Here is a 55861-nt window from a genome sequence, read left to right on the forward strand (position 1 = left end):
CCCGCAGCTCGTGACCGCGGGGGTCGGTCCGCAGGACGTCGACACGTACTTCGTGGACGGCAACACCGCGGACTACTCCGAGGACCTGGATCCCGGCATCCTGGAGGGAACCAAGGGCACCATCCCCGGTGCCGACTCCGCCGGTGAGTTCCAGGACCGCCTGCTCGAGATCGACCCCGACCTCGACAGCTTCGCCTACGGTCCGGAGTCCTACGACTCGGTGATCGTCTCGGCACTCGCGGCCATCGCGGCCGAGAGTGATGCCGGTGACGCGATCGCGGAGAACATGGTCGACGTCACGCGCGAGGGCACCAAGTGCACCACCTTCCAGGAGTGCGCCGACCTGCTCGCCGAGGGTGAGGACATCGACTACGACGGCGTCTCCGGACCCATCGAGTTCGGCGAGACCGGCAGTCCGACGGCCGCGTCGATCGGCGTTTATGAGTTCGATGAGAACAACCAGAACAGCCCCATCGAGTTCATCGACGGAACGATCTGAGGATCGGCTGACGCAGCAACACCCAGCACGATGCCCCCGGAGCCTGGCTCCGGGGGCATCGTCGTGTCCGCGGCTCTAGCACCGGGGCAGCCCGTGCAGGTGGTCTCCAGGACGGGGAGCGCGACGGCCGTCCCCGGCCCGGCGCAGGATCGGAACGAGAACGACGACGCCGCCCGTCCCCGTGCGGGACGAGCGGCGCCGTGGGGGAGCCGGTGGGCGGCTCAGCCGGCCTTCTGGCCCAGCGTGCCCAGGTAGAGCTGGATGACCTTGGGGTCGTCGGCGAGGGAGCGGCCCGTGCCGGAGTAGGCGTTGCGGCCGTGGTCCAGCACGTACCCGCGGTCGCAGATCTGCAAGCAGCGCTTGGCGTTCTGCTCCACCATGACGACGGAGACGCCGGCCTTGTTGATGTTGCGCGTCTGCACGAACACCTCGTCCTGCAGCACGGGGGAGAGGCCGGCCGACGGCTCGTCGAGCAGCAGCACCTGGGGGTCCATCATGAGTGCCCGGCCCATCGCCACCATCTGGCGCTCGCCACCGGACAGGGACCCGGCGCGCTGCTTTCGACGCTCACCGAGCCTGGGGAAGATGTTGGTGACGAAGTCGAACCGCTCGGAGTACTTCTTGGGCTCCTGGTAGCAGCCCATCTCCAGGTTCTCCTCGATCGTCAGGCTCGGGAAGACGTTGTTGCTCTGCGGCACGAAGCCGATCCCGGCCGTCACGAGGGTGTCGGCCCGCTGGTTGGTGATCTTCTCGCCCTTGAGCTCCACCGTCCCGCTGTGGATGGTCACCAGGCCGAACAGTGCCTTGAGCAGCGTCGACTTCCCGGCGCCGTTGGGCCCGATGATGCCGACGAGCTCGCCCGGCTGGCAGTAGAGGTCGGTCCCGTTGAGGATGTTGACCCCCGGCAGGTAGCCGGCTGTGAGGTCGTCGGCTCGCAGCACGGCGCCGTCGGCCCCGGCCAGGTGCTTGTCGCGCTCGGCCTGCAGCTCCGGTGTCATGTCGTCAGTCATGCTCGGCCTCTCCCTTGAGCTCTTGCTCGGCTTCTCGATCGATCTCGCCCTCGTCCAGCTCGGTGATGTCGGTCTCGTGGTGTGCCCCGAGGTACGCATCGATGACGGCCTGGTCGGCCATCACCTGTGCGGGTGTGCCCTCGGCGACGATCGTGCCCTGGGCCATGACGATGACCCAGTCGGAGATGTCACGGACCATGTCCATGTCGTGCTCGACGAACAGCACGGTGCGGCCCTCGTCGCGCAGTGACTTCACGTGTCCCAGCAGGGACTGCTTCAGAGCCGGGTTCACACCGGCCATCGGCTCGTCGAGCATGATCAGCTCGGGGTCGACCATCAGGGAGCGTGCCATCTCCAGCAGCTTGCGCTGTCCGCCGGAGAGGGACCCCGCGAAGTCCTCGCGCTTGGCGTCGAGCTTGAACCGCGCCAGGATCGCGTCCGCACGCTGGGTGACCTCGTCCTCCTGCGCCTTCCACAGCGCCCGGAACGGGGCGGACCAGAACTTCTCGCCCCGCTGGCCCGTGGCGCCGAGTCGCATGTTCTCGATGACCGTGAGCTTGGAGAGCACCTTGGTGAGCTGGAACGTCCGGACCATGCCGCGGCGCGCCACCTTGTAGGCGGGGACTCGGGCGAGCGAGTGACCGTTGAAGGACCAGTCGCCGGAGTCGGGGACGTCGAACCCGGTGAGCAGGTTGAACAGCGTCGTCTTGCCGGCGCCGTTCGGTCCGATCAGGGCGGTGATGACGCCACGCTGGATCTCGACGTGATCGACGTCGACGGCCTTCAGGCCGCCGAACGTGCGCGTGATGTTCGATCCCTCGACGATCGGGTCGGGCTTGGGGACGCCGGGGCGGTTCTCGACCCCGGCGAGGGGGGTGGAGGTGGTCTCAGCGGGCATCGATCGCCAGCTCCTTCCGGTCTCCGAAGATTCCTTGGGGTCGATAGATCATCAGCAGCATCAGTCCCAGGCCGACGAGGATGAGCCGCACCAGGCTGGCCTGGATGTCGGTCATGATGAACGTCGGGATCAGCGGGTCGGCCCCGGACACGGCCTGGCTGAAGAACGAGCCGATGCCGGACATCAGGAACCAGAAGATGATGGCGCCGATGACGGGGCCGAGCACGCGCGCCGCACCGCCGATGAGCAGCGCGGTGTAGGCGAAGAACGTGAACTGCGTGGAGTAGTCGGTCGGGACCACCGACGCCTGCTTGAGGGCGTAGAAGATGCCGGCGATGCCACCGAACAGGCCACCGAGGATGAGTGCCTGCATCTTGTAGAAGTAGACGTTCTTGCCCAGCGAGCGGACGGCCTCCTCGTCCTCACGGATCGAGCGCAGCACGCGGCCCCAGGGGCTGCGCATGAGCAGCCACACCAGCAGGCAGGCCAGCGCGACGAGCACCCAGCCGACGGTGAGCGACCACAGGTCGCCGCGCCGGAAGGACACGATGCCCAGGTCGATGCCGCGGGCGTAGGGGTTCATGTCCTGGAAGGTGCCGGCGAAGCCGGTGAGTCCGTTGGAGCCGCCGAAGACGTCCTTGGTCTCCACGGCGCCGAAGACCAGGCGCAGGATCTCCGCCGTCGCGATCGTGGCGATGGCGAGGTAGTCCGCGCGCAGCCGCAGCGTGGGGACGCCGAGGATGATGGCCAGCACGACGGGGGCGATCAAACCCATGACGATGCCCAGCCAGAACGGCAGGTCCATGGTCACGACGGTCACGGAGAGCCCGTAGGCGCCGACGGCCATGAAGCCGGCTTGGCCGAAGTTCAGCAGGCCGGTGTAGCCGAAGTGGATGTTCAGGCCGATGGCGGCGAGGGCGAAGACGACCGCCTGCGGGCCCAGGGCCGAGGAGAGCGCTGCGTTGAGAATCTGTACGAAGTCCATGTCCGCCCCCTCAGCCGATCCGCTCACGTCGACCGAGGATCCCCTGCGGTCTGATCAACAGGATGAGGATGAGCACGATCAGCGCTCCTACTTCCTTGATGGAGGATGGCACCCCGAAGAGGGGCCCGACTTCGTACAGGATGCCGATGATCATCGAGCCCAGGAGCGCACCCCAGATGGTCCCGAGGCCGCCGAGGGTGACCGCGGCGAAGACCAGCAGCAGCAGCTTGAACCCCATCAGGAAGTTCACCTGGCTGTTGATGGCGAGCAGGCCGCCGGACAGTGCCGTCAGAGCGGTGCCGAGCACCCACACCCAGCGGATGACCCCGTCGACGTTGAGCCCGGAGGAGGCGGACAGGGCCGGGTTGTCGGCGACTGCGCGCATCGCCTTGCCGATGCGGGTCTTCATCAGGACGACGCACGTCACCGTCAGCACGACGAAGGCGACGACGATGATGCCGATCTCCTTCGGGGCCAGGGAGAAGATCCCGTAGTCCACCCGGGCCTGGGTGCCGTACTCCGAGAGCGAGCGGCGTGACCCGCCGAAGGTGTACTGGAAGATGTTGCGCAGGAACAGCCCGAAGCCGATCGAGACGATCATCATCGCGATGATCCCCACGCCCTTGCTGCGCAGGGGTTTCCACAGGATCTTGTCCTGCAGCCAGCCGAACACCGCTCCGGCGAGCACCGCCGCGACGACGGCGTAGATGACCGGAAGGCCGAGACCGCGGTTCGCGACGTACGTGGCGATGGCGCCGAAGGTGATCAGCTCACCGTGCGAGAAGTTCGTGAGCTTCGTGGTGCCGAAGATCAGGTTGAGCCCGAGCGCGGCGAGGCCGACGATCATGCCGAACTTGATGCCGCCGAGCAGCGCGGTCGTGAACCTCTCGCCGAACGGCGTCTCGACCCGCTCGGCCGCGCCGATCTGGAACTGGGCCGAGTTGGCGCCGTCGAGCACGGCGTTGACCTCTCGCTCGGTGCTGCCGTCGAACTCGACGCCGGCCGGCAGGGTGTCCGGGTCGAGCTCCACCGTGTACCCACCGGGCCCGGGGATCCCGACGAAGACGCGGCCCTCGTCGTTCGTGACGCTCTCGCCGACGGCCTCGCCCTCGGCGGTGGAGACGCTCAGCGTGACGCCGGGGATCGGCTCGCCGTCCTCGGCGCTGTTCAGCAGCACGACACTGATGAAGGCGCCCTCGGGCGGACCGCTGTCCTGCTCGGCCGGGTCGTCGCCGGGCTCCTGTGGAGCGTCGTTGGCTGGGGCGCTCGGGCTGGGCGATGGCGCTGCGGTCGCTGCGACACTCAGTGGTGCCAGCAGGACCATCAGCGCCAGGAACGCCGAGACGAGGACCTTGGGTGTCAGTCGCACGCAGGACTCCTGGTGAGGATGGGCAGCGCTCGTGGCGCAGTCGTCCGGGGGAGCATAACTCCACAAGGGAGTCACATGTCCGGAGTCGAGCCCTTGGCGGGTAACGGTTCTGTGAAGTTGCCTCAGGCCAGCACGACGGCGAGCTGCGTCAGCAGGGGTGCCACGAGCAGTGCGGGCAGCAGATCGGCCACCGGGATCCGCTTGATCTCGAGCAGCCGCAGGGCGACTCCGATGAGGATGAGGCCTCCCGTGGCGGTGACGGCGAGCAGGTGCGGCTCGGGCAGCAGGGTGCCGACGAGGACGCCGACAAGGGTGAGGCTGCCCTGGATGAGACCGACCGACAGCGCGGAGACCATCACGCCGATGCCGAAGGACGCGGCGAAGGCCAGCGACGCGAAGCCGTCGAGCACGGACTTGAGCAGCAGCTGCTCGGCGCCGTTGCCCAGGCCCTCGTTGAGGGAGCCGATGATGGTCAGCGGACCGACGCAGAACACGAGCGAGCTGACGACGAAGCCCTCCACGAAGCGGTCGCGATCGCCCTCACCGCCACGCGTGAGGCGCCGCTGGAGCCATCCGCCGAGGTCGTCGAGCCGTTGCTCGAGCCGGGCCCAGGCGCCGATGATCGCGCCGACGGCGAGCGAGCCGAGGACGACCAGGGTGGGTGCGCCGCGGCCCGTGGAGTCCACGAGCGCGGGTGCGGCCACGTCCATCGCGGCGTCGGCGGCGATGAGCAGCGTGACCAGTCCCAGGGCCGTCGTCACCGCGGTGCGGACACGCTCCGGCAGGCGGTGGCCGATGAGCAGCCCGAGGCCCGAGCCGACGAGCACCGTCACGACGTTGGTCAGCGTCCCGACGCCGGTCACCATGCTCCGGGCCTCACCGGTCGTCCACCCTGTACGCTCCCCTACCTGTTGACCCACTCTTCCCCGTGGTCCTCGGACAGCGAACAGTGTGACACTTGCGTCACGGCGTGTCCGCGCCACCGACAGCTGGAGGCTCGATGTCCCATCGTTCGCCGGTCGTGCTGCGTGACGCGGCGCGCGAGGACGCCGCGGCCCTCGCCGCCCTGTGGTCGGAGTGCGCGGCCGCCACCGATGACGAGGACGAGGCCTTCGCGCAGCAGAGCCAGTGGCGTGAGCCGTCCGTCCCGGAGGCCATGGAGGCACTGGAGATCCACCTCGGGCACCCGGGCAAGCGCATCATCGTCGCGCTCGTGGACGACGAGCTGGTGGGTGCCACGGTGTGCGACCTGAGCACGATGACGCCGGTGACCATGACGCGGATCCTGCGGGTCACCGACATCCAGGTGTCGCCGCGGTTCCGGCGCCGTTCGATCGCCCTGACGCTGCTGTCGGCGGCGGCCTCCTACGGCGAGGAGCACGACTGCGAGGTGGTGGTGGCCGCCATCCCGACCCGGGCCCGGGAGCCGCACCGCTACTTCACGAAGATCGGCTTCGGCCAGGTCGCCGTCGTCCGGGCGATCCAGGCCAGCAAGCTGCGCTCGCACGTCTCCGGCAAGGTGACGCACTCCCGCGACACCGGTCGCCTCATCGCGATGCGACGCACGCTGCGCCGCCGCGCGGGCGAGCGGCTCGAGGGCTGACCGCCGCACGGACCGACGTCGGAGGCACCCTCTAGAGTCGGCCGGGTGGACCGACTCCTGCTGATCGACGGTCACTCCGTCGCCTACCGAGCCTTCTTCGCCCTGCCGGTCGAGAACTTCTCCACCACCACGGGGCAGCACACCAACGCCGTCTTCGGCTTCACGTCGATGCTGATCAACGTCCTGCGCGACGAGCAGCCCACGCACGTCGCCGTGGCCTTCGACGTCTCGCGCCAGACCTTCCGCGTCGCGGAGTACGCCGACTACAAGGGCAACCGCAGCGCGTCACCCACGGAGTTCAAGGGCCAGGTCGACCTCATCAAGGAGGTCGTCGGTGCCCTGGGCATCACCATGCTGGAGAAGGACGGCTTCGAGGCGGACGACGTCATCGGCACGCTCACCACCCAGGCCGAGGCGGCGGGCATGGAGGTGCTCATCTGCACCGGCGACCGCGACGCGCTGCAGCTGGTCACCGAGACCACGACCGTCCTGTACCCCCGCAAGGGCGTCTCGGACCTCGTGCGCATGACGCCCGCCGCGGTGCAGGACAAGTACGGCGTCGCGCCCGAGCACTACCCCGAGATCGCGGCCCTGGTGGGCGAGGCCAGCGACAACCTCCCGGGCGTGCCCGGTGTGGGGCCCAAGACCGCCGCCAAGTGGATCAACCAGCACGGCTCGCTGGAGGCGCTCGTCGCCGCCGTCGACCAGGTGCCGGGCAAGGCGGGGGAGTCGCTGCGCGAGCACCTCGACTCCGTCCTGCGCAACCGCCGCATCAACGCCCTCGTCCGCGACCTGGAGCTCACGGCCGCGCCGGCGGAGACCGCGTTCACGACGCAGTGGAACCGCGACGCCATCCACCAGGTCTTCGACGCGCTGGAGTTCGCGGCCCTGCGCACCCGCCTGTTCGAGTACCTCGGCGGGGGCGACGAGTCCTCCACCGAGGCGGCCTCGGTGGAGGTGGCGGTCGACGTCGTCCCCGCCAACGGCGTGGCCGGCTGGCTCACCGAGCACGTCGGCCCAAACTCCAGCGGCCCAGACTCCGTCGACCCGGCCCCCGTGGGCCTGGAGGTCACGGGGCAGGTGCGGCCCGTGGGGGCCCGTGCCGAGCACGTCACGATCGCCACGGAGGCCGGGCGGGCGGCATGGATCGACGTCGAGGGGCTCAGCCCGGACGACGACCGCGCCCTGGCCGCGTGGCTGGCCGACGCCTCCCGGCCCAAGGTCCTGCACGACGGCAAGGGGCAGCAGCACGCGCTGGCCGCCCAGGGCTGGACGCTCGCCGGCGTCGTCGCCGACACCGCGCTCGGTGCCTACCTCGTGCGCCCGGACCAGCGCTCCTACGACCTTGCCGACCTCTCCCTGCGTCACCTCAAGCGCGAGCTCACGGTGGGCGACGACTCCGGCCAGCTGGCCTTCGACGACGACTCCGCCGGGGCCGAGGGAGCCGCCCAGCGCGCCCGCGCCGCGCTCGACCTCTGGGCCGTGCTGCGCGAGGAGCTGGAGCAGCAGGACTCGCTCGACCTCCTGCAGGACCTCGAGCTGCCGCTCGTCGACGTCCTGCTCGCCATGGAGCAGGTCGGCATCGCCGTCGACACCGAGCACCTCGACACCCTGCACGCCGAGTTCACCGAGCGGATGCTGGCCGCGGCGCAGGAAGCCTACGACGTCCTCGAGAGTGAGCTCGGCGTCAGGGACGAGATCAACCTCGGCTCGCCCAAGCAGCTGCAGGTGGTGCTGTTCGAGAAGCTGGACATGCCCAAGACCAAGCGCACCAAGACCGGGTACACCACCGACGCGGAGGCGCTGCAGCAGCTGTACGTCAAGACCGAGCACCCGTTCCTGCAGCACCTGCTCGCCCACCGCGACGTCACCCGGCTGCGCCAGACGGTGGAGGGCCTGCAGAAGACCGTCCAGGCCGACGGTCGCATCCACACCACGTACTTCCAGACGATCGCCGCCACGGGGCGGCTCAGCTCGGCCGACCCGAACCTGCAGAACATCCCCATCCGCACGGAGTCCGGGCGCCGCATCCGGGAGGCGTTCTGCGTCGGCTCGGGCTTCGAGACCCTGCTCACCGCCGACTACAGCCAGATCGAGATGCGGATCATGGCGCACCTGTCCGAGGACGCTGACCTCATCGAGGCGTTCCGCTCCGGACACGACTTCCACACCGTCATGGCGGCCAAGGTCTTCGAGCGCGACCCCTCCGACATCGACGGCGGACTGCGCGCCCGCATCAAGGCGATGAACTACGGCCTCGCCTACGGACTGTCCGCCTACGGCCTGAGCCAGCAGCTGCAGATCACCACCGGCGAGGCCCAGGCCCTGATGGACGACTACTTCGAGACCTTCGGTGGCGTGCGCGACTACCTCAACGGCGTGGTCGACGAGGCACGGCAGACGGGCTTCACGGCCACCATCATGGGCCGCCGCCGCTACCTGCCGGACCTGCAGAGCGACAACCGCCAGCGCCGCGAGATGGCCGAGCGGATGGCGCTCAACGCGCCCATCCAGGGCTCCGCGGCCGACATCATCAAGGTCGCGATGCTCGGCGTGGACAAGGCTCTCACCGAGGCCGGACTCGCCTCACGCATGCTGCTGCAGGTGCACGACGAGCTGGTGCTCGACGTCGCCGCGGGGGAGCGCGACGAGGTCGAGGTGCTCGTGCGTCGAGAGATGGCCGGCGCCGCAGACCTCTCCGTCCCGCTCGACGTCTCCGTCGGCACCGGCTGCACGTGGCACGAGGCCGCGCACTGATTCAGGCGGGTGAGGAGCTCGCCGCGTCCGTGGACCGGCCGGGCACGAACCACACCACCACGGCCAGCACCGCGGCCACGGTGGCCATGATCGTCACCAGGCCGGTGACGTGCACGTCGATCGCGTAGGCCGCCACCAGGACGGCGGCCACGGCGGCCCACACCAGCACGACCACGCCGTGGGCGTGGCGGGCGAGCGCGTCGAAGACGAGCACGTGCACGACGGCCAGCAGCGAGCCGGCGAGGGCGAACAGCCAGAGGCGGTCCGCCACCTCCGTGTACTGGTCGCCGCCCACGAGGACCAGGGCCACCCGGGGAAGCAGGGCGGTGGCCAGCACGGCCACCGCACCGAGCCCGGCCACGACCGTGACGGCCAGGATGCGTGAGCGCGAGGTGTCGTCCCGCGCCAGCGCCGGGTACAGCACGACGCTCACGAACTGCGGCATGAAGAGCGCTGCCTTGGCGAGCACGAGACCCGATGCGTACAGGCCCGCGTCGTGCGCGTCGAGGATGTTGCGGGCCACGAGCGCGTCGATGTTGCTGAGCACGAAGTAGGCCAGCAGCGCGTGCGAGCCCAGGACGGCCTCGCGCAGGAAGGAGCGTCGGTGGCCCTTGGCGTGCAGGGGGTCGCTGCCACGCAGCAGCCGCACGCCGACGAGGACGGGCAGCCAGGCGCCGATGGCGACGCCGAGCATCGCGCTCGTGGCCGTGGGGGTGACGGCCAGGGCGGTGGCGCCGCCGAGCACCCGGCCGAGCCCGGCGACGGCGTAGACGCCGGACAGCAGTCGCCAGCGCTCCGACCCCTGCGCGATGCCGAACTGTGCGCCCACCACGGTCATCGGCACCAGGGCCAGGCCGCAGAGCGCCACAGGAAGGTAGGAGTCGAGCCGCAGCAGCGGCGTCAGCACGACCGTGGACGCGGCGACCCCGGCTCCCACGGCGAGGGCGACGGCGGCGGTCACGCTGATCGTCGTGGCGACGACGTCGCTGGCACGGTCGCGCAGCAGCGCGAGCCGTCGGGCCGTGGTGGCCTGCAGGCCCAGTGCGGCGACGTTCCCGACCAGGATGATGCCCAGCAGCGCGGTGACGGCGCCGAACTCCTGCGGGGCCAGGATGCGCGCCGCGGCCACCGTGAAGAGGTAGGCGGCCGCGTTCATCACGACCATGCCGAGGGCCACCAGCGAGCCCCCGCCCACTCGTTCCCTGACGTCGCTCACGTCGAAAGACTATCCGGGCGGGTGCTGCCGCGCGGGCCACCGGCGAGTCCCCTGGAACGGCAGGACCAAAGTCCCGTTACTCGTGCGTAACCGAATTGAAACCTGCATGTCGCGAACGATTCACGCGTTCACGTGGTCTGATGACCTCGGGAGGGAGTCCCACGCAACGTCGTCGTGCCATCGTGGCCTGCGGCGTGGGTCCACAATGCCATGAAGAATCAGTTCCTCACCGGACTGGGCCTGGCCGTCGCCGCAGCAGCATCCGTGCTGCTCGGAGACGCGCTCGGCCTGGATCTGGTCCACGTCACCATCCTCGGGGTCGCCATCGGCGCCGCCGTCGTCCTCGTCCCTGACAGCTCTCGCGTCGGCCGCATCGTCGGCCTGCTCATGGGTGTCGGGCTCACCTGGTTCGCCTATGCGCTGCGGGCCGGCTTCCTGCCGGACACCGACCTCGCTCGGGCGATCGCCTTCTTCGGCGTCTTCCTCGTGGCCGCCGGCATCGCCGCCGCGAGCGCCGGTCGGCTTCCCCTGTGGTCGATCCTCGCCGGGGTCGCCGCCCTCGCGGGCGCGTACGAGTTCACCTTCGACGCCAACCCGCCACTGTTCACGTCCGAGTCCGTCGTCGCGGTCACCTCGGTCCTGCTCACGGTGATGCTCGGCGCCCTCGTGGCCGCGCTCACCACCCCGGTCGCGACCCCGACCGACACGACGGCCGACGCACCAGCCCATCCAGCGGCCGACGAGCCCCAGCACCGAGAGACGGAGGACGTCCGATGAGGACCTCCAAGAAGACCACCACGCTCATCGCCTCCGGCGCGGCCCTCGCCGTGGCCGCCGCGGCCCTGGCAGCGCCCGGTGCTGCCGCTGCCGAGTCCGTGGACGGCGAGGTCAACATCTCCAACACCGAGACCGTCTCCGTGCTCATGGGTGCCGACGGTGAGGTCGACGCGCAGCGCGTCTACGACCAGCTCGTGCTCAGCGGCAAGGGCACGGTCGACGTCAGCAACCCCGTCTCCACCGACGGCCTGCGCAACCTGGACGGGTTCAGCGGCTGGGAGGTCACCGACGGCGCCCAGCGCATCAAGACCGACGTCGACGGCGAGCAGAAGTACCGCTCCGTCGCCAACTACGACAAGGACCTCCCGGTCTCCATCGACGTCCGCTACACGCTCGACGGCAAGAAGGTCGAGCCCGGCGACGTCGTCGGCGAGAGCGGTGAGCTCGAGGTCAGCTACACGGTGACCAACGAGACCGCCGAGCAGCAGGAGGTGGAGTACGCCGACGGCGAGGGCAACACCAAGACGTCGCTGCAGGCCGTCGTGATCCCGATGGTCGGCTCGATGACCACGGTGCTCCCGTCCACGTTCCGCAACGTCGAGACCGAGGGCGCCAACGCCGCCGGCGACGGCAAGGGCGGCACGCAGCTCTCCTTCACCATGACGCTCTTCCCGCCGATCGGCTCGGATCGCGCCACGTTCGGCTACAAGGCCACCATCGAGGACGGCGTCGTCCCCGAGGCCAGCCTGTCCCTGCTGCCGGTCAACCCGCTGGAGAACACCTCCTTCAAGGGCGGCGCGGCCAGCTACAAGGGCGGCGCCGACTCCGGCACCGACCTCACCGCCGGTGCGGTGACGATCGACGAGAACCTGCTCAAGATCCGCGACGGTGCCAACGACCTCGTCGACGGCCTCATCCAGCTGCGCGACGGCGCCAACGAGCTCAACACCGGCCTGGCCGGCAAGGCAGCACCCGGTGCGGCCGAGCTGGCGGCAGGTGCGGGGCAGCTCAGCTCGGGAGCCGGTGAGCTCGATGCCGGTGCCAAGAAGCTGGACGCCGGCGCCGGCGAGCTGCGTGCCGGTACGAGGGACCTCGACGCCGGAGCGAGCAAGCTCGCCAAGGGCGCGGGGGATCTCTCCAAGGGCCTCAATGACGCCAAGGCCGGTGCGCCGGCGCTCATCACGGGCGTGCAGGAGCTCAAGGCTGGTGCCGAGCGAGTGGATGCCGGTCTGCAGCAGCTCAACTCCGGTGTCTCTGCGGGGGGTCAGGAGTTCAAGGACACCTTCGCGGGCTCAGTCGACGGCGGTATGGCCCAAGTGATCACGGGTCTCACGCCCGCCATCAACGGCGCGCTCGACAACTTGAACGCCCTGGTGCAGGACTCAGAGACGGCGACTCCCTTGGAGAAGGGCACCTTCGACGCCAATGTTCAGGGCACCAAGTCCGCTCTGGTGGCTGGTCTCACCAACGCGCTGACCGGCGCGGAAGGCCTGGCCCCAGCGCTCAAGAGTGGCGTCAACGATGGCGTCGACGAGCTCACCGGTGGTGTCGCCGGTGGTGTGGGAACGCCGACCTCGACAGTCCCCCTCCCGGACGGTGGGACTGGGCCGAGTCTGCGCAATGGCGTCGGCCAGCTGATTGCCGGCCTCGGCGAGCTCGAGACCAAGGGTGGCGGTCTGGTCGACGGCATCAACCAGCTCGCCGCGGGCGGGAATCAGCTCAAGGCCGGCACGGGCGACCTCAAGGACGGCACGGGCAAGCTCCGGACCGGCGCGGGAACCCTGGCCGGTGGCACGGGCGACCTGTCGGACGGCACGGGTCCGCTCTCGGCCGGCTCGGGCGAGCTCGCCACGGGGGCCGGCACGCTGTCGGCGGGCCTGGGCGACGCGGCGAGCGGCTCCGGTCAGCTGGCCGAGGGCCTGCAGACTGCTGCGGAGAGCGCGCCCGACCTGCCCGAGGGCGCCCAGCAGCTGTCCGACGAGGGCACCTCGCAGCTGGTCAACGTCGGCAACGGCACGGCGATGGACTACGGCCTCAAGTACGCGCTGATCGAGGCCGGGTCCGCCCGTGCCGCGAGCACGCAGCCGTACGGCAGCCCGTCGGAGTCCAGCGAGCTCACGGCCTACAAGTACGAGCTGGCCGGTGAGACGGGGCAGACGTCGGGCAACGCCAAGCGCGGCATCGCGGTGGCGCTGCTGGCCGCCGGTGCGCTGGCCCTCATGGCGCTGCGGCGTCGGGGCAGCGTGGTCTGAGCTCGATCCATCCCGCCGACGGCGCGTCATCTCACCCGAGATGGCGCGCCGTCGGCGTTCCCAGGACCCGCTGCATCGGTGCCTGAGCAACCCAGTGGCGCGACATTCGGTTGCGGACGCACCCATCAACCCTGGACCCCGGGATCGGTGCCTCAGCAACCCAGAGATCGCTCATTGGGTTGCACACGCACCGATCCGACCTCCGCGGCTGCTCCGGGCCCTCTCCAACGGCCATCGCGTCGTTAGGGTGAGCACATGAGTGCCGCTGACGACCTGTGCCGCTTCATCGACGCCTCGCCGTCGTCCTTCCATGCCTGCCACACCGCAGCCGAGGCGCTGGAGGCAGAGGGGTGGGTCCGCCTCGAGGAGGCCGATCCCTGGCCCACGGAGACGGGGCGGCACTACGTCATCCGGGGCGGGTCGCTCGTGGCCTGGTCGACGTCGGGAGACGACGCCCCGCACACGCCCTTCCGGGTGGTCGGCGCGCACACCGACAGCCCGAACCTGCGCCTCAAGCAGCAGCACGACCTCCTGCACGACGGCATCAGCGGCGTGGCGCTCGAGCCGTACGGGGGAGTGCTGCTCACCACGTGGCTCGACCGCGATCTCGGCATCGCCGGCCGCATAGTTCTGCGCGACGGCACCGAGCACCTCGTGCACGTCGACGAGCCGGTGCTGCGCGTCCCCAACCTCGCCATCCACCTGGACCGTGACCAGGCTGCCGGGACGCCGGACAAGCAGCGGCACCTCAACGCGGTCTGGGGCCTGGGGGAGGGCCGCTTCCTGGACTGGGTCGGCAAGCGCAGCGGGTTCCGCGCCGACGACGTCCTGGGCCATGAGCTGATGGCCTGCCCGACGCAGCCGTGCGAGCGGGTCGGAGCCGACGGCGCCCTCGTCGCCGCACCGCGGCTGGACAACCAGGCCACGTGCTTCTCCGGCCTGCAGGCGTTGCTCGGTGCAGACGCCGTGCCCGGCGTCCGGCCGGTGTTGGTGATGTTCGACCACGAGGAGATCGGCAGCACCTCCGAGCGGGGTGCGCAGTCCGAGCTGCTCACCACGGTGCTGGAGCGCATCGTCCTCGCTGCCGGGGGTGGCCGCGACGACTACCACCGGGCGATCGCCTCCTCCGTGTGCGCCTCGGGCGACATGGCCCACGCCACCCACCCCAACCACGTGGACAAGCACGAGCCGCTGCACCGCATCACGATGGGCGGCGGACCGGTCCTGAAGGTGAACCAGAACCTGCGCTACGCCACCGAGCCCGTCGGTACGGCGGCCTTCGCGCTGGCCTGCGAGCAGGCCGGCGTCCCGCTGCAGCGCTACGTCCACCGGGCCGACCTGCCCTGCGGATCGACCATCGGGCCCCTCAGTGCGGCCCGTACGGGCATGACCACCGTCGACGTCGGAGCGCCCCAGCTGGCCATGCACTCCATCCGCGAGACGATGGCCGCAGCCGACGTCGACCTTTACACCCGGGCCCTCACCGCCTTCCTCGCACCCGAGGCCCGATCCGGTCCCGGGCCGGAGGGTCCCGGCTTCCACTTCCGGGGCCCGGTCGCGTAGTCTGGTCGATGCGCTGGCGGCCTGTGCGTTCCTCGGAAAGAGCAGGACCGTGCTCGTGCGCCGTCGGGATGCTCTCGACGCGCCGCGATCCAAGGGCGGCCGGTCGCGTCCCACAAATTTCCTATCCACCCAACGGAGCCCATCCTCTATGACATCTGGCCTCGCAACTCCCTCTGCGGCCCCGCAGGTTGCGGTCAACGACATCGGCAGCGAAGAGGACTTCCTCGCCGCCATCGACTCGACCATCAAGTACTTCAACGACGGCGACATCGTCGACGGCACCATCGTCAAGGTGGACCGTGACGAGGTCCTCCTCGACATCGGCTACAAGACCGAGGGCGTCATCCCCTCGCGCGAGCTGAGCATCAAGCACGACGTCGACCCCAGTGAGGTCGTCAGCGTCGGTGATCACGTCGAGGCCCTCGTCCTCCAGAAGGAGGACAAGGAAGGCCGTCTGATCCTGTCCAAGAAGCGCGCACAGTACGAGCGCGCCTGGGGCGACATCGAGAAGATCAAGGCCGAGGACGGCGTCGTCGAGGGCACGGTCATCGAGGTCGTCAAGGGCGGCCTGATCATGGACATCGGCCTGCGCGGCTTCCTGCCGGCGTCGCTGGTGGAGATGCGCCGCGTGCGCGACCTCGACCCGTACATCGGTCAGAAGATCGAGGCCAAGATCATCGAGCTCGACAAGAACCGCAACAACGTGGTCCTGTCGCGCCGCGCCTGGCTGGAGCAGACGCAGTCCGCCGTGCGCCAGAAGTTCCTCGACGAGCTCAAGAAGGGGCAGGTCCGCAAGGGCACCATCTCCTCGATCGTCAACTTCGGTGCGTTCGTGGACCTCGGTGGCGTCGACGGTCTCGTCCACGTCTCCGAGCTGTCCTGGAAGCACATCGATCACCCGAACGAGGTCGTTCAGGTGGGCGACGAGGTCACCGTCGAGGTGCTCGACGTCGACCTCGAGCGCGAGCGTGTCTCGCTGTCGCTCAAGGCGACGCAGGAGGATCCGTGGCAGCAGTTCGCCCGGACCCACCAGATCGGTCAGATCGTGCCCGGCAAGGTCACCAAGCTCGTCCCGTTCGGCGCGTTCGTTCGCGTCGAGGAGGGCATCGAGGGCCTCGTGCACATCTCCGAGCTGGCCGAGCGTCACGTCGAGATCCCTGAGCAGGTCGTCCAGATCGGCGACTCCGTCATGGTCAAGATCATCGACATCGACCTCGAGCGTCGCCGCATCTCGCTGTCGCTCAAGCAGGCCAACGAGACCGCTGTCGCCGAGGCCGACGACTTCGATCCGACGCTCTATGGCATGACGTCGTCCTACGACGACGCCGGCAACTACATCTACCCCGACGGTTTCGACCCCGAGACCGGCGAGTGGCAGGAGGGCTTCGACGAGGCCCGCGCCACGTGGGAGAAGCAGTACGCCGAGGCGCACGAGCGTTGGGAGGCTCACCGCAAGCAGATCGAGGCGGCCGAGAACGCCGACCTCGAGGCTCCGGACACCAGCAGCTACTCCTCCGGTGGGAGCGACGATGGCGACGACGCCACCGCAGCGCCCGAGGCCGAGCAGGGCGGTTCGCTGGCCTCCGACGAGGCTCTGCAGGCACTGCGCGAGAAGCTCACCGGCGGCGAGTGATCCACTCCCGCTGAGCCACTCTCCGGCACAGCCGAAGCCCCCGGTCCACCTGGACCGGGGGCTTCGTCGTTCCTGCGTTCAATCCAGGAGTCTCAGCGCAGGGATCGGTGCTGCTCGAAGGAGTAGAGGTCGGGGTTCTCGTGGCTGCGAGGACCGGGGCGGCTGCCGTAGCCGTCGTGCGAGACGGTCGCGGCGAGCGCGATGATCGTCACGGACAGGATCAGGAGAAGGATGAGCGTCAACATGGCAGTAATTCTTCGCTCATTCAGATCCCGCCACGAGTGGCAGCAATGCCATGGTTCATTGATATTCCGCCAACACTGTGGGACGGTGTGCCCATGAAGAACGTGGTGGTCATCGTCCAGGACGGCGTCGAGCCCTTCGGCCTCGGATCGATCTGCGAGGTGTGGGGCGAGGAGTACCACCCCGACGACGACAACCCGGTCTTCGACTTCACCGTCTGCACGGCGCGTCCCGGCAGGGTGCGGGGCGCGACGGGGTTCGACCTGTACGTCGAGCACGGTCTCGAGGTCGTCGAGACTGCCGACCTGGTGTGCATCGCGCCCAAGCGGGACCGCGCGCAGAACGACCCTGCCGTCGTCGCTGCCGTTCGCCGGGCAGCCGAGCGTGGGGCCTACGTCTCCGCACATTGCACCGGTGTGTGGCTGCTCGGGGAGGCCGGGCTCCTGGACGGGCGGGAGTGCACGACGCACTGGCGCTACGGCGCGGAGCTCCAAGCCGCGTTCCCGGAGGCCATCGTGCGGTCGGAGGTGCTGTACGTCTTGGACGACGCTGTCCTCACCGGAGCCGGGTCGGCCGCCGGCATCGACGCGTCGCTGCACCTGATGCGCTCGGTCTTCGGGGCCCGCACCGCGGCCACGGCCGCCCGACGGATCGTCATGCCGCCGCACCGGGCCGGGGGACAGGCGCAGTTCGTCCGGGCGCCCATCGGCCAGGTGGAGGCCGAGTCCCTCTCACCCCTGCTGGCGTGGGCGATGGAGCACCTGGAGGAGCCGCTCACGGTCGAGCGGCTGGCGCGCGAGGCTCACATGTCCTCGCGCACGTTCGCCCGGCGCTTCCGGGACGAGACCGGCACCACCCCGCTGCGATGGGTGACGATGCAGCGGGTCTCGCTGGCCTCGGAGCTTCTGGAGCACTCCCGGCTCTCGATCGAGCAGATCGCCAGCCGCGTGGGCTTCGGCAACGCCGCCACGCTGCGGCACCACTTCGGCGCCGTGCTGGAGACGACGCCGCAGGCCTACCGCCGCACCTTCTGCAGCCTGCAGCCCACCGCCTGAGTCACAGTTCGGAGCGTCGAACCTTGCCCGTGGCGGTGCGTGGCAGCGCATCGATGCGTTCGTAGGTCTTGGGGCGCTTGGGCGGGGCGAGCCTCTCCCGGGCGCGACGCTGGAGGTCGTCCTCGCTCACGTCGCCGACGAAGGCCGCGCAGACGCGTTGGCCCCAGTGCTCGTCCGGGCGCGAGAACACGGCGATCTCCTGCACCCCGGGCACGTCCTCCAGGGCAGCCTCGACCTCCGCGGGATAGACGTTGACCCCGCCGGTGATGATCAGGTCGCTGCGGCGGGAGTCCAGGTGCACCAGGCCGTCCTCGACCCTCCCCAGGTCGCCGACGGTGAACGCCGGCCCGTCAGGGGTCTCGCGCCACGCGGCGGCGGTCTTCTCCTCGTCGCGCCAGTAGGTGAAGCGACCCCACGAGGGCACGGCGCACCACAGCTGCCCGTCGGCGTCCACCGTGGCGACGCGTCCTGGGCGGGCGGGACCGACCGTCCCGGGGTGCCGCACCCATGTCGGGGCCGGGCAGGCGGTGATCTGCCCCTCGGTGGAGCCGTAGAACTCCCACACGGTGTCCAGCCCGAACAGGTCGTGGGCCCGACGACGCACCGGTTCCGGGCACGGCGCCCCCGCGTGCGCCACGAGCCGGAAGCTGGACGCGTCCAGCGTGGAGCCCGTCTCGTCCAGGTGGGCAAACAGGCGCTGGAGGTGGGCCGGGACGCAGAACATCGTCGAGGGGCGAAGGTGCTCGACCGCCTCGACGAGCGCTGCCGGGTCGAAGCGCTCCAGCACGGCGATCGCGCCACCGGCGAGCAGGGTGCCGGCGGCGAAACGCAGGGGAGCGGAGTGGTAGACGGGGGAGACCACGAGGTCGAGGTCCGCGGCGTCGAAGCCCCAGAGGTCGCGCTCCTCCAGCACGAGCGAGCGGGCGTCGGCGGCGTCCAGCAGGCCGGACCACACGCCCTTGGGCCGTCCGGTGGTGCCCGAGGTGAAGTGCATCGGCCGGCAGCGCGGCCACGGCGCGAGTGACGTGGAGATGCTCGGGCGGCCGGCAAGGAGCTCGGCCAGCTGCTCGGTCTCGCGCACCACGAGGCTCGGCTCGATGTCGGCCAGGATCGACCGGCGCTCGTGGTCGGTGAGCCGCGGGTCCAGTGGGACCGGGACGATGCCTGCCCGCGACGCTGCCAGCACGACGCTGACGTAGTCCGCGGACCCCGGGAGCGACAGCACGAGCCGGTCGCCGTCACCGAGTCCGTGGGCGTGCAGTGCGGCGGCCACGGCCTCCTGGTCGCTCTCGCTGCGCTCCGCGGTGAGGACGGTGGGATCGGTGGGGCTCATGGGAGTGGTGGGGCTCATGGGGCGCATCGTCCTGAGGCGTCCGTCACACGGCTTCCCGAGAATGGCCTGAGGATGATGTCGCGCGCGTGAACCATTGTCGAAAGTATGCTTGACTCGGTCGTTGGTACGTGTCCCCCGCCCCGTTCCGTCCGAAGGTGATCATCTGTGGCTTCTTCACGCCACAAGCACGCGGTGCCCAAGCGCGCCGGCCTGTCCCGTCCGTCCGGCTCCGCGACCCCCGGTGGTGCCCGCGCGGCTCGCCGCAAGGCACCCGCCACTGCGTCGCCGTGGCGCGGTCGCGCCGTCAAGGTCGCGCTGCCGGCGCTCGGCGTGCTGACGCTCGTCGGCACCTCGGCCGCGGTCATCAGCCAGGACGCCGAGATCGCGCCCGCCTCGGCCTCGATCGCGGAGGTCGCACCCTCGGACGACATCATCGCCCAGGCCCTCGAGGACCAGGACGCCACGATCGAGGTGAACCGCAGCGCCGAGCGTCCCGAGCTCCCGGCCGAGTCCGAGGAGTCCGTGGACGTCACCGGCACGCGGGTCGCGCTCAAGGACGGGGTGGCCGTCCGCGCCGATGCCAAGCGTGACGCGCCGGTGCTCGCGACCCTCGACAAGGGCGACAAGATCGACGTCACGGGCGAGACTGCCGAGGGCTGGACGGAGGTCGTGCACAAGGACCTCTCGCGCTGGGTCAAGTCGGCCTCCGTGGCCAAGAAGCTCCCGGAGCCCCCGGAACCGGCGCTGGGCACCGAGCCCTGCCCCACCGGCTCGGAGAGCGGGCTGCAGCCCAACACCGTCAAGGTGCTGCGTGCCGTGTGCGCGAAGTTCCCGGAGGTCTCGGAGTACGGCGGAGTCGCCGGTCGTGGCGAGCACGCCACCGGCCACGCCCTGGACATCATGGTGCGCGGCGCCGCGGGTGACAGCATCGCGGCCTTCCTGCAGGAGAACCAGGACGAGCTGGGCATCGAGTACCTCATCTGGGAGCAGCAGATCTGGCGTCCCGCGACGTCGGCCAGCTGGCGCCCCATGAGCAACCGCGGCGGCGACACCGCCAACCACATGGACCACGTCCACGTCACGACGGTCGGCTCCGGCGCCAGCGGCTACTGAGGTGCTGCGCGTCGGCCTCACCGGAGGCATCGGCTCGGGCAAGAGCACCGTGAGTGCACGCCTGGCCGAGCACGGCGCCGTCGTCATCGACTACGACCTGCTGGCCCGGGAGGCCGTCGAGCCCGGTACACCGGCGCTGGAGCAGATCGCCGAGCGCTTCGGTGCCGCCGTCATCGCCGCCGACGGCAGTCTGGACCGCCCCGCGCTCGGCTCCGTGGTCTTCACGGACGACACCGCCCGCCGCGACCTGGAGGCGATCACCCATCCCGCGATCCGTGAGCTGGGCCTGCGCCGTGAGGACGAGGCCTCGGACGCGGGCGTCGTGGTGCACGACCACCCCCTGCTGGCCGAGATGGGCATGGCTCGACAGTGCGACGTGGTCGTCGTCGTCGACGTCCCGCTCGAGGTCCAGGTGGAGCGACTGGTCGAGCAGCGCCGAATGAGCGCGTCCGACGCCCGGGCCCGCATCGCTGCACAGGCCTCACGTGAGGACCGCCTGGCCGTCGCCGACGTCGTGCTGGACAACGCCGGCTCCCCGGAGGCGCTCGAGATCGCCGTCGACGCGCTCTGGGACGATCTCGCCGCGCGCTGACCCACCGCCCCCGGACGCACGAGAGCCGCCCGGTCGGGGGTCCGGACGGCTCTCGCTCGTTGGCGACCCAGGCGTACTGGGCCGCAAGTCTCAGGCGGCCAGGTCCGGATCCGCGATGCGTCGCAGGGTCACGAGGGCCTGACGCTCCAGCTGGCGCACCCGCTCGGCGGAGATGCCGTGCCGCTTGCCGATGTCGGCGAGCTTCTGCTGGCGACCGTCGAGCAGGCCGTAGCGGGCACGGACGATGTCGGCCTCACGGGGCTCGAGGTGGTCGATCAGCGTGCCGATGAGCTCCTTGGTCTCGTCGTCGATGACGGCGAGGTCGGGGCCCGGCTGCGTCTCGCGGGCGATGAGGTCGCCCAGGGAGGTGTCGCCGTCGTCGTCCACCGGGGTGTCGAGGCTGACGTGGTCACGCCCCCAGGAGAGCAGGTCGATCACACGGTCGACGTCCATGCCGAGCTCGAGCGCGACCTCGGCGGGATCGGGGTCGTAGCCCAGCTGACGCTCCAGGTTCCGGCGCGCGGCCGTGACCTGGTTGAGCTCCTCCACGACGTGCACGGGGAGCCGGACGACGCGCGCCTGCTGCGCGATGCCTCGCGTGATGGCCTGGCGGACCCACCACGTGGCGTACGTGGAGAACTTGAAGCCCTTGACGTAGTCGAACTTCTCGACGGCGCGGATCAGGCCGGTGTTGCCCTCCTGCACCAGGTCGAGCATCGGCATCGCCGACCGGCCGTACTTGCGGGCGATCGAGACCACGAGGCGAAGGTTCGCCTGGATGAAGATCTGGATGGCCCGGTCGCCCTCGGTGGCGAGGAACTCCAGCTCCTCGCGCGTCGCACGCTTCGGTGCGCCACCCTTGGCGCGGCCCACGCGGCCGTCCTCCAGGAGGTGCCTGGCGTACAGGCCGGCCTCGATCGTCTTGCTGAGCTCCACCTCGCGCTCGGCGTCCAGCAACGGCGTCCTGGCGATCTCGGCCAGGTACATGCCAACGCTGTCCTTGCCTTCGGTCCTCTCGGTGACTGCAGTGCTCATCGGGCCCTCCCATCTCTCGTCCTGTACTGGTGCAACGCTGCGCGTGAGGGGGAGATTCCGCTCTCAGGGTTTTCTCGGGAAGCCCAGCGTGCTATAGGACACTGCGCGGGGGGCTCCGTGTCAGAACTCCTCGTGCTCCGCAGGGTCGCCGCCGAGCCGCTCGCCGGTCTCCAGCGCTGCGATGGCAGCCATGTCCTCCTCGTCCAACGTCACGTCGAAGATCCCCAGGTTGGCGCGGAAACGCTCCGGCGTGGCCGACTTGGGGATGGGTGCTGCGCCGATCTGCGTGTGCCAGCGCAGCACGACCGGTCCCGGCTCGAGCCCGTGCTTCTGCCCGATCCGCTGCAGCACGGGGTGGTCCAGCAGGTCGCTCTTGCGTCCCAGCGGGCTCCAGCTCTGCGTCACGGTGCCGTGCCGCGCGTCCGCCTCCCGCTGCACGGCCTGCGGAAGGTAGGGGTGCAGCTCCACCTGGTTGACCGCGGGCGCGACGCCCGTGGCGTCGACGATGGTCTCGAGGTGGTCCGGGAGGAAGTTGGAGACACCGATCGAACGGGTGAGCCCGGCCTCTCGGAGCTCGACGAGCGCCTCCCAGGTCGGCAGGAACTTCCCGACGCGGGGGAGTGGCCAGTGGATGAGGTAGAGGTCGACGTGGTCCAGCCCCAGCCGCTCCAAGGACGCCTCGAGGGCCGCTCGCGGCGTGTCCCGCCCGTGCTCGCTGCCCGGGAGCTTCGTGGTGATGAAGAGGTCCTCGCGGCTCACGCCGGCGTCGGCGACCGCGCGGCCCACCGCACGCTCGTTCTCGTAGCGGGTGGCGGTGTCGAGCAGCCGGTAGCCGGACTCGATGGCCTCGGTCATGACGCCGGGATCGTCGATGGAGTAGGTGCCGAAGCCGAGCACCGGCATCGTGCGGCCGTCGTTGAGGTCGATGAGGGGTGCGGAGGTCATGCCCTCCACGCTACGACCGACGCAGCGTCGCTGCGCGCCGTGTCGGGGACCACCAGCAGCTGCGTCAGCCGACCTGGCGCGCTGCGGCCCGGCCGGCAGCGCGGCCGGAGAAGATGCACCCACCGAGGAACGTGCCCTCCAGGGAGTTGTAGCCGTGCACCCCTCCGCCACCGAAGCCCGCGACCTCCCCGGCCGCGTACAGGCCCGGCAGCGGCTCGCCGTCGGTCTGCAGCACCTGCGCGTCGAGGTCCGTCTCGAGCCCGCCGAGCGACTTGCGGGTCAGGACGTGGAGCCGGACGGCGATCAACGGGCCCTTCCCGGGGTCGAGGATCTTGTGCGGGGTGGCGACGCGGATCAGCTTGTCCCCGCGGTAGGCGCGGGCCTGGCGCATCGCCGCGACCTGCAGGTCCTTGGTGAACGGGTTGTCCATCTCGCGGTCGCGGGCCAGCACCTGGCGGCGGATCTCCGCGACGTCCAGCGGTGCGTCGGGCGTCAGGGCGTTCATCCCGCGCACGAGCTCCTCGAGCGTGTCGGCGACGACGAAGTCCGACCCGTGCTCCTTGAACGCCTCCACCGGGCCCGTGGCGCCCTTGGCGAGGCGCTGGCGGAGCAGCTCGGGGACGCTGCGGTTGGTCAGGTCGGGATTCTGCTCCTGGCCCGACAGGGCGAACTCCTTCTCGATGATGGCCTGCGTCAGCACGAACCAGCTGTGGTCGTGCCCGCTCTCGCGCAGCAGCCGGAGGGTCCCGAGGGTGTCGAACCCCGGCAGGCCCGGCACAGGCAGGCGTCGGCCGGAGCCGTCGAACCACAGGGAGGACGGCCCGGGCAGGATGCGAATGCCGTGCATCGGCCAGATCGGGTCCCAGTTCTCGATGCCCTCCACGTAGTGCCACATGCGGTCGCGGTTGACGTGGCTGGCGCCCGCGGTCTCGGCGATGCCGAGCATGCGGCCGTCGACGTGGGCGGGCACGCCGGAGATCATGTGCGTCGGAGGGGTGCCGAGCCGGTCCGGCCACTGTGCGCGCACCAGGTCGTGGTTGCCCCCGATGCCTCCCGTCGTGACGACGACCGCCTGGGCCGTCGCCTCGAAGGAGCCCACCACGGTGCGCGACGTCTCGGCGGCCCGGGGAGCCTCGGTGGGCTCCAGGACGGACCCGCTGACGCCGGTGACCGTGCCGTCGGTGAGCACCAGCTCGTCGACCCGGTGCCGGAACGCGTACTGGACCAACCCGCGGGCGTGGGCCTCGCGCACCACCTTCTCGAAGGGTTCGACGATGCCGGGACCCGTTCCCCAGGTGATGTGGAAGCGGGGCACGGAGTTGCCGTGACCCGTGGCGAGACCACCGCCCCGCTCGGCCCAGCCCACCACCGGGAAGAACCGGTGGCCGCGGTCCGCCAGGTAGGCCTGCTTCTCCCCGGCGGCGAAGTGCACGTAGGCCTCGGCCCAGCGGCGCGGCCAGAGGTCCTCGTCGCGGTCGAACTGCGCACTGCCCTGCCAGTCCTGCAGGGCGAGGTCGACGGAGTCCTTGATGCCCATCCGGCGCTGTTGCGGGGAGTCGACGAGGAAGAGCCCGCCGAAGGACCAGTAGGCCTGCCCTCCCAGCCCCTGCTCACCCTCCTGGTCCAGGAGGAGGACGGAACGGCCGGCCTCCACGAGCTCGGTGGTGGCGACGAGGCCCGCAAGGCCCGCGCCGACGACGATGACGTCAGCCTTCATGCCCTGCATCCTGCCCCATGGCCGTCCCGGCTCTCCTCGCGTGGGGCCCGCCATCGGCGAGCCCCACGCGAGGGGGTGCTCAGGCGAGCGGCGCGACCGGCTGCCCCTGGAGGGTGCGGAAGGCGTAGGTGTACATCAGCAGCACCACCGGTGCGGCCACCAGGAGCCCGACGCCGCAGACCAGTGCGCCGGCGATGAGGATGGCGATCGACAGCAGGAACAGCAGGATCAGGTTGCCGAGGTTGTCGATCACGAACCGGACGCTCTGCTTGATCGCCTCGATCCCCTCCGAGCCACGATCCACGAAGAAGAACAACGAGAACGAGGCGAGGACACCGAAGATCAGGCCCGGCAGGTAGCACAGGAGCGAGCCGATGAAGACGCCCACGGTGAGCAGCACGGCCAGCACGAACAGCGGGCCGACGCGCTCGAAGGTGAAGACGTCACCGGTGGTGGGCTTGCGACCGTCGGCGATGCCGAGGGTGGCCCGGACCAGACCGGCCTGCAGGACGTAGACCACCAGGCTCGCGAGGGCCGAGGCCAGCAGCTGCAGGATCAACGTGGCGAAGAAGCCCCGTCCTCCGGAGATCTGGCCCGTGTCGCTCACCGCGAGCTCGCCCGAGCCGAAGATCGCGGCGATGACGAGGTTGGAGATGAGGGACAGCACGAGCGCGACGGCGGCGATCACGAGCACGCCGATCACCAGTGGCCCGGCGTTCTCCCTGAACTTGCCCCAGCCCCAGGTGAACGCGTCGCCCACGCTGAAGGCCGGTGCTGGGCCGCCGGGGCCGCCGGGACCGCCGGGACCGACCGGTCCGCCGGGACCGCCCGGCGGTGGTGGTGGCGGGGGGTCCTGTGGTCCACCGGGTCCACCCGGTGGTGGCGGCGGTGGGGGTGGGGTACCGGGATCGTTCGGGTTCCCGGGGGGCGGGTCCTGAGGGGTCATGGGTCTCCTCCGATGATGGGCTGCGCCCAACAACGTAGTGGTTGCACGACCCCCAGCGGGGGTTTTCGACCGACCGGCGAGATGCCGAGAGCGCTCAGGCCGTGAACGGCGGACGGTCGTCGAGACGCACCGAGGCCCGGCCGGCCCACCGCCACAGCCGCGCCGTCGCGTCCCGGTCCTCGTCGGTGACGAGGTTGCCCATGACGCGCAGCGCGATCGTCATGAGGGAGTGCGAGCGCATCCCCACCGGCCCGAGCCGGGGCAGCAGACCGGGGACGGTGATCAGGCCGGCCAGACGCCGTGCGATCGAGAACGCCTCGCCGTAGTGCGTCGTCAGCAGGCGCGGCCACGCCACGTCGAGCCGATCCTGGGTGTGCAGGAGCTCCGCGCCGACCCGGCCGGTCTCCAGGCCGTAGTCGATGCCCTCGCCGTTGAGCGGGTTGACGCACCCGGCGGCGTCGCCGACGAGGATCCAGTTCGGACCGGCGACGCCCGAGACGGCCCCGCCCATCGGCAGCAGGGCCGACGTCGGCAGCCGGAGCTCTGCGCCGAGGTCCCACTCGGCGCGCCGCAGCTCGGCGTAGTACTGCATGAGCGGGCGGATCTGCAGGTCGGCGGGTCGCTTGGAGGTGGCCAGGGCGCCGACGCCGAGATTCACCTCGCCATCGTTGAGCGGAAAGATCCAGCCGTAGCCGGGCAGCAGCTCGCCCCTGCCCTTTCCTGCCTGCCGCCCGGTGCCAGTGCCGGGCTCCCCGCGCAGCTCCAGGTGCGAGGAGATCCACGGGTCGTCGCTGCGACCGGACTTGACGTAGCTTCGACCGGCGACGCCGTACGCCGTCTCGCGGTGCCATTCCCGGCCCAGGATCCGGCCCAGCGGCGAGCGCACGCCGTCGGCCACGACGAGGCGGCGACAGGTCACGACGTGCTTGATCTTGCCGGGGGTCGCGCGGAACGTCACCGAGGTCACCCGGCCGTCGGACGACTGCTCGGCCGCGACGGCCTTGGCGCCCTCCAGCGGCACAGCTCCGGCGGCGAGGGCGACGTCACGGATGCGTGCGTCCAACACGGTGCGGGGGACGGCCGAGCCATGGTCCGGCAGGCTGCCGCCCGGCCAGGGGAGCAGGAGCTCCTGGCCGAAGCCGGCGGCCCGTAGACCGCGGTTCGTGCCGTGGCTGCGCACCCACTCGCCCAACCCCAGGAGATCCAGCTCGGCAATGGCGCGAGGCGTCAGGCCATCGCCGCAGGTCTTGTCGCGCGGGAACGTCGCGGCATCGGCCAGCACGACGTCCGAACCCATGCGGGCCGCCCACGCGGCGGCCGCCGCGCCCGCGGGACCGGCACCGACGACGAGGACGTCGGTGTCGGTCGGCAGGGTCACGCCGGCACCGCCGTCTGAAGGGCGCGAGGGTACGTCGGTGTCGGCGTGACATGCTGCTCGTTCGCGCCCCCGAGCACTTCGCTTCGCTTCGTGCAGGGTGGTACCCCCAGCTGGCGCTCGCTCATGTCTCGATTCTCCCACCGGCACCCTCGTGGGAGGATGGCGGTCATGAGTTCTCAGGCAACCTCACCAAAACCTGACGTCCGATTCGCCTCGACCGGGTCGTCGCCCTATGCCGTCCTCGTGGCGCTGTTCTGCGTGGTCGTGGTCGTCTCCAACGTCGTGGCGGCCAAGCCGATCGAGATCGGGTCGACCGCGCTGTCGATCGGGCCCATCCAGCTGTGGCCGCTCATCGTCGACGGTGGACTCGTCCTGTTCCCCCTGGCCTACGTCATCGGGGACGTCCTGTCAGAGGTCTACGGCTTCAAGGCCGCACGGCGAGCCGTGCTCACGGGGTTCGCCTGCGCCGTGCTGGCCGTGGCGACGTTCACCCTCGTCGGAGCCATCCCCGGGGCATCGTTCTACGAGAACCAGGCCGCCTACGACGCGGTGCTGGGCCCCGTGGCCCAGATCGTCGCGGCGAGCGTGGTCGGCTACGTCGCCGGTCAGCTCACCAACGCCTGGGTCCTGACGTGGATGAAGCGCCGCACCGCCGAGCGGGGGCTGGTGGGCCGTCTCCTCGCCTCCACCGGCGCCGGCGAGCTGGTCGACACCTTCCTGTTCTGCGCCATCGCCGCGACGGCCATCGGCATCACCACCGGCGGGCAGTTCCTCAACTACTTCGTCGTCGGGTTCGTCCTGAAGGTGGCCGTCGAGCTCGTCCTGCTCCCGGTGACGCTCACGGTCATCGCCCGTCTCAAGCACGCCGACCCGAGCTACTAGATCGCCAGCGTGAGTGGAGGGGCTCAGCCAGCTTGCAGCCTGCCCATGGTCTCGGTGCGCAGCTCGGCGAAGTTCCCGGCGTCGATGGCGTCGCGCATCGCGTCGACGAGACGGACGATGTAGCGCTCGTTGTGGATCGTGGTGAGCGTGGCCGCCAGGTACTCCTTGGTCTTGAACAGGTGGTGCAGGTACGCCCGCGTGTAGTGGCCGCAGGTGTAGCAGTCGCACCCGTCCTCGATCGGCTCGAACCGTCGCCGTGACGCCGCCACCAGCAGGTTCTCGCGGCCGTCGGCGGTGTAGACCCGCGAGGAACGCGCGACCCGGGACGGACCGACGCAGTCGAAGGTGTCGGCCCCGGCCTCGACCGCGGCGAACAGGTCGTCCGGCTCGCCGATGCCGAGCAGGTGACGTGGCTTGTCCTCGGGGAGCTCCTCGGTGACCCAGGCGACGATGGTGGCGAGGTTCTCCTTCTCGATCGCACCACCGATGCCGAACCCGTCGAAGGTGCGGCCCTCGACCTCCAGGTCGGCCAGGCCCCGGGCGGCTCGACGCCGCAGGTCCTCGTACTGCGCGCCCTGCACGACGCCGAACAGCGCCTGGTGCGGCATGCCAACCCGTTCATGCGACAACCGGTGGTGCTCGGCGAGGCACCGCACCGCCCACGCCTGCGTGCGCTCCACCGAGGCCTCCTGGTAGCCGCGGGTGTTCATGAGCGTCGTCAGCTCGTCGAAGGCGAAGATGATGTCCGCGCCGAGCCGGTGCTGGATGCCCATCGAGATCTCGGGGGTGAACCGGTGCGTCGACCCGTCGAGGTGACTCTTGAAGGTGACGCCGTCGTCGTCGACGTGCGCGAGGCGCTCCTTGCCCTCGGCGATGACGTCGTCGGACGTGACTCCCTTGGCGTCCATCGCGAGGGTCTTCTTGAACCCGGCCCCCAGGCTCATCACCTGAAAGCCCCCGGAGTCGGTGAAGGTCGGCCCGGGCCAGTTCATGAAGTGACCCAGGCCGCCGGCCTCCTCGATGATGTCCGAGCCGGGCTGCAGGTACAGGTGGTAGGCGTTGGCGAGCAGCGCCTGGGCGCCGAGCTCGGCCATCGTCTCGGGCAGGACCGCCTTGACGGTGGCCCGAGTGCCCACGGGCACGAACGCGGGGGTGCGGATCTCGCCGTGCGGGGTGGCGATCACGCCGGTACGACCCGCGCCGTCGGGGATCCGACTGCCGATGGTGAACCCTGGATTGTCGAGCACCGGCCTATCCAATCACCAGCGGCCGCACGGCCCACGCGAGCGGGGCGGCGCACGCCACGACGAACAGCAGGTTCCACAGCGGGGCCGGGAGATGGGTGAGCCTGGCGAGGACGTCGGCATCGCTGGTGCGCGTGCGGCTGCGGCGACGGTGCGACCAGAGGTCGAGCGTGGCGCGCACGGCGCCCACCAGCAACGTCCAGGCGAAACCCTCCGCCGCCAGCTCCTGGACCTCGGCCGGTGCCCGCCAGATGAGCGCGGCGGCGCCCGCCCCGGCGAGGAGCACCACGAGGACGCCGTACCAGTTGCGGATGAAGGCCAGCACGAATCCCACGACGACGAGCGCGAGCCACAGCGCCCAGGCGACGTGACCGGCACGGACCAGCAGCAGCACTCCCAGGCCCAGCACCGTCGGCGCGAGATAGCCGGCAGCGGCCGTCGCGATCATGCCCGGGCCCCGGGGGCGTCCGACCGACGTGGTGAGCCCGGAGGTGTCGCGGTGCAGCCGGATCCCGTTCAGACGTCGCCCGGTGCCCAGCGCCACGACGGCATGGCCGGCCTCGTGCACCAGGGTCACCAGGTGGCGCACCTGGCGCCAGGTGGTCGGGAGCAGCACGAGGCCGCTCCCGACCACGAGGGCCCAGACCTGGGTGCTCAGGGCTCGCTCAGTCCGTCGGGCCGTCGACGAGGTCGACGCGCGTGGAGTCGCGGCCCGAGGCGCCCATCGCGGCGGCCATGCGGTGCGCCACGGCCCCTTCGCGGTGCCGGCTCTGACGGTCCAACGTGAGGCCCAGGGCCGTGTGCGCCCAGCCGCTCGTGGGCTCGAGCTCGATGAGGCGCCGGAAGGCCTGCTCGGCGGGGGCGAGATGGGCCGCGGAGAAGTGCGAGCGTCCCAGCAGCTCCCAGGCGGAGGCGTTGTCCGGGTCGGCGTCGACCACCCGACGCGTCACGCGGGCCGCATCCCGGGGGAAACGGGACTCCAGCAGCTCCTCACCGAGCCGGAAGGCCTCGAAGGGCTCCATGGCGTGGATCTGGTCCTCGGTGTAGGTGGGGGTCATGTAGATCGTCATGGCGGGCCTCCTCCCGTGGATGTCCCGGTCCTTCCGGGTATCGGCTGCAACGCGGGGACGGGGGTGACCATTCCCTGCGTCAGCCGGGGGGTGTCGCGGTGGGGGCAGGGGTCCTGGTCGGTGCCGGGGTGGTGGGCTCGCTCGTCGGGCTCGGGGTCGCGGTGGGCTCGGGCTCCTCCTCCGGCTGCGTGGGGTCGGAGGGATCGGTGTCGGTGCCCTGGTCGTCCTGGCCGTCCGTGTCGGAGGACCCGCCCCCGTCGTCCTGCTGGTCCTGGTCCTGCGAGGACGAGCCGCCACCGGAGAACGGGCTGCTGATGCGGGGGGCGTCGGGGTCGGTGCCGAACGCGCGGCCGGAGACGGCCTCGTAGGCGCTCATCACGGCAAACGCGATCACGAGCGTCGCGAGGGTGGAGATGGCGATGCGCTTCCAGGGCAGCGTCTTCCAGCTGCGCTCGCCCTCCTCCTCGTCGTCGACCACCTCGGCGCCCGAGACGGGGGAGCCGGTGGCGTCCTCGACTGCCGCGAGCGCCTCCTGGGTCCCTCCGGGCTCGGCCTGGGTCTCGACCTTCGAGCCGTCGGAGGTCTGGACGATCAGGGTGCGCCCGCGGTCGAGCGTCCGGTTGAAGAACGCGGACGACGCGTTCAGCGCGAGGCTGCCGACCGCGGCCCCGATGATCGTGCCGGCCACACCCAGCGTCGACGCGATCCACGCCGAGGTCATGGCCGCGAGGGCACCAGCGGCAAGCTGGAACCCTGAGAGGTCTCCGAGGAATCGGCGGCGCGTGGACACGACGACCAGCCTAGATGCGCAGGCCAAGCCGACGAGGCGACCTCATCGCCGGGCTCTCGGCACGGCAGCACCGAAGTGTCCCCGGTCGTTGCCAGACTGATCGGCATGGATCTCGTCATCGTTCTGCTCGTCGGTCTGGTCGTCGGTCTCGCCCTCGGTGGGCTGGTCGGCTGGTCGACCGGTCGGGCGCGGGTCGCGCCGCCGGAGGTCGTGGGGGAGGACCCGGCCGTCGTCGAGGCTCGGCACGCCGCCGTCGTCGCGGAGCTCCGTCAGCAGGAGGCTGCCGCTCGCTCGGAGGTGGAGAACCGGCTCGCTGCCGCCCAGGCGTCGGTGGAGGGGCTGCGGCAGGCGCTGGAGGCGGCCCAGCAGCAGTACCGCGAGACGGTCCACTCCCACCAGCGCGAGGCCAAGGAGCGCGATGCCGCAGCCCAGGGCGAGAGCAAGGTGCTGCAACAGCTCGCTCCCGTCACCTCACAGCTGCGCACGATGCAGCAGAAGGTCGACGAGATCGAGAAGCAGCGCTCGCAGCAGCACGGGCACCTGACGGAGCAGATCAAGGCGTCGCAGGAGTCCGCCGAGAAGTCCCGCCTGGCCGCCGAGGCGCTGTCCTCCGCCCTGAAGAACAACGCCAAGCGCGGCGCCTACGGCGAGACCCAGCTGAAGTCGCTGGTGGAGTCGGCCGGCCTGCTCAACCGCATCGACTTCACGACGCAGGAGTCCATCACGGCGGACTCCGGTGCGCGCCGACCCGACATGGTCATCAAGCTCCCCGGCCGCAAGCAGATGGCGATCGACGCCAAGGTTCCCTACAGCGCGTTCATCGAGGCTCACGAGGCCGCCGCGGACGAGCACCGCAGCAAGCAGCTGCTCGTGCAGCACGCCAAGCAGGTCAAGAGCCACGTCGACGCACTGTCCGGCAAGGAGTACTGGACCGGCCTGGAGTCCAGCCCCGAGTTCACGATGGCCTTCATCCCCAGCGAGGCCATCCTCAGCGCGGCCCTTGACGCCGACCCCTCCCTGATGGAGTACGCCTTCGGCAAGGGCATCGTGCTGGCCACGCCGGTCAACCTGTGGGCCGTGCTCAAGACGGTGGCCTTCACCTGGAAGCAGGAGGACCTCGCCGAGAATGCGCAGGAGCTGGTCGACCTGGGCCGTGAGCTCTACAAGCGCCTCGGCACCCTGTCCGACCACGTCTCCAAGCTCGGCCGCTCGATCGAGGGCACCGTCCGCGACTACAACAAGTTCGTCGGCACGCTGGAGTCGCGGGTGCTGGTGACGGCCCGCAAGCTCGACGCCGTCGACGAGGCCAAGCTGCTGCAGCCGGTCGAGCCCGTCGAGGCCGACCCGCGCAGCCTGTCCAGCCTGGGTGTGGACCGACAGGTCGGCCCAGAGGTCGGCCCAGAGTTCGAGGTGTTCGAGGACCTCGAGCGTCCCGAGCTCGACCTCGCGGTCGAGGCCGAGATCGTCGACGACGAGCAGCGAGACGTCGGCTGAGCCGGTCCAGGACAGCACCCTAGGCAGGGCTCAGGACAACGCCCTTCGCTTCCCCACTCGCAGAGCTCGTGGGAAGTGCCCCGAGGCTCAGGACAACGCCTGCTCCAGGTCGGCCACCAGGTCGGCCGTGGTCTCGATGCCGACGCTGAGCCGGACGAGGTCCTCGGGCACCTCCAGCGCCGACCCGGCCGTCGACGCGTGGGTCATGGCGCCGGGATGCTCGATGAGGGACTCGATGCCCCCCAGGCTCTCGGCGAGGGTGAAGATCTCCGTGCGGTTGCACAGCTGCAGCGCCGCCTCACGCCCCCCGGCCAGCCGCACCGAGATCATCCCGCCGAAGCGCCTCATCTGGCCGGCTGCCACCTCGTGGCCGGGGTGCTCGGGAAGGCCCGGGTAGAGCACCGACGAGACGCCAGGGTGGCTGGTGAGCAGGTCCACCACCGCCTCGGCGTTCGTGCTGTGCTGCTCCATGCGGACCGCGAGCGTCTTGGCGCCCCGCAGCGTCAGGTAGGCGTCGAAGGGGCCGGGCACGGCGCCGGCACCGTTCTGCAGGAAGGCGAAGCCGGCGTCGAGCTCCTCGTCGTCGGTGACGAGTGCGCCGCCGACGACGTCGGAGTGCCCCCCGAGGTACTTGGTGGTGGAGTGCAGGACGACGTCAGCACCGAGCGCCAGGGGTTGCTGCAGGTAGGGCGAGGCGAACGTGTTGTCCACGACCAGGCGCGTGCCCGTCTCGCGCGTGATCTCGGCGAGCGCGGCGATGTCGCCGATGTTGAGCAGGGGATTGGTGGGAGTCTCGATCCAGACGACCTTGGTCTGCGGACCGATCGCGGCCCGGACCGCGTCGACGTCGTTGACGCTCACGGGCGTGTAGGTGACGCCCCACTGGGTGAACACCTTGTCGATCAGCCGGAACGTCCCGCCGTAGGCGTCGTCGGGGATGACGAGGTGGTCGCCGGGACGCAGCATCGAGCGCAGCGCGGCGTCGGTGGCGGCCATGCCGGAGGCGAAGGCCCGGCCGAACCGACCACCCTCGAGCGCGGCGAGGCACTCCTCGAGCGCGGTGCGCGTGGGGTTGCCGGTACGCGCGTACTCATAGCCCTCGCGCATGGCGCCGACGCCATCCTGCGCGAACGTCGAGGACGCGAAGATCGGCACGTTGACCGCGCCGGTGCGTGGGTCCGGCTCCTGCCCGGCGTGGATGGCTCGAGTGGCGAAGCCGTGTCCCGTGCCGTGGGCCCCCGTGGTGGGTTCGGTGCTCATGCGTGGACTCCCAAGAGATCGTGGCGGGTCAGGACGCCGAGGGGCTTGCCCTCGTCGATGACCATGATCGCGTCGGTGGAGGTGAGGGCCTCGAACGCCGTGGAGAGGTCCTCGTGCGACCCGACCAGCGGCAGGGCGGCCTCCATGTGCTCCGAGACCGGGTCGGTCAGCTGGGCCCGTCCCTCGAAGACGGAGCTGACCAGCATGCGCTCGGAGACGCTGCCGGCGACCTCCCCGATGACGACGGGCGGCTCGGGGCCGACCACGGGCATCTGGGAGACGTTGTACTCGCGCAGGATCTCGATGGCGTCGCGGACGGTCTCCGAGGGGTGGGTGTGCACCAGGGCCGGCAGGTTGCCGGCCTTGCGGCGCAGCAGCGTGCCGACGGTGGTCCGGTCGGTGCGCCCGTCCAGGGGTTCGCGCAGGAAGCCGTAGGAGGACAGCCAGTCGTCGTTGAAGATCTTGGTGAGGTAGCCGCGGCCGCCGTCGGGCAGCAGGACCACGACCACCGCGTCGGGGCCGGCCTTTTCCGCAACCCGGAGAGCGGCCACCACAGCCATGCCGCAGGAACCGCCGACCAGCAGGCCCTCCTCACGGGCGAGGCGCCGGGTCATCTCGAAGGAGTCGGCGTCGGAGACCGCGATGATCTCGTCGGGGACCTCCGGGTCGTAGGCGGAGGGCCAGAAGTCCTCGCCGACGCCCTCCACGAGGTAGGGGCGCCCGGTGCCGCCGGAGTACACCGATCCCTCGGGGTCGGCGCCGATGACCTGGACGCGTCCGTCGGACATCTCCTTGAGGTAGCGCCCCGCCCCGGTGATGGTGCCGCCCGTGCCGACGCCGGCCACGAAGTGGGTGATGCGTCCGTCGGTGTCGGCCCAGATCTCCGGACCGGTGGTCTCGTAGTGGCTCTGCGGTCCGGCGGGGTTGGAGTACTGGTCCGGCTTCCACGCGCCGTCGGTCTCGGCGACGAGCCGGTCCGAGACGCTGTAGTAGCTGTCGGGGTGCTCCGGCGGGACGGCGGTGGGGCACACGACGACCTCGGCACCGTAGGCCCGCAGGGTGTTCCGCTTGTCCTCACTGACCTTGTCCGGGCACACGAAGATGCACGAGTAACCGCGCTGCTGCGCCACGAGGGCGAGGCCGACACCGGTGTTGCCCGACGTCGGCTCGACGATGGTCCCGCCGGGGCGGATCGCTCCGGAGGCCTCGGCCGCGTCGACCATCCGCACGGCGATGCGGTCCTTGGCGCTCCCGCCCGGGTTGAGGTACTCCAGCTTGGCCGCCACCAGCGCGCCGGCCGGAACCACCTTGTTCAGTCGGACGAGCGGCGTACCACCCACGAGGTCGACCACGTGCTCAGCAATGCGCATGTCTGCATCCTCCCACTCGCGCGATGCACCGTGCCCGGCCCCCGCTCAGGGCCCGGTGAGGACCGGAGCTGCCTGGCGGACGCGCAGGCTGGTCGGGGTCCCGGTGGCGGTGAGGGTCTCGCCGAGGTCGGTCCATGTGCCGTCGCCGATGCGGTACCGGACGGTGTAGGTGGTGTCTACGCGCGGCCTGACCACGTCGGCGGCGCGCTGGTAGGTGTGGGTGACGTCCTTGGACGGGTAGGGGCGGCCCGGCCGGGACGTGGTCCTGCTGGTGCCGTCGCCGTGGTGCCAGGTGAAGCTGGTGGCGGTGGCCCGCACGTCGATGGTGTTGCCCAGGAGGTCCACGCTGCGGTCCACGGCGCCCGGCTGGGTGTGGAAGATGGTGGGGACGTTGACGAGCGTCTGCTCGCCGGGCTGGACCGTCAGGTCCAAGCTCGGCATCTCGATCTCCCGAATGGCGGTCAGGATCTCTCCCTCGGTCGGCGCTCGAGGTGCCCTGCCCTCGCCCTCCAGAACGTCAGGCACCTCAGGGCAGTCCACGCGACCGGTGGAGTAGATCGTGCATACCTCGATTATGTTCTTCGGACGTCCCTGGGCATCCCGAACGGTTGAGGACTCCGCGCCGGACTTCCCAGGAGGCGGCATCGTCGGTCGGGTGACTTTCAACCCTTCGAGCACCACTCGCTCACCGCGTGCTCCAACTTCCGTTTCGGTGTCGCCGTCGGTGGCGGGGGCGATATGGCCAAGCATGAACAAGAGGACTGCTGTTCCGAACATCAATCCTCCTCGATGAGTGCGATCTCGCCGAGAATCCATCCGCTCTCAGCTCTCTCGATCTCGAAGGTCAGGTCGACAGTGTTTGCGGGCGTCTCTTTGACCTCCGAGTCGTCGCGCTGCTGCTCTTGACCCTTGGCAGCATTCACATTCGCCTCAACGAAGGATTCGCCGGTGGCGGAGTAGTCCACGGTCGTTTCGGAGATGGTTCGTTCGCCCCCGCGCAAGGCCCCTCCCGCCTCGTAGATCTGCTCGTACAGATCTATGTATCTGCGACAGCCCTGGCATTCGTCCGCCGAGATGTTCTCTAGTAGATCCGTGTCACCTGTGAGAGCTGAGTGGTTCGAAGCCTTGAGCCAGAAGTCGACGAAAGCGGTGGCGCCCTCGGGCGAGTCTTCCGCCACTTGAGATGAAGGCATCGGCGGAGCTGACGTCGGCGAGGCACTCGCCGAGGGGGTGGGGTCCGGCTCGCGGACGTCGGGCTCGCCGGTGCAGGCGGCCAGCAGGAGCAGGCCGGCGATGAGAGCGGCGATGGTGCGCATCCAGATCCCCCGATCCAATGATGCGCACGAAGATAGCCCAGTCGCGTCGAGGGCGTCGACCCCTCACCCGCGCCTGTGGACGAACGACCGATCGCACGGACGGGTCCACGCACCGCCACGTCCCGGGCGCATCCGATGGACGGACGCACCCGGGACGTCAGGCGTCGAGGACGGGCGAGGTCAGACGACCGCGCCGGATCCGCCACCCGGGGGGCCGGCGTCGCGGCCGTCGTCGATCGTGGCGTACCGGTCGACGACCTTCCCGGGCTTCTCCGGATTGTGCGGCCACCGCTCCTCCAGCAGGATCGCCAACGCCGATGCGGTGAAGATCGTCGACAGGATGCCGATCGACAGGCCCAGCAGCAGGGCGATCGCGAAGTCCGTCAGCGAGTCGCCGCCGAGGAACGCCAACGCCGCCAGGATGAACATCGCGCCGAGACCGGTGTTGATGGTTCGCGGGATGGTCTGCAGGATCGCGTTGTTGACCACCTCGCGCAACGGCTTCTCGCTGCGTTCGGCCGTGTGTTCTCGGATGCGGTCGAAGATGACGATCGTGTCGTTGACGGCCAGGCCGATGACCGACAGGACCGCGGCGAGGAACACTCCGTCGATGGGCTTGCCCCACCAGGCGAAGATGCCCACCACCGTGAGCACCACCGACGCCATCGACAGCTGCGCCGACAACGCATAGGTCCACCGGAACCGCCACGCCAGGTAGACCATCTGCGCAGCGATCGCGATCGCGAAGGCGATGATCGCGTTGTTGCGCAGCTCCTCGCCCAGGCTGGGGCCGATGAGCTCGTCACGCTCCTTGGTCGCGTCGCCGCCGATCGACGCGACGGCCTCCTCGACCTGGACGGCCTCTTCGTTGGTGATGTTGTCGAGGCGGACGGAGATGTTCTCGCTCTCGCCGTCACCGGAGGAGCGTTGGACGACGGCCTGCGAGAAGCCTGCGTCGCTGACCGCCTCGCGGGCGTCCTCGGGGTCGACGGTCTGCGCCGTGGAGAACTCCAGGATGCGGCCGCCGGTGAACTCCACGCCCAGGTCCAGCCCACGCAGCAGGATGCCGCCGATGGACACCACGGCCACGACGAGGGTGACGGCCACCCACGTGCCGCTGCGCTTCATCAGGTCCAGGCCGCTGCTGTCCAGCCAGGTGCGCACCCTGCCGACCTTGGCCATGCCGGTCATGCCGGGCCGCTTGCGCACGAAGGAACGCTTGACCGCCCACTCGGTGAGCACCCTGGCGACCACGAGTGCGGAGAACATCGATGCCAGCACGCCGATGGACAGCGTGACGCCGAAGCCCCGGACGGGCCCGGAGGCGAGGAAGAACAACAGCGCAGCAGCGACCAGGGTCGTGACGTTGGAGTCGATGATCGCCGACCAGGCCTTGTTGAAGCCGGTCGTGAGGGCAGGGGCGAGTCCCTCCCGTTCTCGTTCGGCGTACTCCTCCCTGGCTCTCTCGAACACGAGCACGTTGGCGTCGATCGCCAGCCCGATGGCCAGCACGAAGCCCGCCAGGCCCGGCAAGGTCAGGGTCGCCCCCAGCCAGACCAGGAGCCCGTAGGAGATGATCGCGTAGGTGCCGAGAGCGATCGTGGCGAGGAAGCCGAGCATGCGGTAGATGAAGACGATGAAGATGCCGGTGAGGGCGATACCGATGATGCCGGCCTCGATCGAGGCGTCGATCGCGGCGTCGCCGAGCGTCGCGCCGACGGTCCGCTGCTCGATGATGTCGACCGGCACCGGCAGGGCGCCGCCCTTGATGAGGACGGCGAGGTCGTCGGCGGTCTCCTGGGTGTAGTCGCCGCTGATGCTGGTGGCGTTGCCGCCGCCGGAGGCGCACAGCTCCGGCACGACGCCGGGGGAGGAGATCACCTCGGAGTCGAGCACGATGGCGATCCGGTTGCCGGCGTCCTGGTTCTCGCAGGCGCTCGCGACCAGCCCGCCCCATCCTTCGCGGCCCGCGCCGTTGAAGTCGACGTTGACGACCCACTGGCCGATGCTGTCCTGCGGCTGGGCGGCGACGGCATCGCTGACGCCGTTCCCGTCGAGGGCCTGGTCGGCGAGCAGGAGCGGTTCTCCCTGCTCGTCCGGGAGGATCTGCTGTCCCTCCTCCTCGGGCTCCTGACCCTCGGTGGCGACCCCCAGGACCTCGTGGAAGGTGAGCTGGGCGGTCTTGCCGATCGCCTCGGCCGCCTCGCGAGGGTCCTGGACGCCCGGCAGCTCGACGATGATGCGGTTCTCACCGGAGCGTGCGAGCGTCGGCTCGGCGACACCGAGGGCGTCCACGCGGCCGCGCAGCACCTCCAGGGCCCGGTCGGTCGCCTCGGCGTCGGCCTCGACACGCTCGGTGGACTGGGTCTCCAGGACGATCTGGGTGCCGCCGCTCAGGTCGAGACCGAGCTTGGCGGGCTGGAAGTACGCGAAGGCGAGGGCCGAGGCCAGCACCACGAAGGCGGCAATGGCACGCCACAGGGGAGCACGGTTGGTCATGGGACTTCTCTCGGGACGGCGGCGGGGCGTGGGGACGGTGGCGACGGCTCAAGCCGTCGGCGGAGCCCTTCCCGTGGGGCGCTGCGGTGCCGTCGATGCGACGTCGTCGAGCTCGGGGACGTCCAGCCGCACCCGAGTGGGCGCGGGTGATCCGGCGGCCGCCGGGGCCTGGCCGCCCAGCTCCTGCGCCACGGCGTCGTCGTCCGACGCCGTGCTGAGGTCGGCCGGTCCGGCCAGGGCGGGCCCGGATCCGGCCGCTACCGAGCCGACCCGCACGGGAGCGGCGTGGCTGGACGCCGCTCCCACGACCACCACGAACAACGCCACCAGCGACGCCGCGACGGCGGCGGCAAGGCGGGGGCGTGTGCGGTCCTGAGGCATCGCCTGAGTGTAGGCGACGCCGCGCGGGTGGAGGGTTGGGCGTCCGGGCTCCCGGTCCTACGGTGACGAGGGCGCCCGGCCCCTCGATCACCCTCTGCCCGACGGGAGGAGAGGTCCTAGCCTGTTGTCATGACTCTCTCGCAGCGCTCCCTGGGTCCCAGCGGCATCGAGGTGCCGGTCGTCGGCATCGGGTGCAACGCCTTCGGCAGTCGCGTGGACGCTGACGGGACGCGCGCCGTGGTGGACGCCGCGATCGACGCCGGCGTCACGTTCTTCGACACGGCCGACGTCTACGGCCTCGGCGAGAGCGAGACGCTGCTCGGCCGGGCGCTGGTCGGCCGGCGTGACGAGGTCGTGATCGCGACGAAGTTCGGGATGGACATGCAGGGCCGTTCCGGCGAGGACGACGGGCGTCGCGGGTCGGCGGCCTACGTCCGTGCGGCCGTCGAGGCGAGTCTGCGACGCCTGGGCACGGACCACATCGACCTCTACCAGCTGCACACGCCGGACCCGCTCACCGACCTGGACGAGACCCTGGGCGCGCTGGCTCTCCTCGTGGAGGAGGGTCTCGTGCGTGCCATCGGGTGCTCCAACCTCCAGGCCTGGCAGGTCGTCGACGCGCACTGGCGGGCGACGTCGGCTGGGCTTCCTGCTTTCGTGACGGCCCAGAACGAGTACTCGCTCTACAACCGGACGGCCGAGGTGGAGCTGGCCCCCGCGTGCGCCGACCTCGGCGTGGGGATCCTGCCCTACTTCCCGCTGGCCTACGGGCTGCTCACGGGCAAGTACCGCCGAGGGGAGCCGGCGCCGGTCGGCTCTCGGTTGGAGCAGCAGTCCGGACGCCTGGAGTCCGCCGACTGGGGGCGCATCGATGCCCTGCAGGCGTTCGCCGACGAGCGCGACATCACGCTCCTGCAGCTCGCGATGGGCGGACTGGTCGCCCAGCGCGCGGTGTGCAGCGTCATCGCAGGCATCAGCCGGCCCGAGCAGGTCCGCTCCAACGCCGAGGCAGCCGCCTGGGTGCCCTCCGAGGACGACCTGGCGGCACTCGCCGAGATCGGCCGACCGACGCAGTCCTACACGACCTTCGCGCCCGGCTGAGGCTCGGTTCCGGCCCGAGGTTGATGCGCCGGGCTGGGAAAGCGCCTCACGGCGCGTGGCCGCTCGTAGCGGCTATTTTTGGGACCCGGGGCTTGCCTCAGCCCGGCGCACTGACCAGCGTAATGGGTCGTCGGGACCACACAAGGCAGGCCCGGGAACATCCTCGGACGCCCCCGCAGGAGCACTGGCGGGAGCGCCGGCCGAGACGTCAGTGCAGCGCTGCCGCGCGCTCCAGCACGGCGGCGTGACGCAGCTGCTGGGCCATGTCCACGAGCCGGGCGGCGCTGCGGGCATCGCCCTCGCTCTGGCCGCGGCCGACCCCGACGATGTGGGCGAATGCCGCGGCACGATCCAGAGCGACGTCGAAGTCGGAGCCGATGATGCCTCGCACCACGGTGTCCACGAGCTCGGCCACCTCCTGCGGACCGGGCGGCTCCACGACCCCGGCGAGGACCTCGTGGACGGGTGCGTAGGCGCGGCCGGTGGCGTACTCGCGAGCCGCGAGCTCGGGCTGGCGGTGCACCCACTCCCGCAGCACGTAGAGCCGCCAGAGCGAGCCCGCCAGCGTGTCGGCGGCGGCGTGCGACCACAGGTCCGCGATGACGCCCAGCCCTTCTGCATCGGCCAGGTGCAGGACCCGCGTCACCAGACCCTCGTCCTCGCCGTCGTGCGGGCCGCGCACCAGCAGGTGGGCGATGCGGTGGCCTGCGGCGGCCGCCTCCGCGGGGTCGGCGTCCTCGGCCATGGCCTCGAACAGTCCGGGTCCGGGCATGGACGGTCGGCGATACTCGCTCATCGCTGACGCGCCTCCCCGTGCATGGCACCACGGTAGACCCGGACCGGTCAGCGGCGAGCGCCGCGCGACCGGTGAGTCAGTCCTGCAACGCCTCGGCCAACGGGGTGGCCACGAGGTCCACCTGCCACTGGCGGGCCCCACCGTCGAGCAGCGCGTCGCCGACGGGCCCCACCGTCACCACGGACGGCGGCTCCCATGCGAGGGCACGGACGAGGGACGGCGTGATGAGGTTCTCGGCCGGGAGGTCGTGCTCCTCGGACAGTCGGGTGACCACCTCGCGAGCCCGGGTGAGTCGGGCTGCCGCCTCTGGGTGGCGCTCGGCCCAGGCGCGCGGCGGGGGCGGCCCGTCGCCTCGGGGCGAGGCCGTCGGCAGGTCCGCGTCGGGCATCGCGAGACCGGCCTCGACGGCGTCCAGCCAGCTCTGCAGGTAGCGCCGTGGGCCGCGGCCACGCATCGCCGACAGCTGTCGCAGTGTCGACGCGTCCCGGGGGACCTCCTTGGCGATCTCGACGAGCGCGGCGTCCGGCAGGATGCGACCGGGAGTGGTGTCCTTGGCCTCGGCGATGCCGTCGCGTGCCTCCCACAACGACTTCACCAGCGCGAGCATGCGTCGCCCTCGCGCACGGTGCAGGCCGGAGGTGCGGCGCCACGGCTCCTCACGTGGCGGCGCTCCGGTGAAGGAGAGCAGGGCCTCGAAGTCCTGCCGCGCCCATTCCAGCTTGCCGGTGCGCTCGAGGTCGGCCTCCACGAGGTCGCGCAGCTCGGTGAGCACCTCGACGTCCAGTGCGGCGTACTCCAGCCACGGCCGGGGCAGGGGACGGGTCGACCAGTCGGCTGCGGAGTGTTCCTTGGCCAGGCTCATGCCCAGGTAGTGCTCGACCAGAGTGGCCAGTCCGACCCGCGGCAGGTTCAGCAGCCGGCCGGCGAGCTCGGTGTCGAAGAGCTTGGCGGGGCGCAGCCCGATCTCGGCCAGGCAGGGCAGGTCCTGCGTGGCCGCGTGCAGGATCCACTCCGCGTCGCCGATCGCGTCGCCGAGGTCGCGCAGGTCGTCGAAGGCGATCGGATCGATGAGCCCGGTGCCGGCGTGCTCGCGACGGACCTGCACCAGGTAGGCGCGCTGGGAGTACCGGTAGCCGGAGGCCCGCTCGGCGTCCAGGGCGACAGGTCCGGTGCCGACGGTCACCTGGGCGCAGTAGGCGGCATACGCGTCGGTGTCGTCGATGACGTCGCCGAGCGGCTCCCGCAGGGCCAGCCGCGGCAGCGGGACCTCGGGGGACTCGGTCTCGGACCGGGTCAACGCCCACCCCGCCTGCGCTGCAGGGGGACGACTCCCGGCGTGAGTGGGGGCAGGCCGGCGATGGCGCACAGCAGGTCCGACCACGCGCTGACGTGCTCGCCCATCGTCGAGGTCGGGGTCCAGGAGGCTCGGACCTCGATCTGGGCCGTCGAGCCGTCGTCGGCCATCTCGCCGAAGCCCTCCGTGGTGACCACGGTGGCGCTCCCGCTGGCGGCCGTGCGCTCGGCGTCGTGCGCATCGAGGGCGTCGGTGAGCCAGCTCCAGCCCACCGACGGCAGGGCGGGGTCGGCGGCCATCTCCGGCTCGACGTCCGCCCGTGCGAAGGTCACGCAGCGGAAGGTGCCGTTCCACGCGTCGTTGCCCGCCGGGTCGTGCAGGAGGATGAAGCGGCCGGTGGCGATCTCGTCGCCGTGCACCACCACGTCGCCGCTGAGGGCGTGGGCGTGCGGGGCGATGCGCTGCGGAGCCGGCATGGCGTCCACGACGACCTCCGGACGCAGCACCGCGGCCTTCAGCTGCTCGACGGCGGACTCGAAGGCTGCTGGAGTGTGATCGATCTCGCGGTGGACTCCCACCCCGCGATGGTAGGCGCTGTGACGGCGGTCGGTCAGGCCGACACTCCGACCGGCCCGACCTCACCCCTGACAGAATTGGGACGTGAACCTCCCGACGCCCGAGACGACCGCCCGGCCGCGCCCCACGACGGACAGCGACTTCCTGCGTGCGTGCCGAGGGGAGCCGACGACTCGCACCCCCGTGTGGTTCATGCGCCAGGCCGGACGGTCCCTTCCGGAGTACCTCGCGCTCCGTGAGGGCGTGCCGATGCTGGAGTCCTGCTTCCGCCCGGAGATGGTCGTCGAGATCACGATGCAGCCGGTGCGTCGCCATGGTGTCGACGCCGCCATCTTCTTCTCCGACATCGTCGTGCCGCTCAAGGCGATCGGTGTCGACCTGGACATCGTGCCGGGCACCGGTCCCGTCGTCGCCGAGCCCATTCGCCGCCGCGAGCAGCTGCACCAGCTGCGTGAGATCGAACCCGACGACGTCGCAGGCATCCTCGAGGCCGTCCATGGCCTGGTCGGCGAGCTGGGGGCAACGCCGCTGATCGGTTTCGCAGGTGCCCCGTTCACCCTCGCCTCCTACCTCGTGGAGGGCGGGCCCTCGCGCGACCACCGGCTCACCAAGCAGCTGATGCACTCCGACCCCGAGCTGTGGCACGACCTGCTCGGCCGGCTGGCTTCGATCGCCGGGGCGTTCCTGCGGATGCAGGTGCAGGCGGGGGCGTCGGCGGTGCAGCTGTTCGACTCGTGGGCGGGAACCCTCTCGCTGGCGGACTACACCGAGTTCGTGGCCCCGCACTCGCGGGCCGTGCTCGAGAGCGTGGCCGACCTCGGAGTCCCCCGGATCCACTTCGGCGTCGGCACCGGGGAGCTGCTCGGGGCGATGGGGGAAGTCGGAGCGGACGTCGTGGGCGTCGACTGGCGGGTCCCGCTCGACGAGGCCGTCCAGCGCATCGGCCCGGAGCGGTCCGTGCAGGGCAACCTCGACCCGACGACGCTGTTCGCCCCCACCGAGGTGGTGCACGCACAGGCCGCCCGCATCATCGAGCAGGGCCGCGGCGCCCGCGGTCACGTCTTCAACCTGGGCCACGGGGTGCTCCCCGAGACCGACCCGGATGCCCTCACCCGGCTCGTGGAGTTCGTCCACGGTCACGAGCGGCACTGATGCGCGTCGCCGTGGTCGGTGCCGGCATGGCCGGCCTGTCCGCAGCGCTGGACCTCGTCGAGGCAGGGGCCGAGGTCGTCGTGCTCGAGGGTGCCGACCGCATCGGCGGCAAGCTGCTCCTCGGGGAGGTCGGTGGTCTGAGCGTCGACCTCGGGGCCGAGGCGATGCTGGCGCGGCGTCCGGAGGCGCTGGACCTCATCGAGCGCATCGGCCTGGGTAATCGCCTCACCCAGCCCGAGACGATCTCCGCCGCAGTCTGGACCCGCGGGGCGATCCGTCCGCTGCCGCCGACCGTCATGGGCGTGCCGGCAGACCTCGATGCCCTGGAGCGGTCCGGGATCATCCCCGAGCGACCACAGGGGCGGTCCGTGGAGGCGCCGGAGGAGGACGTGAGTGTCACCGACTTCCTTGCGCCACGGGTCGGGCAGGAGGTCGTCGACCGGCTGGTCGAGCCGCTGCTCGGTGGTGTGTACGCGGGTCACGCCACCCGGTTGTCGCTGCAGGCCGCGGCTCCCCAGATCGCCGCCCTGGGGGCCGACCCGCTCGCCGCGGCGGGCCGCTCGAGCGATGCCCCCACGCGCACAGGGCCCGTCTTCGCCGGCCTCGTCGGGGGAGTGGGGCAGCTGCCGCAGGCGGTCGTCGATGCCGGGGACCTGGACGTCCGCACGGGATCCACGGTGAGGGCGGTGACGCGTGCCGGGGATGCGTGGGAGGTCCACCACGGTCCGACCACCGACGTGCGCACGGAGGCTGTGGACGCCGTCGTGCTGGCGACCCCGGCCCCGGCGACGGCGCGGCTGCTGGGCGATGTGGCTCCCGCCGCGGCGTTCGCGCTGGCCGGCGTCGAGTACGCGTCGATGGCCGTGGTGACCCTCGTTCTCGATGGCCCTGTCGGCGCTGACGGCTCCGGGTTTCTCGTGCCACCCGTGGACGGCACTGCCATCAAGGGTGCGACGTTCAGCTCGGCCAAGTGGCGCTGGCTCGCCGAGCGGGCCGGGGCGCACAGCGTCGTGCGGGCGTCGATCGGCCGGGCGGGGGAGAGCACCGCGCTGCTCGCCACCGACGAGGACGTCACCGCGCTGGCCGTCGCAGACCTCACCGCCGCGCTCGGCGGGTTGCCCGACGTCGTCGGTTCCCACGTGCAGCGGTGGGGTGGAGCGCTCCCGCAGTACGAGGTGGGCCACGGTGCCCTGGTGCAGACCGTCGAGCGGTCGGTGGCCGAGGTGGCCGGGCTCGAGGTGTGCGGAGCCGCCTACCGCGGCATCGGCATCCCGGCCGTCATCGCGTCGGGGCGCTCGGCTGCGGAGCGGCTGCTCGCCGGTCAGGACCCGAGGGGACAATGAGGTCATGAGCATTCCGAACCAGGGCAAGCTGGCCAAGGAGATCAACGAGACCATCCGCTACACCCTGTGGTCGGTCTTCCGCCTCGATCGTGTGCTCGGCGACGCCGACCGTGCCGCGGAGGCGGCCGAGGTGGAGCAGCTCGTCGCCACCCTCGCGGCCCAGGACGTCGTGGTGCGCGGCCTGTACGACGTCAGCGGCATGCGTGCCGATGCCGACCTGATGGTCTGGTGGCACGCCGAGACGGCCGACGCCCTGCAGTCGGCCTACAACGCCTTCCGCCGCACGGCCCTCGGCTCGCGGATGGCGCCGGTGTGGTCACAGATGGCGCTGCACCGTCCCGCGGAGTTCAACCGCTCCCACGTCCCGGCTTTCATGGCTGATGAGACCGTGCGTGACTGGGTGTGTGTCTACCCGTTCGTCCGCTCCTACGAGTGGTACCTGTTGCCCGAGGACGAGCGTCGCGACATGCTCAAGGAGCACGGCATGCAGGCACGTCCCTACCCGGACGTGCGGGCCAACACCGTGGCGTCGTTCGCCCTGGGCGACTACGAGTGGATGCTGGCCTTCGAGGCCGACGAGCTGCACCGCATCGTCGACCTGATGCGCGACCTGCGCGCCAGTCGGGCCCGTCGCCACGTCCGCGAGGAGATCCCGTTCTACACGGGACGACGCCACGCGGTGGCCGACCTCGTCGAGCTCTGGCCCTGACCGACCCGCTCCTGCCCAAGATTCGTGAGCCCCTGCACTCGATTCGGCGCGAATGACCGGATGTGTGTGCAGGCGTTCACGAATCTCGGGGGTGTGGTCAGTCGGGGACCTGCGTCAGGCTGATGCCATTGATGCAGTAGCGCTGGTCGGTGGGGGTGTCGAACCCCTCGCCCTCGAAGACGTGCCCCAGGTGTGAGCCGCAGCTGGCGCAACGCACCTCCGTGCGGACGCTGAACATCGAGCGGTCCTGGATGTACTCCACCCGGTCCTCGGCCAGCGGTGCGTAGAACGCGGGCCAGCCGCAGTGCGCGTCGAACTTGGTCTCGCTGCGAAAGAGCTCGGCACCGCAGGCGCGGCAGGCGTAGGCAGCGACCGTCTGGTCGGTCTCGATGGGGCTGCTGAACGGTCGCTCCGTGCCGGCCTCGCGCAGGACGTGATACTCCTGCGCGCTGAGCTCGGAACGCCACTCGTCGTCACTCTTGTGCACCTCGTGGGCGGTGCCGGAAGTCTCGTGAGCCATGCTCTGAGTCTACGTCGGAAGGCCAGCGCCGCAGATGTTCATCTGGCCGTGGTCGCGCGTTCAGGGCGGTGTGGGACAACGGGAGGGTGCGTCCCGTCAGCAAGTACCTCCTGGTCGCTTCCGGTGGCGTCCTCACCTCCGCTGCCGTCGCGGGGCTGACCACCCGCACGATCCTGCGGCGCCAGGCCGCCAGGGCGCGGTCGGTCATCGGACAGCCGCTCGGGCACCGGGCACCGGACGCCGACCGGAGCTATCGCAAGAAGATGGGCGACCGGATCGAGCTGCTGCTCGTCGGCGACTCCATCGCTGCCGGGCTGGGCGCCGACGATGCCAGGGGGACCCTCGGCGCCCGGCTCGCGCGACGGCTGGCCAAGCGGACCGAGCGCGCGGTCCGCCTGCGCACCGTCGCGGAGGTGGGGGCGGAGAGCAGCATGCTGGGTGCCCAGCTCGACGCACTGCCCGATGACTACCGTCCCGACGTGGCGGTCGTCGTCGTGGGCGGCAACGACGTCACCCATCGGGTCCCGGTGGGGGAGTCGGTCAAGCACCTGGAGGACTGCATCGAGCGGCTGCGTGAGCGCGGCGCCGAGGTCGTCGTGGGCACGTGCCCGGACCTCGGTGCGCTGCGGGCGGTGCCACAACCGCTGCGTGCGCTGGGGTCGCGGGCCTCGCGGCAGCTGGGGCTCGCCCAGCGGGCCGCCGCCCTGGACCGGGGTGCCTACGCGGTCTCCCTCGCCGACGTCGTCGGGCCCTTCTTCATCACCAACCCCGACGAGATGTTCAGTCTGGACCGCTTCCACCCGAGCGCGCTGGGCTACAAGCGGACGGCGGCCGCGATGCTGCCCTCTCTCCTGGCCGCCCTGGGCGAGCGCGACGAGGTGCCCTTCGGCCATCACGCCCCCGGCGCGTCCGCCTGACCGGCGGGCCGGGTCAGCGGTCGCGGAGCCAGCGGGTGAGCAGGACGCCGTCCTCGACGACGGCGTGGGCCAGGCGCATGTCGTGCTGCACCGTCGCGTCGTGCCGAGTGATGCCGGGCCCGCCGGTGGTGAGGACGGGGGCGGTGGTCAGGCACACCTCGTCGATGAGGTCGCCGGCCACCAGCTCGCCGTGCAGACCGGGACCACCCTCGCAGAGCACGCGGAGCAGGCCGCGCGAGGCGAGGTCGGCCATGACAGCCGGCCAGTCGATGTCGTCGCGCCCGTGCTGCAGCACCTCCACCCCGGCGGACTCCAGGCGCGTCACGTCGGTGGGCTCGGCGGACCGGGTGGTGATGACGAGAACGCCCGCCGTGCACAGTCGCTCCGGCACGTCGAGGCTGCGCGTCACGACGGCAAGGGTCGGGACCCGCGCGTGGGGGAGGGTGGCGTCGAGGTTGGCAGGATCGACCGGGCCGTAGCCCTCCGCTCGTGCGGTGCCCGCCCCCACCAGGACGACGTCCGCGAGCGAGCGCATGATCGTGAACGCCCGCAGGTCCGCCGCGCCGCCCAGTGAGCCGGACACCCCGGTCTCGTCGGTGACGGAGCCGTCGATCGTCGTGACGAAGTTGCTCCGTACCCATGCGCGGTCCGACGGCGGGTAGGCGTACAGGCTGGCGTCCACGTCTCGACCCTAGGCGAGGCCCGGGGGCGCGGTGGGGCGACCGAGCGGTCGGCCCCACCGCGCCCGCAGGTCAGGCGAAGGTGAGGTCCAGCGGGACGAGGTCGACCGCACCGACGGCGTACCGGGCCAGGACGACCTCGGCGATCTCGTCGGCCGCGCCGAGCGGCTCGGCCACGGCGACCGCCCCGGCCTCGTAGGCCAGCTCCGTGACCCGGTCGGGCAAGAAGCCCGGCGCGAGCATCAGGACGCCCACCGCGATGTGACGACGGCCGTCGGCGCGATGCGTCCGGACCGCCTCGCCCGCCGCCGGCGGTGCGCTGGAGGCGAACGCTGCGATGGTGGGCAGCTTGTGGTGGGCGCCCCAGGCGCGAGCTGCCCGGGCGATGAGCGCGTTCGCGACGGGGTCCGACGACCCTGCTCCGGCGAGCACGAGCGCGTCGAGCTCGCGGACGCGATGATCACTCAGCGACTCACGCAGCCGACGGTCGAGCACGTGGAAGAACGCGTTCTCGATCCCGAGGATGCGCGTGCCGATGATGCCGACGCCCTCGTGACGCTCTCGAGCGGCCTCGATGGCCTTCGGGACGTCAACCTGGGCGTGGTAGGCGTTGGTCAGCAGCAGCGGGACGACGACGATCTCGCCGTGCCCCTCGGCCACGAGGCGGTCCACGACGTCGTCGAGGCTCGGCTCGTTGAGGTCGAGGAAGGCAGGCTCCACGCGGAGGTCAGGACGCAGGCACGCGACCCTCTCCGTCAGGGCAGTGATGGTGGCGGCAGAGCGGGGGTCGCGGCTGCCGTGCGCCAGGGCGATGAGTGCTGGTGCGGTCATGGTGCTGTCCTCCTTCCGGAGGGAGTCGTGCCGGGGGTGTCGGCGTTGGGGTTGAGCAGTCCGAGGAAGCCGAGCTTGAAGGCCCGCATGCAGCTGCGGCACTCCCACTGGCCGTGGGTCTCGCCGTGCGGTCGCAGGTCCTCGTCCCCACAGAAGGGGCAGTGGAACGGAGTCGCCCTCATCGCAGAACCTCCTCGTCGGCGCGGGCGACCCAGCGAGCGAAGGGCTCGTCGTCCTCGCGCTGCTCCAGGAAGGTGCGCGAGAGCTTCTCGATGTAGTCGGGCAGCTGGTCGCCGGTGACCTTGTGTCCTCGAAGCTTGCGGCCGAAGCCCGCGTCGAGTCCGAGCGCACCCCCCAGGTGCACCTGGAAGCCCTCGACCTGCTCGCCGTTCTCGTCCATGACGAGCTGGCCCTTGAGCCCGATGTCGGCAGTCTGGATCCGAGCGCAGGAGTTGGGGCAGCCGTTGACGTTCACGGTGATGGGCGTGTCCAGCTCCGGCACGCGCTCCTCGAGCTCGGCCACCAGCTCACGGGCACGGTCCTTGGTGTTGACGATCGCGAGCTTGCAGTACTCGATGCCCGTGCAGGCCATCGTGTGCTGGCGCCAGGCGGAGGGACGAGCGTGCAGACCCAACGCCGCCATCGACTCGATGAGCGTCTCGACGCGATCGTCGTCGACGTCCAGGACGATCAGCTTCTGCATCGGCGTGAAGGCGACCCGGCCGGAGCCGCTGGCCTCGACGACGTCGGCGACGCTGCTCAGCAGCGACCCGGAGATCCGGCCGACGGTGGTCGCGAACCCGACGTAGCTGCGGCCGTCGACCTGGCGGTGGACACCCACGTGGTCGACCGGCGTGTCGGGAACCGGTGGCGCGTCGAGGTCGATGAGCTCCCGATCGAGGTACTCCCCCTGCAGCACGTCGCGGAACGTCTCGATGCCCCAGTCGGCCACGAGGAACTTCAGCCGCGCGCGGGAGCGCAGGCGCCGATAGCCGTAGTCCCGGAAGATGCTGACGATGCCTTCCCAGACCTCGGGCACCTCGTCGATCGGCACCCAGGCGCCGAGCCGCTGCGCGAGCATCGGGTTGGTGGAGAGTCCACCACCGACCCAGACGTCGAAGCCGGGGCCGTGCTCGGGGTGGACGGCGCCGACGAAGGCGACGTCGTTGATCTGCGGCACCACGTCGTGGCCGGGGTGCCCGCTGATCGCCGTCTTGAACTTGCGGGGGAGGTTGGAGAACGCACGGTCACCGATGTAGCGGCTCTCGATCGCGTCGATCGCCGGCTGGCCGTCGATGACCTCGTCGGTGGAGACCCCGGCGACGGGGCTGCCCATGATGACGCGGGGGCAGTCGCCGCAGGCCTCTTGCGTCGACAGGCCGACGGCCTCCAGCCGGTCCCAGATCGTGGGCACGTCGCGGACGTCGATCCAGTGGTACTGCACGTTCTGACGATCGGTGACGTCCGCGCTGTCGCGACCGTAGTCGGTCGAGATCGAGGCGACGGTGCGCAGCTGCTCGAGCGTGAGCTGTCCGCCGTCGATGCGCACCCGCATCATGAAGTGGCGGGCGTCGAGCTCCTCGGGTTCCAGCGTCGCAGTCTTGCCGCCGTCGATGCCGGCCTTGCGCTGCGTGTACAGGCCCCACCAGCGAAAACGCCCGCGCAAGTCGCCGGGGTCGATGCTGTCGAAGCCGCCGTGCGCGTAGATGTTCTCGATCCGTGCGCGCACGTTGAGCGGGTTGTCGTCCTTCTTGGACTGCTCGTTGGCGTTGAGGGGCTCTCGATAACCCAGGGCCCACTGGCCCTCGCCGCGGCGGCGGCGCGCGGGGCGGCTGGGGGTGGTGGTCTCGGTCGTGTCGGTCGTCATGGCAAGTCGCTTCCTGCAGCAGGGAATGGTCCACACAGGGACCGGGCCGGGGCTGGGTCAGCGACAGAGCATGGTGCGCGAACGACCGAGGTCGACGTGGAGACGCTCCACGAGCCAGGTGTTCTGCGCGGTCAACATGCGGACAGTCTGTCCACGGTCAGGGACGACGGACAAGCGGGATTCCACATGCTGGGACACGTGTCCAAATGGCAAGACAGGTGGGTGAGCGGGGAGCCGCCAGGCCGCGCAAAACCAGGAGGGACGTGTGGTGCGCGTCACGCAGCAGCTGGAGTGACGGCGGCGACCAGGTAGACGCCCCCGGCGGCCCCGGCGAGCACACCGGCAGCGGCGACGCCGGCAGTCGCCCATCCCAGGAGACCGGCCGTGGCCAGCCCCAGCACCATCGCCGGGGCGATCGCCGCGACGAGTGCCACGTTCAGCACGGCACCGGCGAGCAGCGCGGGGGCGATCCACCAGGACGGGTGCTCCCCGCCGTCGATGGCGAGCGTGGCCCAGGCGGTGACGACGCCGACCAGCAGGGCCGCAGCCGCGATGGCGACCAGACCGGGCGTGTCCCACACGAGCGTCGCGGTGCCATCGGCGCGGCCCAGCGCCAGCAGCAGTCCACCGGCCGCGACGGAGCCGACGACCTGTGCGGCAGCCAGCGGCAGGAGCGTGCCGAAGGCGCTGCGTCCGGTGAGGCACAGCCCGAGGGCCGAGGCCGTGCTGGCCAGCGGCAGCCCCGAGGCCTCCTCGGTCCCGTGCAGGGAGGCGAACCACACCAGCAGCGCCGCGGTGACGGCAACGGCGACGACGGCGAGCGTCGCGTCCCCGGCCCGCAGCGCCAGGCCGGCGGCGAGCGTGCCGACCAGGTGCAGTACGGCTGATGTGACGAGGGCGCGCATCGGAACTCCTGCGTTGATGGGGCTGGTGCGGCAAGGGTAGTGGGACGCAGGCGACACCGCGGCCGTGCTCGACGTCCCGGCGGCTGGTTCGCGCAGCACCTACCGTGGCCCCATGGCTGACTCCGTGCTCTCGAGGTCGGCCGCCGTCGATCTCCTGGCGCGGGTCGCCGCCACCACGTTCCGGCGCTGCTTCCACAACCGGGTGACCGGGCTGGCGGCAGAAGCGGCGTTCTTCGCCATCTTGTCCTTGCCGCCGCTGGTGTTCGGGCTCGCCGGCACGATCGGCTTCGTCGCCCGGCGCTACGACGTCGCGCAGGTCGACGTGTTCCAGGACCGGGTGCTCGCCCTGGCCTCACAGGCACTCACCGAGGACACGGTCGACGAAGTCATCGCCCCGACGCTGGAGGAGGTCCTGTCCTCCGGGCGCATCGACGTCGTCTCGATCGGCTTCGTGCTGGCGCTGTGGTCCGGCTCGCGCGCCCTCAACGTCTTCCTGGACACCATCACCATCATGTACGGGCTGGGTGGTGAGCGGGGGATCGTCAAGACCCGGGCGCTGTCCTTCGCGCTGTACGTGGTGGCCCTGCTGATCGGGATCGTCCTCGTGCCGCTCGTGATCGCCGGGCCCGAGGTGGCGGCGCAGCTCGCCCCGGCCGAGCTGGCGGTCCTGGAGCCGTTGTACTGGCCGACCGTGCTGGTCGTCTCGGTCGGCTTCCTCACGACGCTGTACCACCTCGCCGTCCCGGTCCGGACGACGTGGCGGTCGGACCTGCCGGGCGCCGCGTTCACGATGCTGTTGTGGGTGCTCGGCAGCTACCTCGTGCGCTGGGCCCTAGGATTCTCGACCGGTGGGACGTCGATCTACGGGCCGCTCGCCGCCCCGATCGCGATCCTGCTGTGGTTGTACGTCCTGTCGATCGCGGTGCTGATCGGGGCGGCGCTGAACGCCGCCATCGACACCGAGCGGCACCCCCGCCGCGTGACGCCGAGCACGGCCGAGGGCTGAGCCGGATGCAGGATCGATAGGATCCGGTCATGAGCGCCCGCACCAAGCTGACGGCCGTCGTCGTGCTGCTGCTCGGCATCGGCGCACTGTTGTTCGGTCTTCGATCATGCAGTGCCGACGAGAGTGGCGACCCCGAGCCGTCCCCGTCGGCCTCCGCATCGCCGAGCGAGTCCCTGGCCCCCGTGGAGATGACGACAGGGGTCATCGAGGAGAACATCAAGGAGCGGCTGGACGCGAACGCCGGCCAGCCCACGAGGATCGAGTGCCCAGAGCGCGTCCAGCAGAAGATCGGCACCACCTTCGACTGCGAGGTCTTCTTCGCCGACCAGCCCGACACGGAGGCCGTCTCGACAGCCAAGGTCGAGATCAACGGACCCGACGGCGCGTTCACCTGGAACGCCGAACCCAACAGCTAGGACCGTGCCGATGCCCAAGAGCCGAATCGCAGCGATCGCCGTCGTCGTGGTGCTGGTGGCCGCGGCGGGCGTGCTCGGACTCCGCTCGTGGGTGGGCATCGAGGAGGGGGAGAGCCTCACCGGTGACGACGCCCTTCCCGCCCTGACGCCGACCGAGACCCCTTCTCCCGACGCGACGCCCGAGCCCAGCGCATCGCCGAGCCCGAGCGCGTCCCCGACCCCCACTCCCTCGGAGTCCGACGACGAGTCCGACGAGACGGCAGGGGCCGTCTCGCCGTCCGGCATCGCCTCGGACATTCAGTCCCGGCTGAACCGCTCGGGTCCGGCGACGTCGGTGCGGTGCCCGCAGGCGGTCTCGCCGGAGGTCGGCACGTCGTTCAGCTGCTCCGTGGCCTTCGCCGAGGCTCCCGGACAGACGGTGGCCGACGCGACGGTCGACATCGTCGGCTCGGGCCTGCGCTACGTCTGGCGCTCGGCGCCTCGCTGAGGATGCTGCGTCGTGACGTGGGCACGGCTCACCCCGGGCACGCGTCGAGCATCTGCTCCAGCGCCGCGACCTCGCTGACGTCGGCGGCCAGCTCCCAGCGGTGCTTCACGCTGATCCAACGGGCGGCGTAACGGCACTGGTACCCCTGGCGCGGGCGCCATGCCGCCGGGTCGTCGGAGCCCTTGGAGGCGTTGGTCGGGCCGTCGACGGCGAGGAGCCCGTCGAGGTCGTTCGCGAAGCGGACTCGACGCTCGTCGCGCCATCGATGGGCACCGGACTGCCATGCCTCGGCCAGCGGGACCACGTGGTCGATCTGCAGGGCCTGTGCCTGCGTGGGCGCCTTGAGGTCGTCGAAGGTCAGCTCGGTGCCCGTGTACGGGTCGACCCAGGTGCCCGCGAGCACGTCGTGCGGGCACGAACCCTGTGGGCGGGCGACCGTGGAGTCCGGGACGGCGTCGCGCAGCAGGACGTCGTCACGCTGGTTGCACCCGTTGTCGTCGATGTCCGCCCACGCCGGTCCGAACGCGTCCCGGGAGTAGCGGGGCACGCCTGCGGGCCGCCGCTCGAGCACGGCGAGCTCGGGCAACCGGCGCCGGGCGTCGTCGGCGGAGAGAGTGGAGGCGGGTCGGGTCGTCGCCGAGGTGAAGGGCCCGTCCGGCTCATCGGTGTCCCCGCCACCGACGAGCCCGTACCCGGCCAGGAGGGCTGCGACCACCGCGAGCAGGACGAGGGGGCGGCGGCTCACGTCCGAAGACTCCCACGAGCCGGCGACACCGGGGCCGGGGACCGGGGCGCGGTGCGGATGCGTTCCTGGCTGACGCGGCTAGGTTGAACCCACGGTCCACCACCGAACGGTCGTGGGCCAGGTCTCGAGGTCGCCCGGTCACGCACCGGGCGGCCTCCGGCACGTCGGGGGAGCGTCGAGACGGCCGTTCGGTGCCCGGGGTCGCCCATCGGCCCGTGGAGAACGTGCGAACCCCCGGAATCCTGAGGGATTCCGGGGGTTCTGGGGTGGGCGATACTGGGTTTGAACCAGTGACCTCTTCCGTGTCAGGGAAGCGCGCTACCGCTGCGCCAATCGCCCGTGGGTGGTGCTCTTCAGTTGTGCAGTTCGAGGTGGGTACGGGATTTGAACCCGTGTAAACGGATTTGCAGTCCGTTGCCTCGCCTCTCGGCCAACCCACCGTTGGATGGGCGTGGAGACCCGCTCCGAGCGGACAACGAGATTCGAACTCGCGACCCTCACCTTGGCAAGGTGATGCTCTACCACTGAGCTATGTCCGCAGCGCGACCGTTTCCGGCGCGGGAAGAAACATTAGCCGATGCCCCACGGCTGACCAAACGGGGGTCGGGGCGCTGGAGCCGTAGGCTGGACGCATGAAGGCGTGGCTGAACGGACGAGTGCTGCAATCATCGGACGAACCTGCTCTCGGGGTGCTGGACCACGGCCTGGTGGTGGGGGACGGGGTCTTCGAGACGATCGCAGTCGAGGACGACGAACCGTTCGCGCTGACCCGTCACCTGGATCGGCTCGTGCGCTCGGCCGAGGGACTGGGTATCGGCGCCCCCGACGTCGGCCTGATCCGCGAGGGCATCACGGCGACGATGCAGGGACAGGACCTGGTGTTCGGTCGGATCCGGATCACCGTGACGTCCGGGTCGGGTCCGCTGGGCTCCCCGCGCGGCCCCGGACCCCTGACGCACGTCGTGGCCACCGAGCCGTGCGAGCGGCCCCCGGCGACCGCCTCGATCATCACGGTGCCGTGGCCCCGCAACGAGCGGGGCGCCCTGGCCGGGCTCAAGACGACGTCGTACGCCGAGAACGCCAAGATGATCGAGGCCGCCAAGGTGGCCGGCGCGAGCGAGGCGGTCATGCCCAACACCGTGGGCGACCTGTGCGAGGGGACCGGCTCCAACATCATGTACGTCCTGGGGGAGCAGCTCATCACGCCCACGCTGGCCTCCGGATGCCTCGCCGGGATCACCCGGGCCCTGGGTCTGGAGTGGCTCTCGTCGGAGCTGGAGGTCGTGGAGCG

At 70.7% G+C, this 55861-nt stretch carries 54 protein-coding genes and 3 tRNA genes (2 of these 57 cut by a window edge); 21 read left to right on the forward strand and 36 right to left on the reverse strand.

Annotated features, from left to right (window positions below; all coding sequences use genetic code 11):
- On the forward strand, positions 1–499 hold the 3' portion of the coding sequence (locus ACHAAC_RS05040; protein WP_435714946.1) for an ABC transporter substrate-binding protein. 764 nt of this gene lie to the left of the window's left edge; 499 of the gene's 1263 nt are visible here — the last part of the coding sequence; the start codon falls outside the window, past its left edge; it ends in the stop codon at positions 497–499.
- Between the two features lie 221 nt (positions 500–720).
- Here ACHAAC_RS05040 and ACHAAC_RS05045 read toward each other — a convergent pair whose 3' ends face one another.
- The 5 genes from ACHAAC_RS05045 to ACHAAC_RS05065 all read right to left on the reverse strand — a co-directional run bounded on the left by ACHAAC_RS05045 (position 721) and on the right by ACHAAC_RS05065 (position 5627).
- On the reverse strand, positions 721–1509 hold the full coding sequence (locus tag ACHAAC_RS05045) for an ABC transporter ATP-binding protein (RefSeq protein WP_435714948.1): 789 nt from the start codon (positions 1507–1509) through the stop codon (positions 721–723).
- Positions 1502–2407: an ABC transporter ATP-binding protein gene (locus ACHAAC_RS05050; RefSeq protein ID WP_435714949.1), complete on the reverse strand. Its 906-nt coding sequence runs from the start codon at positions 2405–2407 to the stop codon at positions 1502–1504. The genes ACHAAC_RS05045 and ACHAAC_RS05050 overlap by 8 nt, the downstream gene beginning before the upstream one ends.
- On the reverse strand, positions 2397–3392 hold the full coding sequence (locus tag ACHAAC_RS05055; RefSeq protein ID WP_435714951.1) for a branched-chain amino acid ABC transporter permease: 996 nt from the start codon (positions 3390–3392) through the stop codon (positions 2397–2399). Before ACHAAC_RS05055 ends, ACHAAC_RS05050 begins: the two co-directional genes overlap by 11 nt.
- A 10-nt stretch (positions 3393–3402) precedes the next feature.
- Positions 3403–4761 (reverse strand): branched-chain amino acid ABC transporter permease, encoded by a 1359-nt coding sequence (locus ACHAAC_RS05060; protein ID WP_435714953.1) that lies wholly within the window; start codon positions 4759–4761, stop codon positions 3403–3405.
- Between the two features lie 122 nt (positions 4762–4883).
- Complete coding sequence (locus ACHAAC_RS05065) at positions 4884–5627, reverse strand: DUF554 domain-containing protein (RefSeq protein WP_435714955.1); 744 nt, start codon at positions 5625–5627, stop codon at positions 4884–4886.
- A gap of 134 nt (positions 5628–5761) precedes the next feature.
- Between ACHAAC_RS05065 and ACHAAC_RS05070 the strand changes: the two genes are divergently transcribed.
- Together ACHAAC_RS05070 and polA are read left to right on the forward strand one after the other, a co-directional pair.
- The gene (locus ACHAAC_RS05070; protein WP_435714956.1) at positions 5762–6364 is read left to right on the forward strand and encodes a GNAT family N-acetyltransferase; all 603 of its coding nucleotides are present in this window, start codon (positions 5762–5764) and stop codon (positions 6362–6364) included.
- Between the two features lie 45 nt (positions 6365–6409).
- Entirely contained in the window at positions 6410–9121 is a 2712-nt protein-coding gene (polA, locus tag ACHAAC_RS05075; protein WP_435714957.1) for a DNA polymerase I, read from the forward strand.
- A gap of 1 nt (position 9122) precedes the next feature.
- Here polA and ACHAAC_RS05080 read toward each other — a convergent pair whose 3' ends face one another.
- Positions 9123–10337, reverse strand: a complete 1215-nt coding sequence (locus tag ACHAAC_RS05080; protein WP_435714959.1) for a lipopolysaccharide biosynthesis protein — start codon at positions 10335–10337, stop codon at positions 9123–9125.
- A 210-nt stretch (positions 10338–10547) separates the two neighbouring features.
- Here ACHAAC_RS05080 and ACHAAC_RS05085 point away from each other — a divergent pair, with 210 nt between their 5' ends.
- From ACHAAC_RS05085 to rpsA, 4 genes are all read left to right on the forward strand, one after another.
- Positions 10548–11114, forward strand: coding sequence for a hypothetical protein (locus ACHAAC_RS05085; protein ID WP_435714961.1), 567 nt, complete (start codon positions 10548–10550; stop codon positions 11112–11114).
- The gene (locus ACHAAC_RS05090) at positions 11111–13366 is read left to right on the forward strand and encodes a hypothetical protein (protein ID WP_435714963.1); all 2256 of its coding nucleotides are present in this window, start codon (positions 11111–11113) and stop codon (positions 13364–13366) included. The genes ACHAAC_RS05085 and ACHAAC_RS05090 overlap by 4 nt, the downstream gene beginning before the upstream one ends.
- Before the next feature lie 255 nt (positions 13367–13621).
- On the forward strand, positions 13622–14929 hold the full coding sequence (locus ACHAAC_RS05095; RefSeq protein WP_435714964.1) for a M18 family aminopeptidase: 1308 nt from the start codon (positions 13622–13624) through the stop codon (positions 14927–14929).
- A 148-nt stretch (positions 14930–15077) separates the two neighbouring features.
- Entirely contained in the window at positions 15078–16562 is a 1485-nt protein-coding gene (gene rpsA / locus ACHAAC_RS05100) for a 30S ribosomal protein S1 (protein ID WP_435714965.1), read from the forward strand.
- Between the two features lie 92 nt (positions 16563–16654).
- On the opposite strand, the gene ACHAAC_RS05105 is transcribed toward rpsA, so the two are convergent.
- Positions 16655–16807: a hypothetical protein gene (locus ACHAAC_RS05105; RefSeq protein ID WP_435714967.1), complete on the reverse strand. Its 153-nt coding sequence runs from the start codon at positions 16805–16807 to the stop codon at positions 16655–16657.
- 93 nt (positions 16808–16900) lie between these two features.
- On the opposite strand from ACHAAC_RS05105, the gene ACHAAC_RS05110 reads away from it, so the two are divergent.
- Complete coding sequence (locus tag ACHAAC_RS05110) at positions 16901–17860, forward strand: GlxA family transcriptional regulator (RefSeq protein WP_435714968.1); 960 nt, start codon at positions 16901–16903, stop codon at positions 17858–17860.
- A gap of 1 nt (position 17861) precedes the next feature.
- On the opposite strand, the gene ACHAAC_RS05115 is transcribed toward ACHAAC_RS05110, so the two are convergent.
- On the reverse strand, positions 17862–19211 hold the full coding sequence (locus ACHAAC_RS05115; protein WP_435714970.1) for a class I adenylate-forming enzyme family protein: 1350 nt from the start codon (positions 19209–19211) through the stop codon (positions 17862–17864).
- Positions 19212–19358: 147 nt separating this feature from the next.
- On the opposite strand from ACHAAC_RS05115, the gene ACHAAC_RS05120 reads away from it, so the two are divergent.
- Both ACHAAC_RS05120 and coaE read left to right on the forward strand, forming a co-directional pair.
- A complete protein-coding gene (locus ACHAAC_RS05120) occupies positions 19359–20306 on the forward strand; it encodes an SH3 domain-containing protein (protein WP_435714972.1) in 948 nt (315 codons plus the stop codon).
- Positions 20307–20310: 4 nt separating this feature from the next.
- Entirely contained in the window at positions 20311–20898 is a 588-nt protein-coding gene (gene coaE / locus ACHAAC_RS05125) for a dephospho-CoA kinase (RefSeq protein ID WP_435715508.1), read from the forward strand.
- Between the two features lie 90 nt (positions 20899–20988).
- Here the strand turns inward: coaE and ACHAAC_RS05130 are convergent, their stop codons facing one another.
- The 5 genes from ACHAAC_RS05130 to ACHAAC_RS05150 form a co-directional block, all read right to left on the reverse strand.
- Positions 20989–21933, reverse strand: a complete 945-nt coding sequence (locus tag ACHAAC_RS05130; RefSeq protein WP_435714973.1) for a sigma-70 family RNA polymerase sigma factor — start codon at positions 21931–21933, stop codon at positions 20989–20991.
- Between the two features lie 120 nt (positions 21934–22053).
- Positions 22054–22878: an aldo/keto reductase gene (locus ACHAAC_RS05135; protein WP_435714975.1), complete on the reverse strand. Its 825-nt coding sequence runs from the start codon at positions 22876–22878 to the stop codon at positions 22054–22056.
- Positions 22879–22942: 64 nt separating this feature from the next.
- The gene (locus tag ACHAAC_RS05140; RefSeq protein ID WP_435714976.1) at positions 22943–24595 is read right to left on the reverse strand and encodes an FAD-binding dehydrogenase; all 1653 of its coding nucleotides are present in this window, start codon (positions 24593–24595) and stop codon (positions 22943–22945) included.
- Between the two features lie 79 nt (positions 24596–24674).
- Positions 24675–25355: a hypothetical protein gene (locus tag ACHAAC_RS05145; RefSeq protein WP_435714978.1), complete on the reverse strand. Its 681-nt coding sequence runs from the start codon at positions 25353–25355 to the stop codon at positions 24675–24677.
- Between the two features lie 280 nt (positions 25356–25635).
- Positions 25636–26919 (reverse strand): geranylgeranyl reductase family protein, encoded by a 1284-nt coding sequence (locus ACHAAC_RS05150; RefSeq protein WP_435714980.1) that lies wholly within the window; start codon positions 26917–26919, stop codon positions 25636–25638.
- Between the two features lie 168 nt (positions 26920–27087).
- Here ACHAAC_RS05150 and ACHAAC_RS05155 point away from each other — a divergent pair, with 168 nt between their 5' ends.
- Positions 27088–27801 (forward strand): queuosine precursor transporter, encoded by a 714-nt coding sequence (locus ACHAAC_RS05155; RefSeq protein WP_435714981.1) that lies wholly within the window; start codon positions 27088–27090, stop codon positions 27799–27801.
- A 23-nt stretch (positions 27802–27824) separates the two neighbouring features.
- On the opposite strand, the gene tgt is transcribed toward ACHAAC_RS05155, so the two are convergent.
- The 4 genes from tgt to ACHAAC_RS05175 all read right to left on the reverse strand — a co-directional run bounded on the left by tgt (position 27825) and on the right by ACHAAC_RS05175 (position 30905).
- A complete protein-coding gene (tgt, locus tag ACHAAC_RS05160) occupies positions 27825–29048 on the reverse strand; it encodes a tRNA guanosine(34) transglycosylase Tgt (protein WP_435714983.1) in 1224 nt (407 codons plus the stop codon).
- Positions 29049–29052: 4 nt separating this feature from the next.
- Positions 29053–29679: a M50 family metallopeptidase gene (locus ACHAAC_RS05165; protein ID WP_435714984.1), complete on the reverse strand. Its 627-nt coding sequence runs from the start codon at positions 29677–29679 to the stop codon at positions 29053–29055.
- Positions 29680–29710: 31 nt separating this feature from the next.
- Complete coding sequence (locus ACHAAC_RS05170; protein WP_435714986.1) at positions 29711–30115, reverse strand: tetratricopeptide repeat protein; 405 nt, start codon at positions 30113–30115, stop codon at positions 29711–29713.
- Between the two features lie 79 nt (positions 30116–30194).
- The gene (locus ACHAAC_RS05175) at positions 30195–30905 is read right to left on the reverse strand and encodes a hypothetical protein (protein WP_435714987.1); all 711 of its coding nucleotides are present in this window, start codon (positions 30903–30905) and stop codon (positions 30195–30197) included.
- 105 nt (positions 30906–31010) lie between these two features.
- Between ACHAAC_RS05175 and rmuC the strand changes: the two genes are divergently transcribed.
- Complete coding sequence (gene rmuC, locus ACHAAC_RS05180) at positions 31011–32399, forward strand: DNA recombination protein RmuC (RefSeq protein ID WP_435714989.1); 1389 nt, start codon at positions 31011–31013, stop codon at positions 32397–32399.
- A gap of 87 nt (positions 32400–32486) precedes the next feature.
- Here the strand turns inward: rmuC and ACHAAC_RS05185 are convergent, their stop codons facing one another.
- From ACHAAC_RS05185 to ACHAAC_RS05210, 6 genes are all read right to left on the reverse strand, one after another.
- Positions 32487–33659: a cystathionine gamma-synthase gene (locus ACHAAC_RS05185; RefSeq protein WP_435714990.1), complete on the reverse strand. Its 1173-nt coding sequence runs from the start codon at positions 33657–33659 to the stop codon at positions 32487–32489.
- Positions 33656–35029: a cystathionine beta-synthase gene (locus tag ACHAAC_RS05190; protein ID WP_435714992.1), complete on the reverse strand. Its 1374-nt coding sequence runs from the start codon at positions 35027–35029 to the stop codon at positions 33656–33658. The genes ACHAAC_RS05185 and ACHAAC_RS05190 overlap by 4 nt, the downstream gene beginning before the upstream one ends.
- A 45-nt stretch (positions 35030–35074) precedes the next feature.
- Positions 35075–35470 carry a hypothetical protein gene (locus tag ACHAAC_RS05195; RefSeq protein ID WP_435714994.1) on the reverse strand — a complete coding sequence of 132 codons (396 nt, stop codon included), beginning with the start codon at positions 35468–35470 and terminating at the stop codon, positions 35075–35077.
- Between the two features lie 335 nt (positions 35471–35805).
- Positions 35806–36345, reverse strand: a complete 540-nt coding sequence (locus ACHAAC_RS05200) for a DUF6318 family protein (protein WP_435714995.1) — start codon at positions 36343–36345, stop codon at positions 35806–35808.
- A 180-nt stretch (positions 36346–36525) separates the two neighbouring features.
- Positions 36526–38844: a protein translocase subunit SecD gene (secD, locus tag ACHAAC_RS05205; RefSeq protein WP_435714997.1), complete on the reverse strand. Its 2319-nt coding sequence runs from the start codon at positions 38842–38844 to the stop codon at positions 36526–36528.
- Positions 38845–38892: 48 nt separating this feature from the next.
- Positions 38893–39225 (reverse strand): hypothetical protein, encoded by a 333-nt coding sequence (locus tag ACHAAC_RS05210; RefSeq protein ID WP_435714998.1) that lies wholly within the window; start codon positions 39223–39225, stop codon positions 38893–38895.
- A 129-nt stretch (positions 39226–39354) separates the two neighbouring features.
- Here ACHAAC_RS05210 and ACHAAC_RS05215 point away from each other — a divergent pair, with 129 nt between their 5' ends.
- Positions 39355–40326 carry an aldo/keto reductase gene (locus tag ACHAAC_RS05215; protein WP_435715000.1) on the forward strand — a complete coding sequence of 324 codons (972 nt, stop codon included), beginning with the start codon at positions 39355–39357 and terminating at the stop codon, positions 40324–40326.
- Between the two features lie 208 nt (positions 40327–40534).
- On the opposite strand, the gene ACHAAC_RS05220 is transcribed toward ACHAAC_RS05215, so the two are convergent.
- The 3 genes from ACHAAC_RS05220 to ACHAAC_RS05230 form a co-directional block, all read right to left on the reverse strand.
- The gene (locus tag ACHAAC_RS05220) at positions 40535–41122 is read right to left on the reverse strand and encodes a hypothetical protein (RefSeq protein WP_435715001.1); all 588 of its coding nucleotides are present in this window, start codon (positions 41120–41122) and stop codon (positions 40535–40537) included.
- 76 nt (positions 41123–41198) lie between these two features.
- Positions 41199–42419, reverse strand: coding sequence for an HRDC domain-containing protein (locus ACHAAC_RS05225; protein ID WP_435715002.1), 1221 nt, complete (start codon positions 42417–42419; stop codon positions 41199–41201).
- A complete protein-coding gene (locus ACHAAC_RS05230; RefSeq protein WP_435715003.1) occupies positions 42416–42994 on the reverse strand; it encodes a DUF3000 domain-containing protein in 579 nt (192 codons plus the stop codon). The genes ACHAAC_RS05225 and ACHAAC_RS05230 overlap by 4 nt, the downstream gene beginning before the upstream one ends.
- Before the next feature lie 82 nt (positions 42995–43076).
- On the opposite strand from ACHAAC_RS05230, the gene hemE reads away from it, so the two are divergent.
- Genes hemE through hemQ form a run of 3 tightly spaced genes read left to right on the forward strand, consistent with a single transcriptional unit; the run spans position 43077 to position 46196 of the window.
- Positions 43077–44144, forward strand: coding sequence for a uroporphyrinogen decarboxylase (gene hemE, locus ACHAAC_RS05235; RefSeq protein ID WP_435715004.1), 1068 nt, complete (start codon positions 43077–43079; stop codon positions 44142–44144).
- Positions 44144–45487 (forward strand): protoporphyrinogen oxidase, encoded by a 1344-nt coding sequence (hemG, locus tag ACHAAC_RS05240; protein WP_435715005.1) that lies wholly within the window; start codon positions 44144–44146, stop codon positions 45485–45487. Before hemE ends, hemG begins: the two co-directional genes overlap by 1 nt.
- A 4-nt stretch (positions 45488–45491) precedes the next feature.
- Entirely contained in the window at positions 45492–46196 is a 705-nt protein-coding gene (hemQ, locus tag ACHAAC_RS05245; RefSeq protein ID WP_435715006.1) for a hydrogen peroxide-dependent heme synthase, read from the forward strand.
- Between the two features lie 97 nt (positions 46197–46293).
- Here the strand turns inward: hemQ and msrB are convergent, their stop codons facing one another.
- On the reverse strand, positions 46294–46716 hold the full coding sequence (gene msrB, locus ACHAAC_RS05250) for a peptide-methionine (R)-S-oxide reductase MsrB (RefSeq protein ID WP_435715007.1): 423 nt from the start codon (positions 46714–46716) through the stop codon (positions 46294–46296).
- 86 nt (positions 46717–46802) lie between these two features.
- Here msrB and ACHAAC_RS05255 point away from each other — a divergent pair, with 86 nt between their 5' ends.
- The gene (locus ACHAAC_RS05255) at positions 46803–47633 is read left to right on the forward strand and encodes an SGNH/GDSL hydrolase family protein (protein ID WP_435715008.1); all 831 of its coding nucleotides are present in this window, start codon (positions 46803–46805) and stop codon (positions 47631–47633) included.
- A 13-nt stretch (positions 47634–47646) separates the two neighbouring features.
- Here ACHAAC_RS05255 and ACHAAC_RS05260 read toward each other — a convergent pair whose 3' ends face one another.
- From ACHAAC_RS05260 to ACHAAC_RS05280, 5 genes are all read right to left on the reverse strand, one after another.
- Positions 47647–48315, reverse strand: coding sequence for a dihydrofolate reductase family protein (locus ACHAAC_RS05260; RefSeq protein ID WP_435715009.1), 669 nt, complete (start codon positions 48313–48315; stop codon positions 47647–47649).
- Positions 48316–48385: 70 nt separating this feature from the next.
- A complete protein-coding gene (locus ACHAAC_RS05265; RefSeq protein ID WP_435715010.1) occupies positions 48386–49144 on the reverse strand; it encodes a sirohydrochlorin chelatase in 759 nt (252 codons plus the stop codon).
- Positions 49141–49326 carry a hypothetical protein gene (locus ACHAAC_RS05270; RefSeq protein ID WP_435715011.1) on the reverse strand — a complete coding sequence of 62 codons (186 nt, stop codon included), beginning with the start codon at positions 49324–49326 and terminating at the stop codon, positions 49141–49143. Before ACHAAC_RS05270 ends, ACHAAC_RS05265 begins: the two co-directional genes overlap by 4 nt.
- Entirely contained in the window at positions 49323–51011 is a 1689-nt protein-coding gene (locus ACHAAC_RS05275) for a nitrite/sulfite reductase (protein WP_435715012.1), read from the reverse strand. Before ACHAAC_RS05275 ends, ACHAAC_RS05270 begins: the two co-directional genes overlap by 4 nt.
- 275 nt (positions 51012–51286) lie before the next feature.
- Complete coding sequence (locus tag ACHAAC_RS05280; RefSeq protein ID WP_435715013.1) at positions 51287–51916, reverse strand: hypothetical protein; 630 nt, start codon at positions 51914–51916, stop codon at positions 51287–51289.
- Positions 51917–52028: 112 nt separating this feature from the next.
- Here ACHAAC_RS05280 and ACHAAC_RS05285 point away from each other — a divergent pair, with 112 nt between their 5' ends.
- The 3 genes from ACHAAC_RS05285 to ACHAAC_RS05295 are packed head-to-tail and all read left to right on the forward strand — an operon-like array spanning position 52029 to position 53825.
- Complete coding sequence (locus tag ACHAAC_RS05285; RefSeq protein WP_435715014.1) at positions 52029–52922, forward strand: YihY/virulence factor BrkB family protein; 894 nt, start codon at positions 52029–52031, stop codon at positions 52920–52922.
- Positions 52923–52951: 29 nt separating this feature from the next.
- Complete coding sequence (locus ACHAAC_RS05290; protein WP_435715015.1) at positions 52952–53338, forward strand: DUF4333 domain-containing protein; 387 nt, start codon at positions 52952–52954, stop codon at positions 53336–53338.
- A 10-nt stretch (positions 53339–53348) separates the two neighbouring features.
- Positions 53349–53825: a hypothetical protein gene (locus tag ACHAAC_RS05295; protein ID WP_435715016.1), complete on the forward strand. Its 477-nt coding sequence runs from the start codon at positions 53349–53351 to the stop codon at positions 53823–53825.
- Between the two features lie 28 nt (positions 53826–53853).
- Here ACHAAC_RS05295 and ACHAAC_RS05300 read toward each other — a convergent pair whose 3' ends face one another.
- The 4 genes from ACHAAC_RS05300 to ACHAAC_RS05315 all read right to left on the reverse strand — a co-directional run bounded on the left by ACHAAC_RS05300 (position 53854) and on the right by ACHAAC_RS05315 (position 55109).
- Positions 53854–54570, reverse strand: a complete 717-nt coding sequence (locus ACHAAC_RS05300; RefSeq protein ID WP_435715017.1) for an HNH endonuclease family protein — start codon at positions 54568–54570, stop codon at positions 53854–53856.
- Between the two features lie 267 nt (positions 54571–54837).
- Positions 54838–54909, reverse strand: a tRNA-Val gene (locus tag ACHAAC_RS05305).
- A gap of 30 nt (positions 54910–54939) precedes the next feature.
- Positions 54940–55010: transfer RNA gene (locus ACHAAC_RS05310), tRNA-Cys, on the reverse strand.
- A gap of 27 nt (positions 55011–55037) precedes the next feature.
- Positions 55038–55109: transfer RNA gene (locus ACHAAC_RS05315), tRNA-Gly, on the reverse strand.
- A 93-nt stretch (positions 55110–55202) separates the two neighbouring features.
- On the opposite strand from ACHAAC_RS05315, the gene ACHAAC_RS05320 reads away from it, so the two are divergent.
- A protein-coding gene (locus ACHAAC_RS05320) for an aminotransferase class IV (RefSeq protein ID WP_435715018.1) crosses the window boundary here: on the forward strand, positions 55203–55861 show its 5' portion. 175 nt of this gene lie beyond the right edge of the window; 659 of the gene's 834 nt are visible here — the first part of the coding sequence; the start codon lies at positions 55203–55205; its stop codon lies off the right edge, out of view.

The sequence above is a fragment of the Aeromicrobium sp. CF4.19 genome (genome assembly GCF_051262555.1).
GTDB lineage: Bacteria > Actinomycetota > Actinomycetes > Propionibacteriales > Nocardioidaceae > Aeromicrobium.

Coding starts and splice junctions, on each gene's coding strand:
- ACHAAC_RS05045 (WP_435714948.1), bottom strand. CDS start 1,509: ATGACTGACGACATGACACCGGAGCTGCAGGCCGAGCGCGACAAGCAC.
- ACHAAC_RS05050 (WP_435714949.1), bottom strand. CDS start 2,407: ATGCCCGCTGAGACCACCTCCACCCCCCTCGCCGGGGTCGAGAACCGC.
- ACHAAC_RS05055 (WP_435714951.1), bottom strand. CDS start 3,392: ATGGACTTCGTACAGATTCTCAACGCAGCGCTCTCCTCGGCCCTGGGC.
- ACHAAC_RS05065 (WP_435714955.1), bottom strand. CDS start 5,627: ATGGTGACCGGCGTCGGGACGCTGACCAACGTCGTGACGGTGCTCGTC.
- ACHAAC_RS05070 (WP_435714956.1), top strand. CDS start 5,762: ATGTCCCATCGTTCGCCGGTCGTGCTGCGTGACGCGGCGCGCGAGGAC.
- ACHAAC_RS05085 (WP_435714961.1), top strand. CDS start 10,548: ATGAAGAATCAGTTCCTCACCGGACTGGGCCTGGCCGTCGCCGCAGCA.
- ACHAAC_RS05090 (WP_435714963.1), top strand. CDS start 11,111: ATGAGGACCTCCAAGAAGACCACCACGCTCATCGCCTCCGGCGCGGCC.
- ACHAAC_RS05095 (WP_435714964.1), top strand. CDS start 13,622: ATGAGTGCCGCTGACGACCTGTGCCGCTTCATCGACGCCTCGCCGTCG.
- rpsA (WP_435714965.1), top strand. CDS start 15,078: ATGACATCTGGCCTCGCAACTCCCTCTGCGGCCCCGCAGGTTGCGGTC.
- ACHAAC_RS05105 (WP_435714967.1), bottom strand. CDS start 16,807: ATGTTGACGCTCATCCTTCTCCTGATCCTGTCCGTGACGATCATCGCG.
- ACHAAC_RS05110 (WP_435714968.1), top strand. CDS start 16,901: ATGAAGAACGTGGTGGTCATCGTCCAGGACGGCGTCGAGCCCTTCGGC.
- ACHAAC_RS05115 (WP_435714970.1), bottom strand. CDS start 19,211: ATGAGCCCCACCACTCCCATGAGCCCCACCGATCCCACCGTCCTCACC.
- ACHAAC_RS05130 (WP_435714973.1), bottom strand. CDS start 21,933: ATGAGCACTGCAGTCACCGAGAGGACCGAAGGCAAGGACAGCGTTGGC.
- ACHAAC_RS05135 (WP_435714975.1), bottom strand. CDS start 22,878: ATGACCTCCGCACCCCTCATCGACCTCAACGACGGCCGCACGATGCCG.
- ACHAAC_RS05140 (WP_435714976.1), bottom strand. CDS start 24,595: ATGAAGGCTGACGTCATCGTCGTCGGCGCGGGCCTTGCGGGCCTCGTC.
- ACHAAC_RS05155 (WP_435714981.1), top strand. CDS start 27,088: ATGAGTTCTCAGGCAACCTCACCAAAACCTGACGTCCGATTCGCCTCG.
- ACHAAC_RS05170 (WP_435714986.1), bottom strand. CDS start 30,115: ATGACGATCTACATGACCCCCACCTACACCGAGGACCAGATCCACGCC.
- rmuC (WP_435714989.1), top strand. CDS start 31,011: ATGGATCTCGTCATCGTTCTGCTCGTCGGTCTGGTCGTCGGTCTCGCC.
- ACHAAC_RS05185 (WP_435714990.1), bottom strand. CDS start 33,659: ATGAGCACCGAACCCACCACGGGGGCCCACGGCACGGGACACGGCTTC.
- ACHAAC_RS05190 (WP_435714992.1), bottom strand. CDS start 35,029: ATGCGCATTGCTGAGCACGTGGTCGACCTCGTGGGTGGTACGCCGCTC.
- ACHAAC_RS05195 (WP_435714994.1), bottom strand. CDS start 35,470: ATGCCGAGCTTGGACCTGACGGTCCAGCCCGGCGAGCAGACGCTCGTC.
- ACHAAC_RS05200 (WP_435714995.1), bottom strand. CDS start 36,345: ATGCGCACCATCGCCGCTCTCATCGCCGGCCTGCTCCTGCTGGCCGCC.
- secD (WP_435714997.1), bottom strand. CDS start 38,844: ATGACCAACCGTGCTCCCCTGTGGCGTGCCATTGCCGCCTTCGTGGTG.
- ACHAAC_RS05210 (WP_435714998.1), bottom strand. CDS start 39,225: ATGCCTCAGGACCGCACACGCCCCCGCCTTGCCGCCGCCGTCGCGGCG.
- ACHAAC_RS05215 (WP_435715000.1), top strand. CDS start 39,355: ATGACTCTCTCGCAGCGCTCCCTGGGTCCCAGCGGCATCGAGGTGCCG.
- ACHAAC_RS05220 (WP_435715001.1), bottom strand. CDS start 41,122: ATGAGCGAGTATCGCCGACCGTCCATGCCCGGACCCGGACTGTTCGAG.
- hemG (WP_435715005.1), top strand. CDS start 44,144: ATGCGCGTCGCCGTGGTCGGTGCCGGCATGGCCGGCCTGTCCGCAGCG.
- hemQ (WP_435715006.1), top strand. CDS start 45,492: ATGAGCATTCCGAACCAGGGCAAGCTGGCCAAGGAGATCAACGAGACC.
- msrB (WP_435715007.1), bottom strand. CDS start 46,716: ATGGCTCACGAGACTTCCGGCACCGCCCACGAGGTGCACAAGAGTGAC.
- ACHAAC_RS05265 (WP_435715010.1), bottom strand. CDS start 49,144: ATGACCGCACCAGCACTCATCGCCCTGGCGCACGGCAGCCGCGACCCC.
- ACHAAC_RS05270 (WP_435715011.1), bottom strand. CDS start 49,326: ATGAGGGCGACTCCGTTCCACTGCCCCTTCTGTGGGGACGAGGACCTG.
- ACHAAC_RS05275 (WP_435715012.1), bottom strand. CDS start 51,011: ATGACGACCGACACGACCGAGACCACCACCCCCAGCCGCCCCGCGCGC.
- ACHAAC_RS05280 (WP_435715013.1), bottom strand. CDS start 51,916: ATGCGCGCCCTCGTCACATCAGCCGTACTGCACCTGGTCGGCACGCTC.
- ACHAAC_RS05285 (WP_435715014.1), top strand. CDS start 52,029: ATGGCTGACTCCGTGCTCTCGAGGTCGGCCGCCGTCGATCTCCTGGCG.
- ACHAAC_RS05290 (WP_435715015.1), top strand. CDS start 52,952: ATGAGCGCCCGCACCAAGCTGACGGCCGTCGTCGTGCTGCTGCTCGGC.
- ACHAAC_RS05295 (WP_435715016.1), top strand. CDS start 53,349: ATGCCCAAGAGCCGAATCGCAGCGATCGCCGTCGTCGTGGTGCTGGTG.